Source organism: Streptomyces sp. NPDC049954, from assembly GCF_040656295.1.
Taxonomy (GTDB): Bacteria; Actinomycetota; Actinomycetes; order Streptomycetales; family Streptomycetaceae; genus Streptomyces.
On sequence record NZ_JBFALS010000014.1, the window covers coordinates 1 to 54963 of the forward strand.

Consider the following 54963-nt stretch of genomic DNA (forward strand, 5'->3'; position numbering starts at 1 on the left):
CACAGCAGCAATCTCGTCCGGAGTCACACCCCCTCAACGCAACACCACCCAAAAGGACACGCTCACCTACAACCGACCTGACCAGGCCCTACTAGGTGGCCGGGCTGAGTGCCACCAGGAGGGGACCGGCTGCCGCACTCCAGCAGTGGCCGGATTCGACCGCGCTGGGCCCCTCGGCGGCGACACTCTCCCGCAGCGGCGCGAGGAAGGTTTGGCGGAAATGCGCCTGCGTCTCGGGGGCCATTCCGCTCGCTGCGACTGCCGAGCCGACCCGCTCCTTGAGGACGACGGCCGCCTGGTCGTAGCTCGTGCCGCTCCACTCGTCCATGTGCTCGCCGATCATCGCCCACGACATCTTGAAGTCCATACAAGCATCCTACCTGCGGAAACGCCGAAACGCCCGCCCCAACTGAGCGCCTCGGGAAGCTAGTTGGGCGGGCCCGGCGGCCTCTCAGATCGGCCGGTTGGTGAGCACGGACAGCACCTTGATCACGCGCTTCAGGGTGCCTCCGCTGTACGCCGCGAGGTCGGACAGGTTCTTGATCTGTGCGGCGGCCTGCTCGGCGCTCGGGGCCTCCAGGGCGAAGTAGGCGAGGGAGAGGTCGATCCGGTCGTCGAGGTAGTCGATCGCTGCGAGAGCCTCCTCGTGGAGGGCGTCGAGTGCGCTCTCGTCTTCGATCTGCTGTACCTCCTCGTTGTTGAAGGGGCGGGCGGTGAGGGTGCCATCCGGCTGTCGCTCGTAGTAGGTGCGGTTCGCGTCGTCCCAGAACTCGAACTCGTCCGGGCCCATCCCTGTGGGCGCCTCTACGGCGGCCTGCCCTGGCGTGGCCTCGCTCATGCTGCGATCTCCAAGTCGTCGTAACTGTCGATGCACTCCGCGCCGTTGAGGTGGGAGGCGAGCTTGCCGACGCCGCGCTCCAGGCGGTAGCGGATGGCTCGGTCGGTGACGGACTCGCGGGCGGCGATCCGCATGTCGTCCCAGTCGAGGGCGAAGCGCATGAACAGCGCCCGCCGCTCGCCCAAGGAGAGGGGGAGCCGACTTCCAACCACGCCGGATGTCGGCGAGATGGGCGAAGAGAGTGCCGGCGGACTTCTTGTCGACGGTGCCCTTCGGCATGTCGGCGTCCGGTGCCGTGGGGTTGCGGATGCCATACGCGGCTTCCACGTCCCACACGGCGGGGAGCAGGTGCTCGACCAGGCGCCGGTCGTACCCGCTCACACGCGCCCTTTCTCGGCTGCCTCGCAGGCGGCCTCATAGGAGGTGTGCCGGATGCGGCGCTTGGCCTCGGTCTTCACGCGGTCGGTGAGGTCGAGGTACCGGCGGTGATAGAGGACGCCGAGACCGAGGTTCGAGTCGGCCAGGCACTCGTTCACCATGCCGGGCTTCGTCGCCAGGATGATCAGAGCCTCTTGGCGGGCGTCCTCGTACTCCATGGTCAGCGTGTCCTCGTAGCCGTCTGCGATGCGCCGGGCGGCCCGCCCGGCAAGAGCGACGACCTCGGGCAGGTCGAGGACTCGCCAGTCGGCGGCCGGTGAGGCGTTCACCTGACCACCTCCTTGACCGGGACCTCGCCGTTCTTGGTGACCAGGACCATCAGGCCGGGGGCGCCACGGGTGCCGGTGCGGTGCCGCCACCACGTCGACTCGCTCTCCATCGCCGGCACCTGCACGAAGGTGCGCGGGCCGTCCGTCGCGACGTGCTCGTGGTGCAGGTGCCCGGCCAGGAGGAGATCCGCGGTGGGGTGTGTCCAGTAGACGGCTGATCCAGTTTTTGTAGTGGTCAGTTGGCGGCCGGGGTGAGCCGGCCTTCGAAGGCGATCTGGAAGGCGTTCAGAGGGCCTTCCAGCGCATGGTCCACCGCTTGCGGCCCTTGCCGGTCGGGTCCAGGCTCATCAGGGCCATGTAGACGCACTTCATGGCCGCGGCCGCGTTGGGGAAGTGTCCGCGGGCCCGGACGGCCTTGCGGATGCGGGCGTTGACGGACTCGATCGCGTTCGTCGAGCAGATGACCTTGCGGATCTCGACGTCGAAGGAGAGGAAGGGCACGAACTCGGCCCAGGCGTTCTCCCAGAGCCGGATGACCGCCGGGTATTTCTTGCGCCAGGCTTCCTGGAACTCGCTGAACCCCTCCGTCGCGGCGGCCTCGTTCGAGGCCGTGTAGAGAGGCTTGATCGCCTTGGCGATCTTGTCTCAGCCCTGGCGGGCCGCGTGTCGGAAGCTGTTCCTCAGCAGGTGAACGACGCAGGTCTGAACGATCGTTCGAGGCCAGACGGTCTCCACGGCCTCGGGCAGGCCCTTCAGCCCGTCGCAGACCAGCATCAGCACATCATCAACGCCCCGGTTCTTCAGATCCGTGAAGACGCTCAGCCAGTACTTCGCGCCCTCGCCGCCGTCGCCTGCCCAGATACCCAGGATGCCGCGGTGTCCTTCGGCGGTCACGGCCATGACGACGTAGATCGGGCGGTTCGCCACCTGCCCATCCCTGATCTTGACGTTGACGGCATCGACGAACAGGACCGGATAGACGCTGTCCAGCGGACGGTTGAACCACTCCGCCATGCTGTCCATCACCTTGTCGGTGATGGTGGAGATGGTGGCCTTGGACACGCTCGCCCCGTAGACCTCGGCCAGGTGGGCGGAGATCTCGCCGTGCGTCAGGCCCTTCGCGGACAGCGACAGCACCATCTCGTCCACCCCGGACAGGCGTCGCTGCCGCTTCTTCACGATGGCCGGCTCAAACGTTCCGGCCACGTCCCGGGGCACCTTGACCTCGACCGGGCCGACATCGGCCAGCACCGTCTTCGCACGCGTTCCGTTGCGGCTGCTGCCCCGGCGCTCGGCATCGTGCTTCTCGTACCCGAGGTGATCGGTGATCTCGCCCTCCAGGGCGGACTCCAGGACCCGCTTGGTCAGCTGCTGGAGCAGCCCACCCTCCCCGGTCAGCTGCACTCCCTCTCCGACCGGGCCCGGTCCACGAGCATCGCAACCAACTGCTCGTCACCCGCCGCCACAGCCTCCGCAGTCGGCTCGCTGCCCGGTATCTGCTCGAAGGTGGTGTCACTCATCAGGCGCCTCCTTGATCATCGGATCCGCCGATCATTGAACACTCCCGATCATCACGTAGAGCCGTGCATTGAACCGGCCGTCCGGAGTCGAGAGGTCGTAGTCCCCGGCGGTCGTGGCGAACACCATGGGACGCCGGGCGTCCTCATAGATGTCGATCAGCTTCTCCAGCTCTCGCGGCTGGCGCGTCACGCGGTCGATGTTGTAGGCGGCAACGCCAGAGATGATCTTGGCTTCAAGGTCATCGACGAGTTCCCGGAAGTCCGGGCGGACGACTCGGCCCTTATAGGCCGAGAGGTCGTTGTCGACGTACATCCGGTGCAACGTGAGGGTCCGAACCCTCACGAGGTCGTGTACGTCCTCCTTCTGGCGGGTACGCCCTCCTCGCCGTCGCGACCGTCTCCGAGTTCCCCCACGTCGCTGATGCGGGCGTATCCGCCGACTAGTATCGCCATGTCTTGCTCGTGCCTCTTCCTGCTGGTCCGAGGCAGATTAGTTCCGAAGTATGTTCGATTGGCGTTAGGCGAGACCAGGACGTACTCCTTCGAGGCGCTGACGAAGGCGATCCGGCTCATCAACAACGGGGCGCGGTTCATCGCGACCAACCCCGACAACACCGGCCCCTCGCCGGAGGGCGCGCTGCCCGCGACGGGTTCCGTGGCCGCGCTCATCACGAAGGCCACCGGCAAGGAGCCGTACTTCGTGGGCAAGCCGAACCCGCTCATGATGCGCACCGGGCTGAACGCGATCGGCGCGCACTCGGAGAGCTCGGCGATGATCGGCGACCGCATGGACACGGACGTCCTGGCGGGCCTGGAGGCCGGGATGGAGACCTTCCTGGTGCTGACCGGCCTGACGACGCACGGCGACATCGACCGCTACCCGTTCCGGCCCACGACGGTCGTCGACTCCATCGCGGACCTCGTCGACCTGGTCTGAGACCCGGCCCCGGTGCGGGCCCCCGGGGCCCACGGGGCCTACGGAACCCGCCCGAACACCGGGGCCAGGACGAGCTGGGCGGCGCCCTCGGCGATCGCCGTGTCCGCGCCGGGGGCCCGCCGTACGGGGACCGGTCCCGCGTCGCCGGTCCTGCGGGCCCGGGCGGCGAGCACGTCGGCGACCCCCTCCAGGAACGGCCCGGGCTCCCGCGCGATCCGGCGCCCGCCGAGCAGGACGAGGTCGATGTCGAGCAGCCCGACGAGGTTCGCGGCGGCGACACCGAGCACCCGGGCCGCCTCAGCGACGTCCCCCGCCCGCAGCGCCGCGAGGCACAGCGCCTCGACACAGCCCCGGTCCCCGCACACGCACGGCGGCCCGTCGAGGTCCAGCACCTGGTGCCCGAACTCCCCGGCGCCGGTCCGCGCGCCCCGGTGCAGCACCCCGTCCAGGACGAGCCCGGCCCCCAGTCCCGTACCGAGGTGCAGGTAGGCGAAGGAGCGGGCCGCTCCCGCGACGGCCGGGCCCAGCGCGGCGGCGTTGGTGTCCTTGTCGAGGACGACGGGCAGCCCGAGCCGCTCGGCGAGCACGGCGCGCAGCGGGTAGCCGTCCCAGCCGGGCTGGCCGGAGACCCGGTGCAGTACCCCGCGCTCGTGGTCCAGCGGGCCGGGCAGCACGACCCCGGCGCCGAGCAACGGACCGGTGGACGCGCGTGGTTCACCTCCGTGGGCGGGGCGCGGCGAGGGCCCGGCGCACGCTTCCCCGCTCTCCGCGACGGCCACCACCCCCTCCGCGACCGTCTCGACCACCGCCTCGGCGCCCGCCGCGAGGTCGAGCGGGGCGCGGTGCGCGGCGAGGACGGTGCCGGCCAGGTCGGTGCGGACGGTGCGCAGTTCGTCGCGGTCGAGGTGGACGCCGAGCGCGTGCGCGGCGCCCGGGACCAGGCGCAGCGCGGTGGCCGGTTTCCCGCCGGTGGAGGCGCGCCGTCCCGCGTCGGCGACCAGTCCCCCCTGCCGCAGCCTCGCGGCGATCTTGCTGACCGCCTGCGGGGTGAGGCCCGTGCGGGCGGCCAGCTCCGGCCTGCTGATCCCGTCCGTGCCCGCCGCGCGCAGGAGATCGAGGACGAGGGCGGTGTTGTGCCCGCGCAGCGCGCCGAGCCCGGCACCGGCCCGGCCGGTGTCGGCCCGGCCGGTGTCGGCCCGGCCGGTGTCGGCCCGGGCGGCGGGGGAACGGGGCGGGACGGAACCCGCCGGAAGGGCCGGACCTGGGGGGAGGGCGGGGCCTGCGGGGCGGGAGTGGTCGTCGGGCACGGCGGGAGGTACGGAATTCACCCCTCCATTGTCCTGCCCGCTTGCACTTTGGCAACAGCGTTGCCAAAGTGGGTGGTATGCCTCGTACGACTGAAGAAGAGACCCTGCCCGACCCCGTCCCCGCGTCCGGCGGCGCCGGCGCCCCGGCGCTGCGCGTCGGGCTGATCGGTTACGGGCTCGCGGGTTCCGTCTTCCACGCCCCGCTCGTCACCGCGACCGAGGGCCTCGTCCTGGACACGATCGTGACGCGCAGCGAGGAGCGCAGGCAGCAGGCGGGCGCCGAGTTCCCCGAGGTGCGTTTCGCCGCGGACGCCGAGGAGTTGCTGTCGCGCGCCGGGGAACTGGACCTCGTGGTCGTGGCCTCGCCGAACAAGACGCACGTACCGCTCGCGCGGGCCGCGCTGGAGGCGGGCCTGCCGGTGGTCGTGGACAAGCCGGTCGCGGGCACCGCGGCCGAGGCCCGCGAGCTGGCACGGCTCGCGGAGGAGCGCGAGCTGCTGCTGTCCGTGTTCCAGAACCGCCGCTGGGACAACGACTTCCTGACGCTGCGCGACCTGATCGCGGACGGTTCGCTGGGCGAGGTGTGGCGTTTCGAGTCGCGCTTCGAGCGCTGGCGTCCGCAGCTCAAGGGCGGCTGGCGCGAGTCGGGCGACCCGGCCGAGATCGGCGGTCTGCTGTACGACCTCGGCAGCCACGTCGTGGACCAGGCGCTTGCCCTGTTCGGCCCGGTCGAGCGGGTGTACGCGGAGTCGGACGTACGGCGTGCGGGCGCGGCCACCGACGACGACACGTTCCTCGCGCTGACCCACACCGGCGGGACCCGCTCGCACCTGTGGGTGTCGGCGACGACGGCGCAGCTCGGCCCGCGCTTCCGGGTCCTCGGCTCGAAGGCCGGGTACGTCAAGTACGGCCTCGACCCGCAGGAGGCGGCGCTGCGCGAGGGGGCCCGCCCGGGTGGCGGCGTCCCGTGGGGCGAGGAGGCCGAGCAGTTGTGGGGCCGGATCGGCGCGGGCGAGTCCCCGATGTCCGGCGAGGGCACTCCCGTCCGCACCCGGCCCGGCGCCTACCCGGCGTACTACGCGGCGGTCGCGGCGGCCCTGCGCGAGGGCGCGCCCAACCCGGTGACCGCGCGGGACGCGGCGGCCACCCTGGACGTCATCGAGGCGGCCGGGCGCTCGGCACGCGAGGGCCGGACCGTGGAACTGGAGGCCCGTTCATGACCGCACAGCCCTCGGGGGCGTCCACGACGCTCCCCTCGACCCCGCAGGACATCGCGGACCTCTGCGCGCAGCAGCGGCGTCTGACCCTGCCCACGTTCACGTACGACGACGCGTGGGAGCTGGGCGTGCTGCTGGTGCGGCTCGCCCGGGAGCGGGAGGCGCCCGTCGCGATCGGCATCCGGCGCGGACCGCAGCGGGTCTTCCACGCGGCGCTGCCCGGTTCCAGCGCGGACAACGACGCGTGGCTGGAGCGCAAGCGCCGGGTCGTGGAGCGGTACGGCGAGAGTTCACTACTGGTCGGCGCCCGGTTCCGGGCCAAGGGCAGCACCTTCGAGCAGTCCTCGCGCCTGGACCCGGACCGCTACGCGGCGCACGGCGGGGCCTTCCCGCTGCTGGTCGCGGGGGTGGCCGGGGTGGTCGGCACGGTCGCCGTGTCGGGCCTGCCGCAGACCGAGGACCACGCGCTGGTCGTGGCGGCCCTGGAGCACTTCGCGGGACAGTGACGACCGGGACCGTCCGGACGGCCGAGACCAACCGGACGGCCGGGAGAACCGGACGACTGGAATCACCGGACGACTGGAATCACCGGGCGGCCGGAATCACCGGGCCCACCGGGAAGTGACGGCCGGGAAGTGGCCCCCGCCCCGGAGTGTGCCGGGGCGGGGATCACGGGTGGGGCCGGCGCTGGTCAGTCGAGCGCGACGTGCAGAATCTGCTCGTCGCTGTTGTCCGGGATGCTGTCCTTGTCACCGGTGTTGCTGGTGGTCAGCCACAGGCCGCCGTCGGGGGCGGGTTCGACCGTGCGCAGCCGGCCGTAGGTACCGTTGAAGTACACCTGCGCCTCCGGCAGGCCGCCGTCGCTGATCGGTGCGCGGTACATGCGGGTGCCGCGCTCGCAGGCCACGTACAGCACGTCGCGGACGACGGCGATGCCGGAGCAGGAGCCGTCCGCGGTGGAGTAGGTGCGCTTGGGCGCGATGTACCCGGCGGTGTCGCAGGTGCCGCTGGTCCCCTCGCAGGCCGGCCAGCCGTAGTTGCCGCCCTTGGTGACGAGGTTCGTCTCGTCCATGACGGCGTTGCCGAACTCCTGCTCCCACAGGCGGCCCTGGGAGTCGAAGGCCAGCCCCTGCGGGTTGCGGTGCCCGTAACTCCACACGTAGTTGCCGAAGGGGTTGTCCGAGGGCACGCTGCCGTCGGGGTCGAGCCGCAGGATCTTGCCGTTGAGGCTGTCCTTGTCCTGGGCGTTGTCGCCGTTCTGCGCGTCCCCAGTGGCCGCGTAGAGCTTGCCGTCGGGGCCGAAGCGCAGCCGGCCGCCGTTGTGGAACTTGTTGCGCAGGATGCCGCTGAGCAGGACCTCTGAGGTGTCGGTGGCGAGCTTGTCGTCCTCCAGCTTGATCCGCACGATCCGGTTGTCGCGGGGCGAGGTGTGCATGATGTAGAGCCAGTGGTCGGTCGCGAAGGTGGGGGCGATCGCCAGCCCCAGCAGACCGCCCTCGCCGTCGGTGCTCTCCACGTCGGGCACGGTGCCCACCGTCGTCCTGTCGCCGGTCCCGGGGTCGAGGCGGACGATGTCCTGGGCGTCGCGCCGGGTGTAGAGGATGGAGCCGTCGGGCAGCGTGACCAGTCCCCAGGGGATGTCGGTGTCCGTCGCCACCTGGGTGACCCCGCACACCGGGCTCCCGCACGCGGCCTCGGTCCGTACGTTCACCGTCTCGCTGCGCGCCGAGGTGTTGGACTGCGCGTCGCGCGCCACCACGTGGTACTCGTAGTCCGTCTCGGCGTCGAGCCCGCTGTCGATGAACGTCGTGTCGGGGGCGGAGGCACCGTTGCCGTTGACCGTCCCGGCCTTGGCCGTGCCGCGGTAGACGTCGTAGGCCCGGACGCCGATGTTGTCACTCGACGCCGACCACCGCAGGGACACCGTGGTGCCGGACACGGACGCGGTCAGCCCGTCCGGGGCGCTGGGCGCCTGGTCGTCCGCCTGGCACTGCGGCGCCGCGATCGGCACCGTGTCACTGGCCTGCGAGACGTTCCCGGCCTCGTCCCGGGCGTTGACGTACAGGCCCCAGGACGCTCCGGGGACCACGGTCAGGCTCGTGGAGCGGGTGTCGCCGCCCACCGACTTCATCAACTGGCCGTCGTGGTACACGTCGTAGTACGCGACCGCGACGTCGTCGCTCGCGGCGTCCCAGGCGAAGGTCACCGAGTCGCAACGCAGGTCGCTCACCCGGGGGTTGCCCGGTACGGTCGGCGGCTCGGTGTCGGCGTCCTCGGCGGCCGTCGTCCGCCGCTGGTCGCGCTGCCCGTCGCAGGCAGGGGTGTTGGGCCCGGCGCCGGACCGCGTACTCCGGGCCGCCGCGTCGAGGCAGCGCCCCGAGGACCCGTCGCGCACCGTGGGGCCGGGCGCCGCCGACGCGTTCGCGGTGAGCAGTCCTGCCGTCAGCGCGAGGACCGAGGCGAACGCCGTGGCGATGGCCAGGAGGATCCGTGGCCTTCTGCGGAGGTGGGGGGACGTTACTAACACTTCGCTCTCCCTGTGGGAATTCGACGGTGTCTGTCTGTGTGGGGGGACTTGACGTGCCGGGGAGCCGCCCGCCGGTCCGGGATGCCCGGACCAGGGACGACGAGCCGGAGCCGGGCACGCGCACGGCGCGGCGGACGTCGAGACGGCGGACGTCGAGGGGGACACCGGGGCGCTGGACATCCGGGCGCCGGGCATCCGGGCGGTGGGCATCGGCGCCGGGGGCCTGGGCCTGTCCGCCGGTCGTCGACGCCACTGAACTCCCCAACCTTCACCGGGTGTTGTGCGGTGTACGGACTCAGCTCGAAGACGCGCGGCCACGCGCTCCACGCCTGAAGCAGTGTGGTGTCATGTTCGTTTTAGGGTCAAGTCACAGAGCAGTGAAACAAGTTCACCCATCATCGCAAGATGTGGAGAGCGCCTCCCGGAGGCCCGTCCGAGGCGCGGACGGTGTCCGTACGAACGAGGGGGAGGTGGAGTCGCGCTCTAGAAAATGCCGCGACTCCCCTCCCCCGGGCCGGTCACCGGTCACCGGTCACCGGTCGCCGGTCGCCGGTCACCGGCCGGAGCGGCGCGCGCCCGATCGGTGCCGATGCCTCGCCCCCCTCCCCCTCAGGGAGCGGCGGGGGCGGGCAGCGCCCCCGCCGGGCCGGTGGCCGTCGGCTGCGGCATGTCGCGGTAGAGGACGGCGCGTTCGACGGCGCTCCACGTGGTGCTGGTGACGATGTACAGCGCCCCGGCGAGCGGTACGACGGCGACGCTGATCAGCGTCATGAACGACATGAACGGCATGATCCGGGTGATCGCACCCAGCCCCGGTACGGCCTGCGCGTCCCCGCCCCGCCCGGCGCCCGCAGGGGCCGCGGTGAGCGAGGCGACGGGCGAACCGGCCCCGGCCATCTGCCGCTTGTTCCTGCGGTACGTGAAGCTCGCGACGACGAGCACGACGCAGAAGATCCCGACGTAGACGAGGCCGTGCGCCCCGAACATCCCGCCGTCGGCGAGCGCGTCCTTCCAGCGTCCGCCGAGCGGGGCGGCGAACAGGGTGTGGCCGAGCAGTTCGTTGGTCTCGCCGCCGAGTCGCGAGCTGGAGAACACGTGGTAGAGCAGCATGAACGCGGGCATCTGGAACAGCATCGGCAGGCAGCCGGAGAGCGGGGAGACCTTCTCGCGGGCGTGCAGTTCCATGACGGCGCGCTGGAGTTTCTCGGGTTCCTTGGCGTGCTTCTCGCGCAGTACGGCGAGTTCGGGGGCGAGTTTCGCGCGGGCCCGCTGCCCGCGCGCGGCGGCCCGGGACAGGGGCAGGACGAGCAGGCGTACGCACGCGGTGAACAGCACGATCGCGGCGGCGGTCGCGGTGGTGTGGAAGACGGGCTCGATGGCGTCGGCGACGTGCGCGACGAGATCGGCGAAGGTGGCGAAGAAACCAGACAAGACGGAGCCCTCCGGGACGTCTCGCGCCGCGCGGGAACGCGGCGGATCACGGGATCGGGGTCACCGGCCCACGGCCCGGATCCGGGCCTGCGGCGGGGTGACGGTGGAGCGGTGATCGGCGTGACGGCGGCCGTCCGCTGGGCGGCGCGGGCGGGCCCGGTGCCGCGCGAGGGCGCGGCGTACGGCCCGACGGGGCGGGGCGGGAGAGGTCAGGCGGCCGTCGAAGGACGGCGGCCGGGCGCTCGGGGCCTCGGACGCCCCGAGGCGTCCGGATCCCGCTGCGGCAGGAACGCGGTCCGCCGCTCGCGGTCCCGCATGGCCGTACGGACCCGGGTGCGGGCGACGAGGGGGACGCTGCGCGAGGCCACCAGGGTGCACAGCGCGAGCGCGGCACCGGTGGCGGCGATGGCGACGGCCCCCGCGACGGCCCCGGACAGCGGCCCGCCCTCGGCGACGAGCGCCCCGGCGAGCAGCAGCAGGACGAGCGTGACGGACCGCGGAAGGCGCGGGACGACGCGGCGCGCGGTCACTGCTGCCATCACCCCGGCCACCTCCCCGCTGCCCTCGTACGTCCGTTGACGGTGCGGCCGGACCCGGGCGCACCGTACTCGGTTATACAGGAACCGCGGTAAAGGGACGGTATGTGTGGGGCGGGACGGGGAGGGGCGGGACGGGGCGGGCAGGAGACCGCACGCCGCACTCGCGACGTACGGGGCCGATCACGGGGGCGGGGTACGGGCTCGGCCAGGAAGCGGCGTACGGAACCCGGTCAGGACGTGAGCGAGCGCGCCGCCTCACGACGCACGGGACTCGGTCACGACGTACGCGATCGGCGCCGCCTCACGACGCACGGGACTCGGTCACGACGTACGCGATCGGCGCCGTCTCACGCCGTACGGGACTCGGTCACGACGGGTTCGAGGAGCGGGCGGGGTGCGAGCAGGACGCGGCTGACGGGGTCGCGCGGATCGGGGTCGAGTCCGGGCCCCGGCACCATGTCGATCTCTTCGAGCGCCACGGCCCGCCCGCACTGCGGGCACTCGCCCCAGACCCCGATCGGCGTGCCGCAGTCGCGGTGCCGGAACTCCCGCAGCGGCGCGCCCTCCCCGAAGCTCTCGCGCCCCCAGAGGCCCAGGGAGTGGAGCGTCGGCCACAGCGCGCGTCCGCGCTCGCTCAGGACGTACTCCTCGCGCGGCGGGGACTCCTGGTAGCGGCGCTTCTCCATGAGGCCGTGCTCGGTGAGGGTCTGGAGACGCGCGGCGAGCACGGCGCGCGGGATGCCGAGGTGCCCGAGGAAGTCGTTGTAGCGCCGCACCCCGTAGAAGGCGTCGCGAAGGATCAGGAGGGTCCAGCGCTCACCGACCACCTCCAGCGCGCGGGCGACGGAGCACTGCTGCTGCGCGTAGTCCTTGCCAAGAGCCATGGAGCCCACTTTACGACCCGCTTCACCGCGCCCCCGTAATCAGTTCACTGAACGAACCAACCCTGCTAGGGTCCAGGATCGGCGCAGGTTCATTCATCGAACCCGCACGGACGAGGCGCCGCCGGACGGCGGCCGAAGGGGGAACTCATGACGGAGACGGAACCGGTCACCCGCCCGCGCCCGGGACGACGCACCCGTTGGCGGACGGAAAGCGGCGGCGGCGCACCACGGAAAGCGGCCGCGAGGCCCCGCTCCCCGGCGGCCACGCTCGTCGTCACGACGGCGGCGACCATCGTGACGATCATGAACTACACGGCCCCGCTGGTGACGGTCCCCTCGACGGTCGCGACCCTGCACACGAGCGTCTCGGCGCAGTCCTGGCTGCTCAACGGCACCCCGCTGGGCCTGGCGGCGCTCCTGCTCGTGGCGGGCTCACTCGCCGACGACCACGGCCGGCGCAAGGTCTTCCTCCTCGGCACGCTCACGCTCGGCATCACGACCGCGCTGGGCGCGCTCGCGACGACGACGGCCCTGTTCACGGCGGCCAGGATCGTCCAGGGCGCGGCGAGCGCGGCGGTGCTCACGAGCAGCCTGGGCCTGCTGGTCCAGGCGTACCCGCCGGGCGCCGCCCGGGTCAGGGCGACAGGGATCTGGGGCGCCGGGGTCACCGGCGGCATCGCGCTGGGCCCGCTGCTCGCGGGGGCGATGGGCCCGCTGGCCGGGCACGGCGGCGTGGCGGGCGCGGACTGGCGGTCGGGCTACCTGGTCCTGGGCCTGCTCGCGCTGGCCGTCGCGGCCTCCGGTCTGCGGGTGCTCACCGAATCACGTGCCCCGCGCCCGGGCCGCCCCGACCTGCTGGGCGCGCTCACGCTGGGCGGCGCCTCGGCCGCGCTGCTGGCCGCGCTCACCCTCGGCAGGGACGGCTGGCTGCGGACCCCGGTGTGGGCACTGTTCGCGGCGGCCCTCGCGCTGGGGCTCGTGTTCCGGGCCGTGGAGCGGCGCGCCTCGGCGCCGATGCTCGACCTGTCCCTGCTGCGGCAGCGGCGGTTCGTGGGCGCGACGGCGGGCGGCCTCTTCACGGGCCTCGCGGTCATCGGCTTCTTCAGCTACTTCCCGACACTCGCGCAGACGGCTCTGCGTCTCGGCACGTTCGGGGTGGCGCTGCTCTCGGCGGCGTGGTCGGGCACGGCGTTCGCGGTGGCGCTGCTGGCCCGCCGGCTGCCGCCCGCCCTCACACCCCCGCTGCGTCTCGCCGCGGGCTTCCTGCTCTCGACGGCCGGCGTACTGGCCCTGTGGAACGGGCTGTCGGAGGGCTCGACGTGGCCGCGTCTGATCCCGGGCCTGCTGCTCGCGGGTGCGGGCAGCGGACTGCTGAACGCCGCCCTCCCGCTGCTCGCGGTCGAGAGCGTGCCCCCGGAGCGGGCCGCGATGGGCTCGGGCGCGAACAACACGGCGCGCTACCTGGGGTCCTCGGCGGGCGTGGCCCTGTCGATCGCGCTCGCCACGACGGCCGGGGGCGACACCCCGGCCCAGGCGCTGTCGGCGGGCCTGGACCGGACCGTTCTGGTGTCGGCGGCACTGTCGGTCGCCGGAGCGGTCACAGTGCTGGTACTGGCGGGCCGACGCGAGGGACGGACGGCATGACGGGCGTACGTGACGGGCGGCATGACGGGTGCGCGTGACGGGCGGCATGACGGGTGCGCGTGACGGGCGGCATGAGGGCGTGCGTGACAGGCGGCATGCGGGCGTGCGTGACGGGCGGCATGAGGGCGTACGTGCCCGGAGTAGGTGAAGGCGGGGCGGACCGGGGGCGGTCGGGTCGGCACCCCCGCCCGCCCCTCCACTCCCCCGGCCGACGGCGCTACGGTGGCGCTATGCGCCCCGACACGCCCACGCCCACCACCCCAGCGACCCCCGCCGGTACCGACGTGGACCGGAAGTCCCACCTGGACGAAGCCGCGCGCCTGGAGCGCACCGCACACCGGTACCCGGAGGACGCGGAACAGCTGCTCCTGCGGGCGGCGGCCCACCACGAACTGGCCGACAACCGCGAGCGCGCCTCGGCGCTGTACGACGGGCTGCTGGCCGCCGAGTCCCCGGAGGACCCGGTCCTGATCCGCGCCCTGAAGGCGGCGAACCTCTGGGAGTACGGCCACGAGGCGGAGGCCCGGGCGATCATCACAGGCGTCCGCTCGGCGGCCCCGCGCACCCCCGCGCCGTGGATCGTGGTGGGCGAGGCCCTGGAGGCGCACGACGAACTCCAGGAGGCGCACGACACGTTCACGGAAGGGGCGGCCCTCCTCGTCGAGGCCGCGACCCCACCGCCGTACGACACCCGCCCCCTGCTGTTCGGCAGGCACCGGGTACGCCGCCTGCTGGGCGCCCCGCACGACGACTGGGACACACTGGCCGACACCCTGAACACGGCGGCGCTGCCCCTGGACGAACTCCACGACCCGAACCGCACGTGGTCCCTGGGCTCCGACAACCCCGACGAACTGCGCGCCGAGATCACCCGCATCCAGGCCGAACTGGGCACCTACCGCGCCGCCCTCTCCCGCCCCTACCCGGTGGCGGTCCTCCACTGGCCGGCCGCGGAACTCACGGAACTCCTGGCCTCCTACCCTGACCTGTCCTCGGAGTACCCCGCCGACAACGAGCACACCGCCCACGAGATCCACACGGCGGCAGTCGAATCGGCCCTCCGCGACCTCTCGGCGTCCGGCACCCCCAACCTGGGCATCGTCGAGGCGACCGTCCCCTCCTACGAGGCCTTCGCCGCCGCCGAAACCTCCCACCCCACCGACCCCCACCTCCTCCCCCTCTACACCACCACCCTCGCCACCCGAGCCCGCGCCCTCCCCTGGCCCCCAGACGCCGGCACGCAGTGCTGGTGCGGATCGGGACGGGGGTACGGGGGGTGTCATGGGGTGGGAAAGCAGTGAGCCGCCCGGGACACGGCGAGCCAGCGGCGGCATCTCCGGCCTCTGCCACGTGCTGCTGACTGGCGACGGTTAGCCTCGAAGCCATGGAAGAGAGCGCCGCTTGGGAGGGACGTCCAGAAGGGTCCTGGGCGTCCTCAGCCGGCCGCCGCCGCAACATGCAGGCGATCCGCAGCAGGGACACGAAGCCAGAGTTCCTGATACGGCGCCTCGTGCACGCTCGGGGACTGCGATACCGGGTGTCCGCTCGTCCCGTTCCCGACCTCCGCCGCACCGCCGACCTCGTCTTCCGCCCGGCGAGAGTAGCGGTGTTCGTCGACGGCTGCTACTGGCACGGCTGCCCTGAGCACTACCAGGCTCCCAAGGTCAACTCGGGTTACTGGTCAGAGAAGATCGTGCGGAACATGACGCGCGACCGCGACACTGACCAGAGACTCAGGGACGCCGGCTGGCTCGTGCTCCGCTTCTGGGAGCACGAGCCCTCAGAAGAGTGCGCTGACCGGATCGCGGCGACGGTCATTGCCCGCCGCGGCGTTGAGCAGTGATTCCTGCACCAGGGGCTCCGGGTCCGTGATCACCGGCAGCATCTCTTCGCGGGTATCGGAGGTGACGAACGCCTCACCTTCCATGCGGTAGGGCTTCAGCAACTCCTCTCGCATTCCGGGGCGGAGGACCGCTGCGATGGCGCGCCCGGCCGCTTCCGCCACGGGCGGGGGAAACGCGTTGCCGACCTGCCGGTAGCGAGCGGTCTTCTTTCCCTCGAATACCCAGCTTGCCGGGAATCCCTGAATGGCGGCGGCCTGCTCCACCGTCAGCATGGGCCCCTTGTCGCGGAAGAGATCGCGCTTGGGGTCACAGTCCTTCATGTCATTGGCAAGCCCTTCACCATTGACTCCCCAGACCTCCCAGGCACGCTTCGCGCGGGTGGGACCCAGATCAGCTCCGCCGTGTTTCCGTGATCCGCCGACGAGAGTGGGAGCGACCCGCAGACCACGCGCGTCCGCTTCCTTCGCTTTCCTCTCCCAGCTTTCGAAAGCCTCCCGCCCTGTGCGGGTACCAGGACCAAGAGGGCGTTCGTTCCAGAATTCTCGGTACCGCGCCCGCATACCGTCATGCAGCTTTTCGAAGACGCTTTCGGCACCCTCTTCCGACCGCAGTGGCCAGCGGAATCGCTGATCTTTGATCGCGTCCTCCAGGAAAACGATCAGGACGGCCCGGGGACGCAGCTGGGTGACGCCAAAACTGCTGGCGTCCATCCGGTGCCAGACCGACTTCATCGCCCTGGCCTGCACGCGCGCGGGAGCCTTCGGGTCGATTTCCGGAACACGGTATCCAAATGAACGCAATTCGTCGAGGATGTACCGACGGTAGTCGATAAAAACCTCAGGGGGCTCAAGGATTCCCCGCACATTTTCCAGCATGACCGCCCTGGGCTTCAACAGGCTGATCAGCTCAAGGGCGGCTGGAAAGAGGTCCCGCTCATCATCAGGACCGAGCTGGTGACCCGCGAGCGAAAAAGGGGGACAGGGGACGCCGCCAGCAAAGAGATCGATGCCGCCCTCGACCTCTCTCAGGGCTTGGAACTCTTCTGTGCCCTTGAAATCACGCACATCCACGGCGCGCAGTGCATCGGCCTTCCGCCGCTCCCACCCAAACGTGGTGACAGAGTTGGCCGCAAGCGTGGTTACCGCATTGGGGTCCCACTCCACCAGTGAGAGATGCTCGAACCCGGCTTTGTGCAATCCCAGAGCCTGTCCGCCCGCGCCAGCACAGATCTCCACGGAAGTGAGCGGCTTATCGAAATGCGGGCGCGGGTGATCGCCAGCCATGGCTGAACTCCTCGTATGGACACAGAGCGACCACCTGACCAGCAGAGCTGCACAGTGTGATCACGGCACCACACGAGTTCCAGCGTCAGGCGGTGTGTGGCCTGCCGCAAACGGCAGGCCACACCGCACCCTACCCGCTCACGTGTGCAAGGAGAGCCTCCATATCGGCGGAGTCCAGGCCGGCGGCGACGGATGGCTCCTCCTCCAGGTCAGAGAGTTCCCGCACCCCCGGATCGTCAAGGATCGCGCCCATGAACTCAAGCTTCTGGTCGAGCCGCGCGGCCACGACCTCATCCACGGTGTCCCGGGCAGCCAGGACGGTGACAGAGGTCTCGGTGCCAGGGGCGAGCCCGAGGCGGTGAATGCGGTCGAGGCTCTGCAGGAACCGGCCGGCCATGAAGTCCCGGTCGACATAGACGGCATCGTGGACCGCGTGGTGCAGGCTGATTCCCTCACCGAGGGTGGCGGGGTTGGAGATCAGCACCATGCAGGAGGGATCTTCCCGGAATCTCCGGAGCTGTTCCTCGCGATCCGGGGTGCCGCCGTAGACCGAGGCCGGGGCGAACTTCGAAAGCAGCCGCTCAAGCGTGGTGAGGCTGCGCACGAAGGTCGTCCAGATCAGCGTCTTCTTTCCCTGCTGTGCGTTCTCCGCCACGATGGCCCCCGCCTCGGCGTACTTCGGGGACAGCTCGTAGTCGGGCAGTTGCTGGAGCAAGGCGAACAGCGAACTGCTGCGAGGCACGTCCAGCGGGGGCAGCTGGTAGGCGAGCGGCTCATACCTGCTGCTCCCCTCTACGAGAAGGGCAGGACTCGTCGCGGCCATCAGCAGGCGCAGGGCCGTCCTGCCGAGAGCGCTGAGATCTTCCCGGCCCTCCGTTCCTTTCTCCAGCAATGCCTCGTAGATCTGCTTGTGCAGCGGCGGCATGTCCACCAGCCGCAGGCGGACATCCATCGGGGGCAGGCCCAGCTCCTGCTTCGTGGTCCGTGTGAACAACGGCTGCAGGGCCTTACTCGCCTGGGCTAGGTCGCCACCAGCCACCGCAGCCTCCACCGCGCGCTGCCCATGGCCGGGCCAGACGAAGCCCATCAGATTCTCCAGATCCCGGCGCCCATTAGGAGCGGGGGTCCCGGTCAGGATGAGCCGATGACGGGCCAGCGGTCCGAGCGCCATACACGCCGCTCCATAGGTGCCGCGCACGCCTAGCTTCATGCGGTGCGCCTCATCCAGAATGATCATCGAGGGCTTTTCGGACAGCCACGCCGACAGCCTCGGCAGGGAGCGGTCCAGCCGTTCGTAGTTGACCATGACCACTTCAGCCCAGGTATCCATCGGGCCCTCACCTACCAGGTGCACGCGCAGGCTCTGCCGGAAGCAGACGGCCGTCTCGTACCGCCAGGACTCGTAGGCGGACTTGGGACAGACCACCAGGAGACGTTCAGCCCTCCCCTGGTGGCGCTGGGTGGCGTAGACCGCGAGGCCGACGCGGGTCTTTCCCGCACCGGGAACGCTGAAGTTCGCGCCGTGCTGCAAGGAGAGGAGCTTGGCGATGTCCCGGCGCTGGAAGCCCGTGAGGTCCGCTGTCCACTCCGGGCCGAGCAGTGCCAGGACATCCTCGGCCGCTACCTCGTCGGGACCGGCCTGGTCACTCAGACGCCGCTTGACCCGCTGTGCGTCAGCATGGTTGCCGAGGAAGAGGGCCTTGAGATCCTCCGCCCACAGCACGCCGGCTGGATCCGGCCAGGAAGCCAGATGATGGACACTCCCCAGGAAGTCGTCCAGCTCAACCTGAGCTGTCAGGGCGTTCAGCTGGCTTCCCGAGGGGAACAGCCCGGACAACTGCACCAAGGCCTGCTGGTACTCCCCGGTGACGCGCAGCAAGACTCCCGTGCGCAGGGGGTCGAGTTCCAGCCGCAGTGACGTTCCTCCGGCTGCGCTGTCAGTCGTCACGGGCGCTCTCCCCTGCTCACCGCGTCGAGCAGCCACGAGACGCCCGCACCCGGCTCTCCGGGGACCCGGCCGGCCTGCCGGGCCAGCCTGCTGAGACTGGCCCTGAGCTGGAGCAGCGCCTCGTCAAAGGACTCCTCGTCAAGGCTGTGACTAGTGCGTGCCTTGACGAGCTCGTCAGTGCCCTGATCGATGTTCGCGCACGCTTCCACCACCCGGGCCGGGGCCAGCTGCTTGCGCTTGCGGATACGGGCATCCCGGCCGGCCCGGTCGATCGCGGCGTCGAACGCGGCTCCGGCGCTCTTGAGAATGCCTTCCATCTCGGCCTTACGCTCGGTGCTGATCTGCGCCGTACCCGTCCTGGCCGCCTTCGCCTGCATGATGCGGTCGTTGAGCGCACGGGCTTCGGCCACCCGCGAGGAGGCCGCGCTGACGGTGACGTCCAGTCCGGGGATGGCGACCTCTGCAGGAGCGGTGTCCCCCGTCAGATTGCGCAGCGTCGGCGGGAGCGTGTCCGTCAGGTACTCCTGCTTGACGAAGTTCTGGTCGATGTGCCGTACGTCCGTCTTGGAGAAGTCCAGCAGGATGCCAGCCAGTCGCCACTCCTTGATCAGCTCTGCCTCGTCCGGCTCCGCCGAGGCGACCTTCTTGTAGAGCCGCTCCAACTCCTTCAGCTTCTCCTGGTCGAACTCGAAGTCGATCAGCCTGAGCTGTGCACCCTCCGCGGTGGTGCTCCGCTTGATCAGCTCCCGGATTGTGCTGAGAATCCAGCGTTCCTGGTGGTACGTCTTCTCCTGGACCCGGAACTCACGGGCGATCTGCGTCGGGGTCCTGCCCATCGACGCCTGCTCCTCCATCGCCAGCAGACGGTTGATGTAGGAGTAGTCGCGCTTGTTGTCCTTGCGCAGCTGGAGGGCGAGTTCGACCGCGCTGACGTCCTCCGCGGTGAAGGACGCCGGCAGCACTCCCACACGGATGGACCGCTCGCCCAGCTCACGCAATGCCGCCGCACGGGTGTTGCCGTTGACCAGAACGCCGTGGTGCGTCACCAGGCCGGGCTCGCTCTGGCCAAACTCCTTGAGTTCGGCCTTGAGGCTCTCGTAAGCCGGGTCGCGGCGGGTGGGGTCGGAGGGGAGCGCCATGAGCAGGGTGCCCAGGTACGCCTGCCCGTCATCGCCATACGGTTCAGCGTCGATCTTCCTGTCCAGAGCGGGGTCAAGGCTACGCTGGGCACGGATGCGGTGGGTCCAGGGGTTGTAGTACACGCTGCTGAGCGGGAGTTCGACGACCTCGACGTGGAGGAACTGGCCGTTCCACTCGATGGTCACGGTCTCGCGTGTGCCGCCACTGGTGCGGACATCCTCCAGCCTCTTCTTGATGAGTTCGCTGAACTCCTGGGCGCGAGGCGGGAGCTGGGGTTCGCTGTACACGATCACTCTTCTCTGCTGATGAACCAGTAGCCGGTAAGGAAGCTGTACTAGCGCGTTGTGGCCGGCCGGGCCGGGCACCTGGCCCGGCCGGCCACAACACACGCTGGAGACAGAACAGGGGACCTCAGTCTTCAGACCCTTCCAGGGAGTTCAGGATCTCCCGGCGGGCCGAGGCCGGCAGTGTGCCGTAGAGCCCCCAGAGCTCTTCGACCTCGCTCCGCTGACGCCGCCCTTCCTTCATGCAGCGGCCCAGGGCGCGGCGTTCCAGGTCAGAGAGCTGGCTCACCGCCGACATGTAGCCGGGGATGTCCACCTTGGGCGAGGCACCGCGCGCACAACGCTCGCAGAGCGTGACGCGGGTGGTTTCCGTGGTGCCATCCAGCCGCGAGACATCCCGGCGGGACAACACCAGCTTCGCGGTGCTGAGCCCATCCTCGTATCCCTCGCCTGCGGTGATGCCGCAGATACGGCACATGTAGTCGTCCTCCCGCATGACGCGGGCGCGTTCGGCACTGTTCACGGTGCCCTTCGCGCCGACCTCCTCAGGGCGGGTCTGATGCGGGATCCAGACCGCCACCCCAGCGCGGACGAACCGCTGTTCCTCCTGCCTGAGGCTGGGGTCGTCACGGCTCGTATGGACCACCCACCCCCAGTCGCGAAGGTCGCGCAGACGCCGGTCGATCTGCGCATCCCCCGGGAAGGCGGCACGCAGCTCCGCCTTCGTGAAGGGGTTGTCCTCACCTACGACCTGGATGAGCCACAGGGCGACCCGGACCCGGCCCCCCACATGCTTCATCCCCCGGATGACGGGATTCTGCCAATCCGGCAGACTTTCGGGAGAAAACGTCACCTTTTCCGATACCTCCACATCTGTTCGGACATTCCGTTTACCGCCCACCGATAACGACAGAACGGCAACACCGAAACCTTCCCTCGCGAAAGTCCAATAATTTTCGTGAGCCTACCCCCTGCACAGGCAAGGGGATTCCCCGGCCCGAAAAAGGGGCCTTCCGCTGCAGGACTGACACAGTACGACGAAAGGCGCAATGCAACGAAAAGCGGGCCAGATCTCCCACCGCCTGAACACACTCCCCTCTCCCTTCTCCCTTCACGCCACGCAACAGCCAACAGCACAGACGCCCGCGCTCGCCTGACAACCAGACAGAGAAGCCCAGCAGCGCCAGACCAGAGAAGGCCGTGGCGGGGTATGGAAAACCCTCCCCGAAAAGCCCGGCCATGTCCACGGCATTACGGGGTTGCGCGCTGAACTGGCAACTATTGTGATCGCGGCGCGTATCCTTCGAGCATCCATCCATCTGCGAAGCTGACCGGCAACTAAGCAGAATCCGCACTGGACATACGAGCCAAGAAGGTGAGCTTTGGTGACAAATAGCCAGCACGGCCGGGCCGCAGCACAGAGGCGCCTTGTTGCGCCTTTCCCCCGCAACCGGAAAGGCGCGGCTGCCGACACCCGGGCAGCCAGCGCCGTAGCCGCCGCAGCCGCTCCGGCGTCCGCCCCGATGACTCCGGAGCGGCAAAACCTGCGCGATGCCTTCCAGCACCTGCAGGCGCTCACCGGCCTGCGGACAGCCGCCGAAGTGATCTCGGCCCTGCGCAAGAGGGGTTACCCGGTCGTCAAGTCCGCCTACTCCCGGTACCTCTCGGGCCGCCGCACCCCCGATGCCGGGTTCGCCGCAGCCCTGTACGGACTCGCCGTTGAGCGATCTGGCGCGGACCGGGTGGGCGTGAGCCTCGAAGAAGTGCAGGCCATGCGGGAGGAGACGCTCATGAAGCGGTGTTGCGCTTCCTGCCGCAACACCGCCACGGAGAACGCCGCGCTCGCCGCCGAGAACGAGGCTTTGCGCATGGAGGCAGAACTCCTCCGGGGGCGCCTGGAGCAAGCCGGCTTGGCGAGCGTTCCACGGCCGGGAGAAGAGCTGGCAGTGACGGCCAGCACCACAGCCCGCGCCACTTCCACGAAGTTGCCGGTCGGCCAGGACAGCGGGGACCGGCAAGCTGCCGCGGCCCCGGACGAGGGAAACGAGGACGGCGGCGCGGCCCCAGAGAGCCACCTGGCCCTGCCAGCTGTACCGCAGCCGGCGGCGGAACAGCTGGTGCGTCGCATCACCGAACTAAGCGGACATCACGCAGGCGGGAGCCAGGACGGCGAGGCCGCCCTGGCCCTGCTCCTGGAGACGACCCAGAGCCTGACACCTGCGGAGATGGGGGCGACCGTTCGGCTCCTCCAGGAGTCGGGCCTCGACGGACTGGCGGACAGCCTGCTCACCGCGTATGCGAGGCGCCGCCGGGCAAGCGATGTGATCCACGCCGCACTCACACTGCATGAGGCAGCGGCGACCGCCAGTCTCCGTACTCTCCTCATGACCGCGGCCCGCCGTTCTTCGTGAACCGGGCAGGCTGCGGGTCGTCGCGGACGGGGAGCGGTCTGCTTACGCTTCCCGCTTGCGGTCCGCCCCCGCCCAAGCCGCCCCCGCCACGACGGCGGTTACCGCGAGGACGGAGGGCCAGGCGCCGAGTTTTTTGGCGAGGGGGTGGGAGGCGCCGAAGGCGGTGAGGTAGGTGGCGGTCAGGGCGGTGGCGGTGCGGGGGCCGTGGGTGTGGCGCCACTGGAGGTGGGTGATCGTGCCGGCTGCCGCGAGGACGGCGCCGCCGAGTGTGCGGTTCTTCGTCCAGCGGGCCGTGGCGTAGCCGCCGAGCAGGCCGGCTGCCGCGGTCGGGGCCGTGGGGATCTTGGGCATCGGGGGCCTCCGTCGTGTGTGCCCTGGGCGGGCCGTACGGGGTCGCCGTCCAGATGCGGGGGTGGTGTCCTGCTTCGTCCGAGGTTAATCCCCCGGGTCACGGGTCCTGCCGGGGCCCCGAACGGGGTCATGTGGACGCACTTCACCCCGGCCGCGCACGACCACGGGATGCCCGCGACGACGGCCTCCTCGCTGCTCGCCCTGGTCGGGTTCTGCAATGTCGTGGGGACGCTGGGCGCGGGCCGGCTCACCGACCGGTTCGACGCGCGCGTGCTGCTCGGCGGTGTCCTCGCCTCGCGCGGCCTCGTCCTGTGTGTGCTTCCGCTGCTGCTCGGCGCCACCGTCGATCCGGGACTCCTCTTCTTTTCGGCCGTCTTCGGGGCCCTGGACGTCGCGACCGTGCCGCCGGTGATCGCGCTGTGCCGCAGCCGTTTCGGCGCCGAGGGGCCGGTCGTCTTCGGGTGGGTCAACGGCGCGCACCAGCTCGGGGCCGCGCTGCTCGCCTGGGCCGGGGGTGCGGCGCGCGAGGTGTTCGGGAGCTACGACCCGGTGTGGGTCACGGTCGGCGGCTTGTGCGCGGGGGCGGCCCTGCTGTCCCTCGCCGTGCGTACGGAACGAGGGCCGAGGACGGACCCGGCGGCCTCGGCGGGCGACGCAACACGCACCGGTAGCAATGATTTTGCGTCACGTGCCCCGCGAATTGTGCTCAGGAGTCCAGGAATTGCGGTCACTCGTCTTGTCGGCGCGACTCACCGTCCCTAGGTTGTCCCGCACCGCACCGCATCCCAGGCACCGCGCTCAGGCACCTCACGCGGCGGTCTCACGCACCCGTCTCCCCGAGGCCGCTCGTCCCCCTGCCCCGTCATCCCCGCCCCGCCCCGTGCACCTCCCCGCAACACCCCCACCTCCAGAGCCGATTGCGAGGACCACCCCCATGGCACCAGGTACCAGCACAGGCCCAGGCCCGGACACCAGCGCGGACACAGGCACGCACACCCCTCTCCGCGTCGCCAGACGTACCGTGCTCGCCGGGGCGCTGGCCGCCGCCGGGACCACGGTGGCCGGTGTCGCGACCGCCGGGACGGCGCGCGCCGCCGAGGCCGCCCCGGCCGCGTCCCCCTCCGCCTCCCCGCCCGGGGACGTCGTCGGGAAGATCACCGTCGGCTACCAGGGCTGGTTCGCGTGCTCGGGCGACGGCGCTCCGGTCGACGGCTGGTGGCACTGGGCGCAGAACTGGGGGCAGTCGCCGTCCCCGGGCAATACGGCGATCGTGAGCTGGCCCGACGTACGCGACTACACGCACACGTACCGCACGGCCCATCCGGCGCTCGGCGACGGGCGGCCGGCCACGCTGTTCTCCTCGTACGACCAGCAGACCGTGGACACGCACTTCGGCTGGATGCGGCAGTACGGGATCGACACCGCGGCGCTCCAGCGGTTCAACCCCAACGGCGGGGAGGGCGCGACGCGGGACGCGATGGCCGCGAAGGTGCGCGCGGCCGCCGAACGGGCCGGCGTGAAGTTCTACGTCATGTACGACGCGACCGGCTGGACGGACATGCAGCCGGAGATGAAGGCGGACTGGACCGCGAAGATGCGCGCGTACACGGAGTCCCCGGCGTACGCGCGGCAGAACGGGAAGCCGGTCGTCGGCATCTGGGGCTTCGGCTTCAACGAGGCCAACAAGGCGTGGCCGGCCGAGGTGTGCCTGGACGTCGTCAACTGGTTCAAGGCGCAGGGCTGTTACGTCATGGGTGGGGTGCCCACGCACTGGCGGCGCGGCGTCGAGGACTCCCGGCCCGGCTACACGGAGGTGTACCGGGCGCTGGACATGCTGTCGCCGTGGATGGTGGGCCGGATCGGTTCGGTCGCCGAGGCCGACAACTTCTACGCCAACGTCAACACCCCCGACCAGGCGGAGTGCGAGGCGCACGGCGTCGACTACCAGCCCTGCGTCCTGCCGGGCGACCTCCAGTCCGGTCACCGGGCGCACGGCGACTTCATGTGGCGGCAGTTCTACAACATGAAGCGCGTCGGCGTGCAGGGCATCTACGTCTCGATGTTCGACGAGTACAACGAGGGCAACCAGATCGCGAAGACCGCCGAGAACTCCTCGCAGGTGCCCGCGGGTTCGGGCATCAGGCCGCTCGACGAGGACGGCACGCCCTGCTCCTGCGACTACTACCTGCGGCTGACCGGGGACGGCGGCCGGCTGCTGCGCGGCGAGATCCCGCTCACCCCCGTACGTCCCACGCAGCCCGTGACCGGCGGCACCACTCCCGAAGTACCCAAAGGGGACCTGGCGTTGCGGGGCACGGCGAGCGCGAGCAGTCAGACGCAGCAGTACGGGGCGGCCAACGCGGTGGACGGTGACGACCGTTCGTACTGGGAGGGCGCCAACGGGGCCTTCCCGCAGTGGGTCCAGGTCGATCTGGGGACCGCCCGGCCCGTGCAGCGGCTGGTGCTGGCCCTGCCGCCGGACCCCGCGTGGGCCACCCGTACCCAGACGCTGGAGGTACTGGGTTCGGCGGACGGGGCCGCGTTCTCCTCGCTGTCCGCCTCGGCGGGCCGCGTCTTCGACCCGGCGAAGGGCAACACGGTGACCGTGCAACTCGCCTCGCCGGCCACCGCCCGGTACGTACGGGTGCGGTTCACGGGGAACACGGGCTGGCCGGCCGCCCAGCTCTCCGGCCTGTCGGTGTACGCGGGCTGAGCCCCTCCGGTCCCCTCCCGCGCCCTTCGGCCGGGCCGGCGTCTCCGCGCCGGCCCGGCCCGCCGCGTCCCGCCCGGTCAGCCCGCCGCACCGCCCACGGGCGCCGGGCCGCCACCACCGGGCCGCTTCCCGGTTCCGCCCCCGCCCCCGTTCCCGTTCCGCTGCTCCGTCTGGGAGAGCGGGGTCGCGATGTCCTCCAGGGAGCGCTGTTCGGCGTTGACGGCGAGGAAGGCCGCGACGACGCCCGCCGCGCACATCAGGCCCGCGCCGATGCAGAAGGCCAGGGCCGTGTCGCCGGGGACGCCCGACTCGGTGAGGTCGGCGAAGACGAGCGGGCCGCTGATCCCGCCGGCCGCCGTGCCGATCGCGTAGAAGAAGGCGATGGCCATGGCCCTGGTCTCCATCGGGAAGACCTCGGACACCGTCAGGTACGCGCTGCTCGCCCCGGCCGAGGCGAAGAACAGCACGACGCACCAGCACGCGGTGAGGGTGTTGGCGTTGAGCGAGCCCCGGTCGAAGAGCCAGGCCGTGACGAACAGCAGGATGCCCGGCAGGATGTACGTGCCGGCGATCATGACGCGCCGCCCGATCGTGTCGAACAGCTTGCCCAGGACGAGCGGGCCGATGAAGTTGCCCGCCGCGATGACCGCGAAGTAGTAGCCGGTGTGGCCGCTCTTGACGTCGTAGAACGTGGTGAGGATCGCGCCGAAGCCGAAGGTGATCGCGTTGTAGAGGAACGCCTGCCCGATGAAGAGGGACAGTCCGAGCACGGCGCGCTTGGGGTAGCTGCGGAACACGGTCTTCGCGATGAGCCCGAAGCCGATGCTCTTGCGCTCGTGGATCGTGATCTCCCCGGCCGGCGGCGGCAGCTTCTCGTGCTTCTCCTTCTCCACCTCCCGCTCGACGGAGCCGACGAGCTTGTCGGCCTCCTCGCCGTGGCCGTGGATGAACTGCCAGCGCGGGCTCTCCGGCACGTGCCGCCGTACGAGGAGGATCACCAGGCCCAGGACGACACCGAGCGCGAAGGTGAGGCGCCAGCCGAGGTCCTTCGGGAAGTAGTCGGTGTTCAGCATGACGATCGACAGGAGCGCCCCGCCGACCGCGCCCAGCCAGTAGCTGCCGTTGATGATGAGGTCGACGCGGCCCCGGTACTTCGAGGGGATCAGCTCGTCGATCGCGGAGTTGATGGCCGCGTACTCCCCGCCGATGCCGAAACCGGTGAGGAAGCGGAAGACGAAGAACCACCACGGGCTGAAGGACAGACCGGTCATCGCCGTCGCCGCCAGGTACACGGCGAGGGTCACCATGAACAGCTTCTTGCGGCCGAACCGGTCGGTGAGCCAGCCGAAGAACAGCGCGCCCGTGCAGGCACCGGCCACGTACAGGGCGGCGGCCAGGCCCGTGACCTGCGCGGAGGTGATGGCCAGCCCCGAGCCGTCCTCCGAGAGGCGGCTCGCGATATTGCCGACCGTCGTCACTTCGAGGCCGTCCAGGATCCACACCGTGCCGAGGCCGATGACGATCATCCAGTGCCAGCGCGACCACGGCAGCCGGTCCAGCCGGGCCGGTACGGCGGTCGTGATGACGCCGAGCCCGGAGTCGCCGGGCGCGGCCACCTCGTCCCGCGCGTCACGGCCACCGGCCCCCGCAGGAGAGTGCTCGCGACCGCGACCCGGGCCCCGGCCGTCCCCCGGCCCGCCCCCGCTCCCGCCTCCGGCTCCGCCCGGTCCTCCGCCCCGCCCTCCGCCCGGTCCCTGATCCCTGCTTCCGGGTTCCTCCGATGCGGCGGGGGTCGTCACGGCGGTTACCTCCTCGTCCGGGCGGGCGCAACACTGCGGGGACCGCAGACGGATTCCAATATCCGCCAGGTGCCCTGGCGCCGCCGCCGCACACGCGGTGACACTCACCCACACGAGGGGAACGCGCGCGGCGCCGGGGCCGAAGCGGACCCCGGCGCCCTGCCGCTGCGGGCCCGGCCCCTCAGGCCCCCAGCGCCCGCGACACCGTGAAGATCACCAGGCCCGCGAGCGAACCGACCACCGTGCCGTTGATCCGGATGAACTGGAGGTCGCGGCCGATGTTCGCCTCGATCTTCCGCGAGGTGTGCTCGGCGTCCCAGCCGGCCACGGTGTCCGTGATGAGCGAGGTGATCTCACCCCGGTACGTCGTCACGACGTACACGGCCGCGCCCTCGACCCAGCCGTCGACCTTGGCGCGCAGCCGGTCGTCGCCCGCGAGCCGCGCGCCCAGCGACAGCAGCGAGGCCCGCACCCGCAGCCGCAGTTCGCTCTGCTCGTCCTCGGCGGCGGCCACGATCATCTGCCGGACCGCCGTCCACACCGACGCGATGAGGTCCTGCACCTCGCCGCGCCCCAGCACCTCGTTCTTGAGGCGCTCCACCCGCGCCCGGGTCTCCGGGTCGGACTGGAGGTCGCCCGCGAAGTCCGTCAGGAACCGGTCGACGGCACCGCGCGCGGGATGCCCCGGCATGTCCCGCATCTCGGTGACGAACCGCAGCAGCTCCTTGTAGACCCGCTCACCGATCCGCTTGTCGACGAAGCGGGGCGTCCAGCCGGGCGCCCCGCCCTGCACGGCGTCCATCACCTGGTCGCCGTGCAGCACCAGCCAGTCGTGGGCGCGTACGCACACGAGGTCGACGAGCTTGCGGTGCCCGCCGTCCGTGACGATCCGCTCCAGCAGCTTGCCCATGCCGGGCGCCACCTCCTGGCTGGAGGCGCGCCGGGTGATCGCCTCCCCGACGACGGCCTGCACGTCGGAGTCGCGCAGCACGGTGAGCGCCCCGCGCAGGGCGGTGGCGAGTTCGGCGGTGACCCGGTCGGCGTGCGCCGGTTCGGCGAGCCACGTGCCGAGGCGGCCGCCGATGCCGACGGCCCGCAGCCGGTCCCGTACGACGTCGGCGGAGAGGAAGTTCTCCCCGACGAAGGAGCCGAGGGACGCGCCGAGCTGGTCCTTCTTGTGCGGGATGATCGCGGTGTGCGGGATCGGCAGGCCCAGCGGATGCCGGAACAGGGCGGTCACCGCGAACCAGTCGGCGAGCGCGCCGACCATGCCCGCCTCGGCCGCCGCCGCGACGTACCCGGCCCACGAACCGGCCCCCGCGTGCTCGGCCCAGGTCGCGAGCGCGTAGACCACCGCGACGAACAGCAGCAGCCCGCCCGCGAACGCCTTCATGCGGCGCACCCCGCGCCGCTTCTCCTCGTCGGCGGGCGTCAGGTCGACCGGACTGCGACCACCCCCGGACGCACCGGACGCACCGCCACCCCGCGCGGGACCACCCCGCGAGGCACCGCCACCGCCCGCCCCTCCCCGTCCGCCCGGTCCACTCAGTCCCGCTGATCCGCCCGATCCGGCTGTCGTTCCGCCCGATCCACCCGACGCGACCGGCAAAGGCCCTCCACGGGTGCGCGCTCCCGTGATTTTCGCCTCACCGTCCTCGGTACCGCTCATCCGCCCGGCCCTCCGCTCGCTGTCCCTTCGCGTCGTCCGTGCCCCGTTTCCCGGGCCCGTACCGCCGCCGTGGCCTCATGGTTCGTCCCCATGGTGCCGGTACGCATTGTCCCCGTCCTGCCCCGCCCGGGAACGGATCTTCGGTTTACGGCGTCTGTCGGAACGGGGGGATGCGCACGGCAGCCACCCGCCCGTGTCGCATCATGGGACTGTCCGACCGGAGCCTCGGGCTCCCCCTGTCCGAGGAGAAAACAACGCGCATGACCAAGCGTCACGGTTATGTCGTGCTGGCCACCGTCGCCGCGCTCGTGGTGCTGGTGTCCGCCGCGGTCCACGCCCTCGCGGGCGGTCGCGGGAGCACCACCCAGGACACGCTGAGCGCCGCCCCGCACCCGCGCGGATCCGCCGCGCCCGCCTCAGCGGGCACCTGGATCGGCGCCTGGTCCGCCGCGCCCGGCGGCGCCGAACCCGGCACCGAGATGACCGGTTTCGCCGGCCGCTCGATCCGCAACGTGGTGCGCACCGGCCTCGGCGGCGAGGCGGCCCGCATCACCCTCTCCAACCTGTACGGGCAGCAGCCGCTGTCCGTGTCCAGCGCGACGATCGCCGTGGCCGCCGCGCCCAGCAACCCGACGGCGGCCACCGGCACCATGCACCGCCTGACCTTCAACGGCAGCACGGGCGTCGTGATCCCGGCGGGCGGACAGACCGTCAGCGACGCGGTCCGGATGGCCGTACCGCACGGCGCCGACCTCCTCGTCACGACGTACTCGCCGACCCCGTCGGGCCCCGTCACCTTCCACGCGCACGCCCGCCAGATCAGCTACCTCGCGAACGGCGACCGCACGACCGACCCGGACGGCGGCGCCTACACCGAGCAGACTCCGTTCTGGCGCTACCTGACGGCCGTGGACGTGCTCAGCGACCAGGCGCAGGGCACCCTCGTGGCGCTCGGCGACTCGCTCACCGACGGCATCACCTCCACCATGGGCGCCAACCACCGGTGGACGGACTACCTCCTGCAGCGGCTGCGCACCGAACAGGGCGCCCCGCGCTACAGCGTCGTCAACGCCGGCATCAGCGGGAACCGCGTCCTGCTCCCGGGCACCGGCCGGCCCGCCGACAACCCGAGCGCCCTCGACCGCTTCGACCGGGACGTCCTGGGCCGCACCGGCGTCAAGTCCGTCTTCATCGACCTCGGCATCAACGACGTCATCCGCCCGCCGCAGCAGATGGACGCACGGCGCATCACCCAGGGCCTGCGGGAGCTGGTGGCGCGGGCGCACGCGAAGGGCCTGCACGTGGTCGGCGCGACGCTCATGCCGTTCGAGGGACACCGGGGCTGGGACCCGCGCACCGAGAACGTACGGCAGGCCGTCAACGCCGAGATCCGCACTGGCCGGATCTTCGACGCGTACGCAGACTTCGACCGCGCCGTACGCGACCCGGCCGCCCCCACCCGGCTGCGCGCGGTCTACGACTCGGGCGACCACCTGCACCTCACCGACGAGGGCTACCAGCGGATGGCGCTGACGGTGAACCTCGCCGACCTGAAGGGCGCGGCCCCCGCACAGCTCTGAGCGCGAGGTGGGGCGGGGCGGTCGCGGGCACGGTCGCGGTCCTACCGCTCGCCCGCCGCCTGCCCCTCCCGCCTCTCCCGGTCACGGTCCCGGCCCCAGTCCCGGTCCAGCTCCCGCTCCCGTTCTCGCTCCAGTTCCTTGAGGCGCCGCTTCTCGGCCTTGCGCAGTTTGCGCTTGACGCCGACACCGCCCATCAGGGCGAAGCCGGTGACCGTGACCTGCGGGGCGTCGGCTTCGCCCTCCTGCACCCGGTCGCCGCCGAAGCCGCCCATGAAGCCGATACCGGTGACCCGGACGTTCAGCTCCGGCGGCACGATCACCGCCATGCCGCCCCAGATCGTGAAGCAGCGGATCACCGTCTCGCGCCCCTCGAAATCCGCCTCGCGCAGGTCGATCTCACCGCCGCCCCACATCGCGAACGCGGTGAACACCTTCGGCGCCACCCAGCGACCCGAGCGCCGGAACCCGCCGAACAGCGCGAAGGCCCCACGCGAACCCGGCTCCCGGCCCACGCGCCGCGACCAGTCGTCACCGACGGCAGGTCGCGCCCCGGCGGACGGCGCGCCCGAGGCCACCGGCAGGTCGCGGGTCAGCGGCTCCAGCTCCCCGTACGTCCGTGCCCGGTAAACGGCGCCGAGCCGGGTGTCGAACTCCTCCATGTCGAGCCGACCCTCGGCCACCGCCTCACGCAGGAGTTCGGCGACCTGGTCCCGGTCGGCGTCGGAGGCCCGCAGCCCGGCCCGCGCGACGGCCGGCGAAGTGCCAGGACCGTCCCCGCGGCCGGGGACGGCGGGACCCCCGGATCTCTCAAGTGCCTTGTTCATTCGGGGTGGTTCGGACCACTCATCACTCATGGACCCAGCTTAGAAGGGCGAGGCCCCCGGCCACGAGGGTTACCCCGTGCCCGGGCCGGGACTGGGACTCGGGCTCGGGACCCGCTCCGAGTACATCCGGGAGATCACCGCCTCGATGTCCGGCTCCCGCACCGACAGGTCCACGAGCGGGTAGCCGGCCGCGATCCGCGCCACGAGCGGCGCCGCCGAGTCCGCCGCCGGGAAGGCCAGCCACTGCCGGGGCCCCTCGACCCGCACGGTCCGCGCCCCGGGCAGCTCGATCGCCGGCAGTTCACGCTCCAGGTCGACGACGAGGGTCCGCTCGCTCTCCCCCGCCTCGTGCAGACCGGCCAGCCCCCCGTCGTACACGAGCCGGCCGTGGTCGATGACCATGACGCGGCGGCACAACTGCTCGATGTCGGTCAGGTCGTGCGTGGTCAGCAGCACCGTCGTACCGGTCCCGGTGTTCAGCTCGCGCAGGAACTCCCGCACCTTCGCCTTCGACACGACGTCGAGGCCGATCGTCGGCTCGTCCAGGTACAGCACCTCGGGCTCGTGCAGCAGCGCCGCCGCGATGTCCCCGCGCATCCGCTGCCCCAGCGACAACTGCCGCACCGGCACGTCCAGCAGCGCGGCCAGATCCAGCTGCTCGACGCAGCGCTCCAGGTTCGCCCGGTACCGCGCGTCGGGGACCCGGTACATGCGCCGCATCAGCCGGTACGAGTCGATCAGCGGCAGGTCCCACCACAGGGTCGTACGCTGCCCGAACACCACGCCGATCCTGCGCGCCAGCCCGGTCCGCTCGCGCGCCGGGTCCAGACCGGCCACCCGCAGCCGGCCGCCGCTCGGCGTGAGAATGCCGGTCAGCATCTTGATCGTCGTGGACTTGCCGGCACCGTTGGGCCCGATGTAGCCGACCATCTCACCGCGCGCCACCCGGAACGAGATCCCGTCCACGGCCCGCACCTCGCGCCGCTCGTACCGCAGGAAACCCGTCCTGCGCCGCACGTCGAAGACCTTCTCCAAACCGTCCAGGACGATGAAGTCCTCGTCCCCCGCCACCGGGCCGCCGCCCGCTCCCGCCTCAGCCACCGTCACTGCCACTCCCGCCTCTCGCCTTCCCACCACGCATCTCCCGCCACGCCTCCCCGTCTCTCCCCCGCTCACGTCCTCAGCTGCCGGTACTGCGGTACGAGCGCAGCCCCGCGCGCCACGCGAGCCCCGCCAGCGACAGGCACACCACGGCCACCACCGGCGGCAGCAGCGCGCACCAGCCGGGCAGCCCCAGCGGCAGCGGACGCCCCAGCACGTAGGCGGCCGGGACCCAGTTGACGAAGGACAGCGGCAGCACGAAGGTGACCGCCCGCAGCACGTCCGTGGTGAACAGCGTCGGCGGGTACTGGAGCATCGTCTGACCGCCGTACGTGAACGCGTTCTCCACCTCCGCCCCGTCCAGCGCGAGGAACTGGAACGCGGCGCCCGCGACGTACACCGCCGCGAAGATCCCCGCCCCGCTCAGCACCATGAACGGCACCGCCGCGACCTTCACCACGCCCCACTGGACGTCCACCGCGCACAGCCCGTAGCCCAGGACGAACAGGCCCTGCGCGATCCGGCCGAGCCGGTTCAGCGAGAACTGGTCCGCCGCGATCTGCACGAGCACCGGGGCGGGCCGCACCAGCAGCGTGTCGAACGTGCCGTCCCGCACCCGGTCCCCGAGGCGCCGCATCGAACCCAGCAGCAGATCGCACAGCCCGAACGCGGTCGACGAGATCCCGTACAGGAAGGCGATCTCACCGAGCCCGTATCCGCCGAGCACGTCGACGCGCGAGAACATCAGCAGGATGACCACGAAGTCGAGCCCCGTCACCGCGAACGCGGCCAGCGCCATCAGCACGAACGACGCCGGATAGGCGAGCGCGGAACGCACCCACATCGCCGAGATCATCCAGTACGCCCGCACCCCGGTGGCGACCCGCGCCCGCCCCGGCTCCCCGGCCCCGCCCTCGCCCGCGGGCCCCTGACCGGACGCCAGGTACTCCCCCGAACGTGTCAGTTCAGCCACCCTGGACCACCACCCTGCGCGTCGCCACGCCCTGGAGCAGCCGGCCCGCCGCGAGCAGCAGCACCGCCCACCCGGCCTGGAACCCGTACGTCGCCAGCAGGCCGGCGCCCTGGTGCCGGCCGAGCAGGACGTCGGCGGGCACCTGCATCATCGTCGACCACGGCAGCACCCGCGCCACGTCCCCGAGCGCACCGGGGAACACGTTCAGCGGCAGCATCATCCCCGAGAAGAACATCGCCACGAGTGAGGCGAAACGGGTGACGCCGGACCCGTCCAGCAACCAGAACGCGGCCAGCGCCACGAGATAGCGGATCGCGAAACTCACCACGACCCCGAACGCGAGCGCCACGAGGAACGCGAGCCACCTGCCGGGCGAGGCGGGCAGCGCCAGATCGAACAGCAGGGCCCCGACGAGCATCGGCACGAGACCCCGTCCCAGCAGGTGGAACGCGGCCCGCCCCACCTCGCCGGCCAGCCACCACATCTGCAGGTCGGCGGGCCGGTAGAGGTCGATCGCGATGTCCCCGGTACGGATCCGCTCGATGAGCTGGTTCTCGAAACCGCCGCCCATCAGCATCACCGTCATGTGCACCGACTGGCCGATCCACACGAAGGTCAGGGCCTGCGCGACGTCGTACTGGCCGAGTTGGGGGCGCTCGTGCCACAGAGCCATGTAGGTGTAGGTGAGAATGATCCCGAACACCGTGTTGGTGAAGACCCCGGCGAACGTCGCCATGCGATACGTCGCATGACGCCGGAAACCGCCCGCCGCGATCACCGCGTACAACCGTCCTGTCCCCACGACACCTCCTCTCCACTCTCCGTGAGCCAAAGGTCACGAGCTTATGGGGGAGCCGGAACGCGTCGCCACGCGTTTTAACAGGAGGAAGGCCGTTCCGGACCGGACACGGCCGCGATCCGCAGACGAACCGGCGCTTGGGCAGTGCGAGAGTGGGCACCGGGGTGCACGAAGCGAAGCAGGAGTTCCGCACGACATGACCGACGAGCCGCAGCACGGCGACGGCCAGGACACCGGAAGCAGCCGGCCGCCCCGGCAGCACGAGGCCGGGAGGACCGCCCGGCCGGACGCATCGGAAGGGAACTCGAACAGCTCCAGGAACAGGACACCCGCCCAGAGGTCCGCGAAACCGGACGAGGAGCGGCGGGAGAACGAACAGCCGGCGAGGACCGAACCGGAACCGGCGGCGAAGCCACTCCCGGAGACGGGGCCGAAGACGAAGCCCGAGCCGAAGCCTGAACGGACGTCACCGGCAGAGGCCGCCGCGAAGCCCGAGGCGCCGGCGACAGCGGCGACAGCCGAGGCACCCGCGAAATCCGGGAAGCCTGCCGCATCCGGACCCGGGACGCCCGGTAAGCCCGTAACGCCCGCGAAGGCGGAGACCGAGGCCCCCGAGCCCTCGGCCCCCGCTGCCGCGAAGACCACCGCGAAGACCACCGGGAACCCGGCGGTCCCGAAGGCGGGCAGGCCGGCCGAGGACACCAAGGGCTCCGCGAAGGACTCCGCGAGCGACTCAGCGAAGGGCTCCCCGAAAGCCCAGGAGCCCAAGCAGCCCGAGAAGTCCAAGCAACCCGAGAAGCCCGAGCAACCCGAGAAGTCCGAAAAGCCTCAGCAGCCCACGCCTCCCGCCGGCGCCCCCGTCGAGGCGCCCATGGAGAAGACCACCCAGCTGCGCGCGATGCCCCCGGCCGGGGCGGCGCGCGGCGCGGGCCGCAAGCCCGGCAACCGCACCCCCGGCCGGTCCCCCGGGACCACGGCGGCCTTCGCCGCGACCGGAGGAGCGAGCGCGGGCGCCGGCGGCGCCAGTGGCCCCGGCGGACCCGGCGGCGACGGCCCCGGCGGCCCGCAGGGACCGCACGGAGCGGGCGGAGAAGGCGGAGAAGGCGCGGAGGGCGGCGGCGGGAAGAAGCCCAAAGGCCGCAAGTCCCGCAAACGGCACGGCTGGCGACGGCTCTTCCCCACCTGGCGGATGACGCTCGGCGGTCTCCTCTTCCTGATCGTCGTGATCGTCGGCGGCTTCGCCATCGGCTACGCCACCGTCGACATCCCCGCCGGAAACGCCGCCGCCAAGCAGCAGAGCAACGTCTACCTGTACGCCGACGGCACCCCGCTCGCCCGCGACGGCGAGACGAACCGGCAGAACGTCAAGCTCTCCAAGATCCCCAAGCGCATCCAGCACACCGTGCTCGCCGCCGAGGACCGCGACTTCTACTCCGAGTCGGCCGTCGACCCGAAGGCCATGGTGCGGGCCGCCTGGAACACCCTCACCGGCAAGGGCAAGCAGTCCGGCTCGACCATCACCCAGCAGTACGTGAAGAACTACTACCTGGACCAGGACCAGACCGTCACCCGCAAGGCCAAGGAATTCTTCATCTCGATCAAGCTCGACCGGCAGCAGTCCAAGGACGAGATCCTGGAGGGCTACCTCAACACGAGCTACTTCGGCCGCAACGCCTACGGCATCCAGGCCGCCGCCCAGGCGTACTACGGCGTCGACGTCGACGAGCTCACCATCCCCCAGGGCGCCTACCTCGCGGCGCTGCTCAACGCCCCCTCGGCGTACGACGTCACCACCCACCCGGCCAACAAACCGCGCGCCGTGGCCCGCTGGAACTACGTCATGGACGGCATGGTCAGCAAGCACTGGATGACCGCCGCCGACCGCGCCGAGGCCAAGTTCAAGGACCCCATCCAGCAGAAGAACTCCTCGGCCGGACTCTCCGGACAGCGCGGCTACCTCGTCGAAGCGGTCAAGGACTACCTCTTCGACCACGACATCGTCGACGAGAACGCCTTCGCCAACCAGGGCTACCGCATCACCACCACGATCCAGAAGCCCAAGCAGGACGCCTTCGTCAAGGCCGTCGACAACAAACTGGTCGACCAGCTCGACAAGAAGAACCGCGCCGCCGACAAGAACGTCCGGGCCGGCGGCGTGTCCATCGACCCGAAGACCGGCCACGTCCTCGCCATGTACGGCGGCATCGACTGGGTCCAGCAGTTCACGAACAACGCGACCCGCACCGACTTCCAGGTCGGCTCCACGTTCAAGCCCTTCGTCTTCACCTCCGCCGTGCAGAACGCCTCCCGCGCCCAGAGCGGCCAGACGATCACCCCGAACACGGTGTACGACGGGACCAGCAAACGGCCCGTCCAGGGCCCCGGGGGCGGCGGCTACGCCCCGGAGAACGAGGACGGCCGCTCCTACGGCCAGATCCCCGTCAGCGTCGCCACCGACAAGTCCGTCAACTCGGTGTACGCGCAGATGGCCACCGACGTCGGCCCCGCCAAGGTCAAGGACACGGCCGTCGCCCTGGGCCTGCCGAAGAACACCCCGGAGCTCAACGCCTACCCGTCGATCGCGCTCGGCACCGCCAACGCCAGCGTCCTCGACATGACCCAGGCGTACGCGACGCTCGCCAACCACGGCAAGCACATCCCGTACTCGATCGTCGCGAAGGTCGTCAACAAGAACGGCGAGAACGTCGACCTTCCGCACCAGTCCACGACGCAGGCCGTCACCCGGCAGGCCGCCGACACCACGACGGCGATCCTCCAGAGCGTCGTCGAGTCCGGCACCGGCACCGCCGCGAAGGCCGCCGGCCGCCCCGCCGCCGGCAAGACCGGCACCGCCGAGGAGGACCAGGCCGCCTTGTTCGCGGGCTACACCCCCGACCTCGCGACCGTCGTCTCCGTCATGGGCCAGGACCCCAAGACCGCCGTGCACAAACCGCTGTACGGCGCCCTCGGCCAGGCCCGCATAAACGGCGGCGGGCCGCCCGCGGAGATCTGGGCCCAGTACGTCGGCGACGCCCTCAAGGGCAAGACCGCGCAGAAATTCGACCTGCGCCTCCAGAAGGGCGCCGCGTCCAAACCGCCCGTCAGCCCCTCCCCGCCCTCCCAGGACCAGGGCACCACCGGTGACCCGGAAGGCAGCCGGCCCCCGGCCACCACCGACGGCGGACAGACCGGCGGCGACGACGGCGGGAACACCGCCCCCGGCACCGACGGCACCACCACCGGCGGTGACACCACCCCGCCCGGCGACCAGACCGGCGGCGGCACGGCGGACGGCGGGACGAGCACCGGCACCGACGGCCAAGGGGGCGGCACCGCGACCAGCGGCGACCCCGCAGGCGCAGGCGGACCCACCGACGGCGGAACCACCGACGGCCAGGGCGGCACCGCCACCGGCGGCGACCCCGCAGGCGGAACCGGCACACCCAACGGCGGAATCCCCGGCACCGGAGGCAACCTCTTCGGCTGACCCCCACCGGGCACACCCCGGCACACGGAAGGAGGGGCCCCGCACCACCAGCGGGGCCCCTCCTGTCACACCCGGCCCGCTGTCACGCGCGCGTTCCCGCCACAACGGGCCGGGCACCCCGTCAGTGCCCCGAAGTCAGCTTCAGCCCCACGATCGCGACCACCAGCAGACAGATGAAGAAGATCCGCGCCGCCGTCGCCGGCTCACCCAGCACCACCATGCCCAGCACCGCCGCACCCGCCGCACCGATCCCGACCCACACCCCGTAGGCCGTACCGATCGGCAGCGTCTTCGCCGCGTGCGCGAGCAACACCATCGAGGCCACGATCCCGGCACCCGTGAACACACTCGGCCACAACCGGGTGAAACCCTCCGTGTACTTCATACCGATCGACCACGCGACCTCCAGCAGACCGGCGACGACAATCCAGACCCAGGCCATGACGACGAGACCTCCACAAGAGAAACCAAGGGGGTGCGTCGTCTTTGCCTGACCCGGTACGGCGCGTCTCGTCGGGACAACCCCAAGGTAGCAACACGACGAAGCCGGGGCCGGTGACCTCCGTCACCCACCCCGGCCCGCGCGGCCCCTCAGGGACACAGCCCGATCAGAGATACAGCCCGATCAGAGATACAAACCCGTCGAGTCCTCCGCGCCCTCGAAACGGTCCGCAGCCACCGCGTGCAGATCCCGCTCCCGCATCAGCACATAGGCCACCCCCCGCACCTCCACCTCGGCCCGGTCCTCCGGGTCGTACAGCACCCGGTCCCCCGGCTCCACCGTGCGCACGTTCTGACCGACCGCGACCACCACGGCCCAGGCCAGCCGACGGCCCACCGCAGCCGTCGCCGGAATCACGATGCCCCCGGTGGAACGCCGCTCCCCCTCCGGGATGTCGGTCCGCACCAGCACCCGGTCGTGCAGCATCCGGATGGGCAGCTTGTCGTCGTGGGTGTTCTCGCTCACGCCCCGAACCTACCTGCCCCGGACACGCCTGTACGCCGGAGGGTCACAACCGGCCGCCGGCCGGCCACCCTCCGGCGCACCCGACGCACTCAGCGCTTCCCCTCACCCCGCCGCGAGGACGACACCACGAGAAGACCGACCACCCCGGCCGCGACCAGCGCCACCGGCACGATCCGCTCCAGCCGCGGCCGGCCGTCCTCCGTCACGAACCGGGACCGCGCCCCCGTCACCGCACGGTTCACCCCCACGTACGCCCGCCCGAGCGTCGCGTCCACCTTCGAGGCGGCCTTCGCCTTCGCGTCACCCACAATCGTCTTCGGGTGCACCCGCACCCCGATCTCGTCGAGGGTCTCCGCCAGCAGCACACGCCGGCGCTTGATGTCCGCCTCGATCTCCGCAGGGGTCCTGGCATCCGCTTCCGACACCGCGTTGCCTCCGTCGTCGTGTTCCGGGTCCCAGCGCAGGGCGCCCGTAAAGCCTGTGATGCTCGACAGTCTGTCAGCTCACGACCACTCGCACCCCTCGGCACCCCTCCCGAGAGCACCAGAAAGCCTCCGGAGGCACCCAGGACCTCGCTTAGGCTCGGTCCCGTACCCCGAACGAGCGGCATCACGCCGGACGAGTGAGCCGAAGCACCCCGCACACCGGACCACGCCGCACACCGGACCGCAGGACCAGCAACCCCACAGCAGCACGAACAACAAGGAGCCTTCGATGAGCGAGCGCCTCCAGCCCGGCGACACCGCCCCCGACTTCACCCTCCCGGATGCGGACGGCAAGGAGATCTCCCTCTCCTCCTACCGGGGACGCAGAGTGATCGTCTACTTCTACCCCGCCGCCCTCACCCCCGGCTGCACCAAGCAGGCCTGCGACTTCACCGACAACCTCGAACTCCTCTCCGGACACGGCTACGACGTGATCGGCGTCTCCCCCGACAAGCCCGAGAAGCTCGGAAAATTCCGCGAAAAGGAAAACCTCCAGGTCACGCTGGTGTCCGACCCCTCCAAGGAGACCCTGGAGGCGTACGGTGCCTTCGGCGAGAAGAAGCTCTACGGCAAGACCGTCACCGGAGTGATCCGCTCCACCGTCGTCGTCGACGAAGACGGAAAAGTCGAACGCGCCCTCTACAACGTCAAAGCCACCGGACACGTCGCGAAGATCATCAAAGACCTCGGAATCAGTGACGCCGCGTAACCACACATACGCGTGGTGAAGGAGTCCGTTTGAGGGCGCCAGAAGTGCGCAGGTGTTCTGCTTGGAAACAAGTCCAGGGAAAGGAACACCGTCATGGCGGCGACCGACAACGACGAGTCGGTGGACCCTGCCGCGGTCAGACGCCACCGGGTGCTGTTCCGCGCGATCGAGAAACGGCGCAACCCCAAACTGCGCCGCAGCGACATCACCGTGACCGACGACGCGGCGGTCAAACGCGCCACCAAGGCCGCCGCGCTCGGCAACGCGATGGAGTGGTACGACTTCGGCATCTACAGCTACCTCGCGTCCACCCTCGGGAAGGTCTTCTTCCCCTCGGGCAACGACACGGCGCAGCTCCTCTCCTCCTTCGCCACCTTCGCCGTGGCCTTCCTCGTCCGCCCCCTCGGCGGCATGGTCTTCGGCCCCCTCGGCGACAAAGTCGGCCGCAAGCGCATCCTGGCCATCACCATGATCATGATGTCGATCGGCACCTTCGCGATCGGCCTCGTCCCCTCCTACGCCTCCATCGGCTTCTGGTCACCGGTCCTGCTCATCCTGTTCCGCCTGGTCCAGGGCTTCTCGACCGGCGGCGAGTACGGCGGCGCCTCCACCTTCATCGCCGAGTACGCCCCCGACAAACGACGCGGCTTCTTCGGCAGCTTCCTGGAGTTCGGCACCCTCGCCGGCTACGTCGGCGCCTCCGGCCTCGTCGTCATCCTCACCACCGTGTTCAACGAGTCCACGATGCAGGGCTGGGCCTGGCGCATCCCCTTCCTCGCAGCCGCCCCCCTCGGCTTCATCGGCCTCTACCTGCGGCTCAAGCTCGACGAGACCCCCGCCTTCCAGAAACTGGAAGGCGGCAAGGTCACCGCCAGCGAAGCGGCCGACCCCGTCGAGACCTCCGCCAAGGGCGACCTCGGCAAGATCTTCACGACGTACTGGCCCTCGCTGCTGCTGTGCATCGCCCTCGTCGCCGCGTACAACATCACCGACTACATGCTGCTGTCGTACATGCCGACGTACCTCTCCGACGAACTCGGCTACGCCACCAACCACGGGCTGCTCATCCTGCTGCTCGTGATGGTCGTCCAGATGTGCCTGATCAACCAGGTCGGCAGGCTCTCGGACCGCTTCGGCAGGAAACCGCTGCTCATGACGGGCATGCTGGGCTTCCTGTTCCTCTCCGTCCCCTCCTTCCTGCTCATCCGGATCGGCAACGTCTTCGCGATCTCGGCGGGCCTGCTCCTGCTCGGCCTGTCCCTCGTCGCGATGCTCGGCACGATGTCGGCGGCCCTGCCCGCGATGTTCCCGACCCACGTCCGCTACGGCTCCCTGTCGGTCGGCTACAACCTCTCCACCTCGATCTTCGGCGGCACGACCCCCCTCGTCATCACCGCCCTGATCAGCGTCTTCGGCACCAACCTGATGCCCGCGTACTACGCGACGGCCGCCGCCGTGGTCGGCGTGATCGCCGTCCTGTGCATGAAGGAAACGGCGAACCAGCCCCTGGCCGGCTCCTACCCCTCGGTGGAAACGGAGGAGGAGGCGGCAGAACTCGTCCACGCCCAGACCCCGGACCCCAAGTTCTGACCCTTCCCCGCCAGAAACAAGCGGAGCGCCCCGTACCGGTGAGGTACGGGGCGCTTCGACGACGCCGCGAGCACGCGTGTTCAGCCCCTGACGCCGCGGGACAACTCCGCACAGGCCCTAGTAAGCTCTGGCGGCATGCGGTCGTGTCGGAACTGGCAGACGAGCTCGGTTTAGGTCCGAGTGGGAGAAATCCCGTGTGGGTTCGAGTCCCACCGACCGCACCAGCTTCCCCGGACAGAAACCGCGGCCGGCCTGCTGCATCGACGCGACATCACCTCACCCCCTCCGCACGTGGCCTGTCTCGCGCGCGAGGAACGCGCTCTGCCACCTCTCGCCGGTTCCCAAGAACGCGTGGCGTTGGGTCGACACCGCGCAGTACAAGCTCACCCAGCGAGCGCAGCACCGCTCCGCCGGAGCCGTCGACCTCCTGGTGTGTGCGACGGCCGTCCGTCACGGACACACGGTGCTTCACGTGGACAACGACGTCGCCACGGTGGCGGCGGTCCTCAAGGAAGTGCAGCAACGGGACGTACGCACCTGACCACTGTTCCTCCCCGCACACGTGTTTCACCGCACCAGTTCCCGCACCACCGGTACGAGTGCCCGGAACGCCTTGCCGCGGTGGCTGATCGCGTTCTTCTCGGCCGGGGTCAGTTCGGCGCAGGTGCGGTCGTGGCCGTCTGGCTGGAGGACCGGGTCGTAGCCGAAGCCGTGGGTGCCCGCGGGGGTGTGGCGGAGAGTGCCGCGCAGTTCGCCCTCGACGACGCGTTCGGTGCCGTCGGGGAGGGCGAGAGCGGCGGCGCAGGTGAAGCCGGCCGCGCGGTGGGGGGTGTCGATGTCGGAGAGCTGGGCGAGGAGCAGGTCGAGGTTGGCCTGGTCGTCGCCGTGGCGGCCGGACCAGCGGGCGGAGAAGATGCCGGGGGCGCCGTTCAGGACGTCGACGCACAGGCCCGAGTCGTCGGCGACGGCCGGCAGCCCGGTGGCCTGGGCGAGGGCGTGGGCTTTGAGGAGGGCGTTCTCGGCGAAGGTGACGCCGGTTTCCCTCACGTCGGGGATCTCGGGGTAGGAGTCCGCGCCGACGAGTTCGTGGGGCAGTCCGGCCTCGGCGAGGATGGCGCGGAGTTCGGTGATTTTTCCGGCGTTGCGGGTGGCGAGGATCAGGCGGGTCATGGGCCCAGTATCGGGGCCGTGCGGGGTGGGGCGGGTGCCCGGGGGCGCGGCGTGGGTGGTTCAGGGGGTGCAGACCTTGGTGATTTCCCCGGCGGCTTCGGTGGCGGGGCCGAGGTCGGGGGTGCGGTCGCCGTTGTCGATGCTGGTGCGGACGGCGGTGACGGCGTCGGCGAGGTGGTCTGCGGCCTTGCCGAGGTCGGCGTTGTCGGTGCGGTCTTTGAGGTCGGCGAGGTTGTCGTCTATGGCGCGCAGGTCGTCGTCGGCGTCGAGGGGGGCGTTTCCGGCGTTGTCGACGGCTTGTTGGAGGCGGGTGACGCTGTCGGCGACGGTGTCGGCGGTGCGGGCGCAGTCGAGGGCGGTGTCGACGGTGGAGCAGGCGGTGAGGGTGGGGGTGGTGAGGAGGAGGGCGGTGGCCGCCGCGGCGAGGGCGAGTCGTCGGTGGCGGTGGGCGGCGGGCATGTCGGTCTCTCCCCGGGTCGGTCGGCGGGCCGGGCCGGGTGGGCGTCGGGTCCGCGGATACGGACGGGCGCACGGTTCGACCCGTGCGCCCGTATCCGTTACGACGCGGGGGCGGTGGCTTCGGTTGCCTGTGCGCCCGGCGTTTCTTGGTTCTTTCTTTACCTGTGTTCTGTGCCTGGGGTCTTTCGTGGCGGCTGTTCGTGTCAGCTGAGGGTGGTGGCGAGGGCGGTGCGCTGGATTTCGGCGAGGTCGGTGCAGCCGGCGGTGGCGAGGTCGAGGAGGGAGTTGAGTTCGGTGCGGTCGAAGGGTTCGGCTTCGGCTGTGCCCTGGATCTCGACGAAGCGGCCGTCTCCGGTGCAGACGACGTTCATGTCGGTGTCGGCGCGGACGTCCTCTTCGTAGCGGAGGTCGAGCATGGGGGTGCCGGCGATGATGCCGACGGAGACGGCGGCGACGGTGCCGGTGAGGGGTGTGCGACTGGGCTTGATGATCTTCTTGCTCTGGGCCCAGGTGATGGCGTCGGCGAGGGCGACGTAGGCGCCGGTGATGGCGGCGGTGCGGGTGCCGCCGTCGGCCTGGAGGACGTCGCAGTCGAGGACGACGGTGGTTTCGCCGAGGGCTTTGTAGTCGATGACGGCGCGCAGGCTGCGGCCGATGAGGCGGGAGATCTCGTGGGTGCGGCCGCCGATTTTGCCGCGGACGGACTCGCGGTCGCCGCGGGTGTTGGTGGCGCGGGGCAGCATCGCGTATTCGGCGGTGACCCAGCCTTCGCCGCTGCCCTTGCGCCAGCGCGGGACGCCTTCGTTGACGGAGGCGGTGCAGAGGACTTTGGTGTCACCGAAGGAGACGAGGACGGAGCCTTCGGCGTGCTTGCTCCAGCCGCGTTCGAGGTGGACGGGGCGGAGCTGGTCGGGGGTTCGGCCGTCGATGCGTGACATGGGGCTGAGCCTAGTGCGTGGGAGTGGGGGGTCTGTCGGGGCTGGTGGGGAGGGGCGGGCGGTGCCGTCCCGCCCCTCTGCGGCCTCGCGCTGTCCCGCGGTCCACGCCGTCTCGCGGCTCAGTGTTCCGGGTGGTGGTCCGGGGTGGTCACATCATGTCTTCGATGTCGGCGGCGATGGGGTCGGCGTCGGTGCCGATGACGACCTGGACGGCGTTGCCCATTTTGACGACGCCGTGGGCTCCGGCGGCTTTGAGGGCTGCTTCGTCGACCTTGGTGGCGTCGCGGACCTCGGTGCGCAGGCGGGTGATGCAGCCTTCGATGTCCTCGATGTTGTCGATGCCGCCGAGCCCGGCGACGATTTTCTCGGCCTTGCTGGCCATGGTGTCTCCTGTCGGTCCGTGGGTCTGCTGCGGGGCCGGTCGGGCCGGCCTCGGGGCTGTCCGTCGAACGGGTGGCGCCTCGGTCGGTGCTGTCCCGTTTTGTCACGTTAGCTCACCGTTGGTCTATCTTCGCGGGCGGGCGGGGTGGGCATCGCGAAGGATGGCCAGCACCACGAGTCCGTCCGTTTCTTCAGGGGAGGACAGCGATGAGCAGCAGCGCCACCGGCGCGGTCGCTTCGCAGCAGCCGGGCAACTGGAGCAGGTTCTTCCAGGGGCTGCAGAAGATGGGCCGCAGTCTGCAGTTGCCGATCGCGGTGCTGCCCGCGGCGGGCATTCTGAACCGGCTGGGTCAGCCGGACGTGTTCGGTGACGAGGGGCTGGGCTGGACCGATGTCGCGAAGGTGATGCAGGCGGCGGGCGGGGCGCTGCTCGATTCGACGCTGGGTTTGCCGCTGTTGTTCTGCGTGGGTGTCGCGATCGGGATGGCGAAGAAGTCGGACGGTTCGACGGCGCTCGCGGCGGTGACGGGTTTCCTCGTGTACTACGCGGTGTTGCGGGCGTATCCGGTGCACTGTCCGGCGGGTCAGGAGCAGGTGCAGAACGGGGGGTGTGTCGACTGGTCGGGGAAGGGGTTCGTGCCGGCGTCGTACCAGAATCCGGGGGTGTTCGGGGGGATCGTGATCGGGTTCATCACGGCGTATGTGTGGCGGCGGTTCTACCGTACGAAGCTGGTGGACTGGCTCGGGTTCTTCAACGGGCGGCGGCTGGTGCCGATCATGATGGCGTTCATCGGGCTGGGGCTGGGGGCGCTGGCGGCGTGGACGTGGTCGCCGATCGGGGACGCGTTGACGGATTTCGGGCAGTGGCTGTCGGATCTGAGCTGGACGGGTTCGGGGATTTTCGGGGTCGCGAACCGGGCGTTGCTGGTGGTGGGTCTGCACCAGTTCCTGAACACGTTCCTGTGGTTCCAGTTCGGTCAGTACACGAAGCCGGACGGGGAGGTGGTGCACGGGGACGTGTTCCGGTTCCTCGCGGGTGATCCGACGGCGGGTCAGTTCACGACGGGTTTCTTCCCGATCATGATGTTCGCGTTGCCGGCGGCGGCGCTCGCGATCACGCACTGTGCGAAGCCGCATCGGCGCAAGGAGGTCGGTGGGCTGATGCTGTCGGTGGCGTTGACCTCGTTCGTCACGGGGATCACGGAGCCGATCGAGTACTCGTTCTTGTTCGTCGCGCCGTTGTTGTACGCGGTGCACGCGGTGCTGACGGGTGTGTCGATGGCGGTGTCGTGGGCGCTGGGTGCGAAGGACGGGTTCAGTTTCTCGGCCGGGCTGATCGACTACGTCCTGAACTGGAGTCTGGCGACGAAGCCGTGGCTGTTGTTGATCATTGGCGCGGTGGCGGCCGTCGTGTACTACGTGATCTTCCGTTTCGCGATTCTGCGTTTCGACCTGAAGACGCCGGGGCGTGAGCCGGAGGAGGAGGTCGAGGACACGACGAAGGCGTAGGCCGGGCGCCGGGTGGTGGCCGGGCGCCGGGCGCTGACGGCCGGGCGCGGGGCGCTCAGATCTCGTAGACGGCGCCGGGGCTCGCGAGGCGTACGGGTCCGTCGTAGGCGCGGCGGGCGTCGGCGAGGTTGGTCTGGGGGTCGGTCCACGGCGGGATGTGGGTGAGCAGGAGGGAGCGGGCGTGGGCGCGGCGGGCGCTCTCTCCGGCTTCGCGGCCGTTGAGGTGGAGGTCGGGGATGTCCTCCTTGCCGTCGGTGAAGGCGGCTTCGCACAGGAACAGGTCGGTGTCGGCGGCGAGTTGGTCGAGGGCCGCGCAGACGCCGGTGTCTCCGGAGTAGGTGAGGGAGCGTCCGCCGTGTTCGACCCGGAGGGCGTAGGCCTCGACGGGGTGGCGGACCTGTTCGGCCTGGACGGTGAAGGGGCCGATGGTGAAGCTGCCGGGTTTGAGGGTGTGGAAGTCGAAGACCTCGCCCATGGCGGAGAGGGTGGGGGTGTCGCCGTGGCCTGCGGTGAGGCGTTCCTCGGTGCCTTCGGGTCCGTAGACGGGGACGGGTCGTACGGGGCCGGGTCCGCTGTTGTAGTAGCGCACGACGAAGTAGGCGCACATGTCGATGCAGTGGTCGGCGTGGAGGTGGGTGAGGAGGACGGCGTCGAGGTCGTCGAGGCCGATGTGGCGCTGCATCTCGCCGAGGGCGCCGTTGCCCATGTCGAGGAGCAGCCGGAAGCCGTCGGCCTCTACGAGGTAGCTGGAGCAGGGCGATTCCGCGGACGGGATCGAGCCCGAGCAGCCGACGACGGTGAGCTTCATGGAGCGGGGACCTCCGCGCTTCGGGTGGACGACGGGGGTGTGCGGTTCGTCGAGCGTACGGGCCGTTTTGGCGGGTCGCTCCCCGTGGGTGGGCGGTTGTGGGGGAAGTCACCGCGAACTCCACCCGTGAGGGGGTGGGGGTGGGTTCGGGGGCCGGTCGGGGCCGGGGAGGGTGCCGTGCGGGGGGTTGGTGCGGGTGGTGTGGGTACCGTCGCGGTATGGCTTCCTGGTGGTGGATCGCGCTTGTCGTCGTGGTGGTGCTCGGTGTGTTGGCTTCGGTGGCGGACGGCTGGGGGCGCAGTGACCGGGGGCCGGGGAGGCGGGGGGCGCGGCGGCCGGGGGGCCGGGGGCGTCCGCCGCGTGGGCCGGGTGGTACGCGGGTGGCGGGGCCGCGTCCGGGGGAGATCTGGTGGGCGCTGGTGCCGTTCGAGGACGGTCCGGGTGGTAAGGACCGGCCGTGTCTGGTGCTGTCGGTGACGCGGCGTTCGGCGCGGGTCGTGAAGATCACGAGCCGGTTCCACGAGGAGCGGCCGGGGGTGCTGGCGTTGCCGGAGGGTGCGGTGGACGACAGCCGGGGGCGGCGCAGTTTCCTGGAGACGGAGGAGTTGCGCACGGTGGCGTTGCGGGGGTTCCGGCGGCGGGCGGGTGCGGTGGACCCGGCCCTGTGGGACCGGGTCCGGCACCTCGGCTGAGCGGCGGCGCCGCGGTGGTGTCGCGGTGGTGGGGCTTGGAGCGTGTGCCGGTCGAGGCCGGCGTGTGTGCCGTTCAGGCCCAGAGCTGGCCTTGGAGGGTGGCGACGGCCTCTTCTGTGGTGGCGGCGGTGTAGACGCCGGTCGACAGGTATTTCCAGCCGCCGTCGGCGACGACGAAGGCGATGTCGGCGTCCTCGCCGGCTTTGAGGGCCTTGTGGGCGACGCCGATCGCGGCGTGCAGGGCGGCGCCGGTGGAGATGCCCGCGAAGACCCCTTCCTGCTGGAGGAGTTCGCGGGTGCGGGTGACGGCGTCGGCGGAGCCCACGGAGTAGCGGGAGGTGAGGACGGAGGCGTCGTACAGCTCGGGGACGAAGCCTTCGTCGAGGTTGCGCAGTCCGTAGACGAGGTCGTCGTAGCGGGGTTCGGCGGCGACGATCGCGACGTCGGGTTTGTGTTCGCGCAGGTAGCGTCCGACGCCCATGAGGGTGCCTGTGGTGCCGAGGCCGGCCACGAAGTGGGTGATGGAGGGCAGGTCGGCGAGGATTTCGGGGCCGGTGCCGGTGTAGTGGGCGCCCGCGTTGTCGGGGTTGCCGTACTGGTAGAGCATGACCCAGTCGGGGTGTTGTTCGCCGAGTTCCTTGGCGACGCGTACGGCGGTGTTGGAGCCGCCGGCTGCGGGGCTGGGGATGATTTCGGCGCCCCACATGGCGAGGAGTTCGCGTCGTTCCTGGGAGGTGTTCTCCGGCATGACGCACACCATGCGGTAGCCCTTGAGCTTGGCGGCCATGGCGAGGGAGATGCCGGTGTTGCCGCTGGTGGGTTCCAGGATGGTGCAGCCGGGGGTGAGCCGGCCGTCCTTCTCCGCCTGTTCGACCATGTGCAGGGCGGGCCGGTCCTTGACGGAGCCGGTGGGGTTGCGGTCCTCCAGTTTGGCCCAGATCCGGACGTGGGGGGCCGGGGAGAGCCGCGGGAGGTGGACGAGGGGGGTGTTGCCGACGGCGGCGAGGGCGCTTTCGTACCGCATCAGCGCATTCCGCCGGCGACGGCGGGGAGGATCGTGACGTTGTCGCCGTCGCTGAGCTTGGTGGAGATGCCGTCGAGGAAGCGGACGTCCTCGTCGTTGAGGTAGACGTTGACGAAGCGGCGCAGTTTGCCGTCGTCGACGATGCGTTCCCGGATGCCCGCGTAGCGGCTGTCGAGGTCGGCGAAGAGTGCGGCGAGGGTGTCCCCGTTGCCTTCGACCGCCTTGGCGCCGTCGGTGTAGGTGCGGAGGATGGTCGGGATGCGGACCTCGATGGCCATGGTCGGTCGTCTCCTTCTCGGAGGTCGGGGGCGCGCGGCGGCGCCGGGTTGCGGCGGGCGGGGTGGGGCGCGGGGCTGTGCGGCCGGGACGGGCGCGGTGCGGTGTGGGCCGGCCGGGCCGGGGTCAGCGCGGACAGATGGCGCTGGCGAGACGGCACAGGTCGACGTGGAGACGTGCCGTGAGCAGGGTGCCCGGCTGCGCGTTGTTCACGTCGAGGAGAACCATGCGCTCATCGTATCGATTCCCGGTCCGGGTCCCGGAACGGTGTCTCAGCGGGCGGACGCTTTCCGTTCGCATGCCGGTCGCCGCCCCGGTCCGGCCGTCGCGCCGGGGCCCGGCGGGGAGCGTGTCGGGGCCCGGCGGAGGGTCAGTAGGTCTCGACGACCTTGACCTCCTCCTCGGTGATCTCGCCGTCGACGATGCGGTAGGAGCGGAACTGGAAGGGGCCTGAGCCGTCGGTGTCGGCGGTGGAGACGAGGACGTAGTGGGCGCCGGGTTCGTTCGCGTAGGAGACGTCGGTGCGGGAGGGGTAGGCCTCGGTCGCGGTGTGGGAGTGGTAGACGACGACGGGTTCCTCGTCGCGGTCGTCCATCTCGCGGTAGAGCTTGAGGAGGTCGCCGGAGTCGAATTCGTAGAAGGTGGGCGAGCGGGCGGCGTTGAGCATGGGGACGAAGCGTTCGGGCCGGTCGCCGCCGGCCGGTCCGGCGAGGACGCCGCAGGCTTCGTCGGGGTGGTCGGCGCGGGCGTGGGCGACGATCCGGTCGTACAGCTCCTGGGTGAGGGTCAGCATGGCGCCCAGAATAAGCAGGCGCCGGGCGCGGGAGCGGGCCCGTACCGGTTACCGGTGCGGGCCCGCTTTCCTGCCGGGGAGGGCGGGGGCGTCCTGGGGGCGCTCAGCTCTCCGCGGTGGCCGTCTCCTCGGGGTGGACGACCGGCTTGCGGGTGAACGCCTCGGGGTTGCGGGCGCGCAGGACGTAGTAGGAGACGACGAGGAGGGCGGCCCAGATCGGGGCGCCGTAGAGGGAGACCCTGTTGTCCTTGTCGATGCCCATCATGACGATGACGAGGGCGAGGAAGGCGAGGGCGAAGTAGCTGGTCCACGGGGCGCCGGGGGCGCGGAAGGTGGAGAGGGGGAGTTCGCCGCGGTCGGCCTTGCGGCGGTAGCGGAGCTGGCAGAGCAGGATCATGATCCAGGCCCACATGCCGGAGATGGTGGCGAAGGACACGACGTAGTCGAAGGCCTTGCCGGGCCACTGGTAGTTGATCCAGACGCCGACGAGCATGAGGGCGGCGGAGAAGGTGGTGCCGAGGAGCGGGGTGCCGCTGCGGGTGAGGCGGGTGAAGAGGGCGGGGCCCTGTCCGTTGAGGGCGAGGTCGCGCAGCATGCGGCCGGTGGAGTACATGCCGGAGTTGCAGGAGGAGAGCGCGGCGGTCAGGACGACGAAGTTGACGATGGCGGCGCCGACGCCGAGGCCCATCTTCTGGAAGGCGGCGACGAACGGGGAGGCGCCGGGCTCGAACTCGTTCCAGGGCACGACGGACAGGATCATGATGAGCGCGCCGATGTAGAAGACGGCGATGCGCCAGGGCACGGTGTTGATGGCCCTGGGCAGGGTCTTCTCGGGGTCCTTGGACTCTCCGGCGGTGACGCCGACGAGTTCGACGGCGAGGAAGGCGAACATGACGATCTGGAGCGTCATGAGGGTGCCGGAGAGGCCTTCGGGGAAGAAGCCGCCGTCGCTCCACAGGTGGCTGACGGAGGCGGTGTCCCCGGCGTCGGAGAAGCCGACGGTGAGGATGCCGAGGCAGATGAGGATCATGCCGACGATCGCGGTGACCTTGACCATCGAGAACCAGAACTCCAGCTCGCCGAAGAGCTTCACGGAGATGAGGTTCACGCCGTAGAGGATGACGGTGAACAGGAGCGCGGAGATCCATTGCGGGACGGGGAACCAGTACGTCATGTACTTGGCGGCGGCGGTGACCTCGGTGATGCCGGTGACGACCCAGAACAGCCAGTACGTCCAGCCGGTGACGAAGCCGAAGAAGGGGTTGAGGAACTCGCGGGCGTACTCGGAGAACGAGCCGGAGACCGGCCGGTACATGAGGAGTTCGCCCAGGGCCCGCATGATGAAGTAGATGACGAGGCCGGCGGCCGCGTAGGCCAGGATGAGGCTGGGTCCGGCCTTCGAGATGGCGGTGCCCGCGCCGAGGAAGAGTCCGGTGCCGATGGCGCCGCCGATGGCGATCATCTGGATCTGGCGGGAGCCGAGCCCGCGCTGGTAGCCCTCGCCGGGTGGTGGCGAGCCGGGCGCCGTGCCGCCCTTGACGGGCTTGGGTGCGTCCTCGCCTGGTGTGTCGACCTGCGTCGAAGTCATGTGTGGTCTGCGCCTTTCTCCATGTCGATCCGCGCAGTCGTCCCCGCGACCGCGGATCGGGTCCCGATCCCCCCGGAATGGATGGAGCTGGTTGCCGGCCGGGTTCTTCCGGCCTGGGCGCCCCGGAGCGTCATGGGTGGACGCACCGGGCAGATGAGCAGATTTACCACGCCGGGGCCGGTGAACGCCGGGAGCCGGTGTGGCGAAGTCCACGGGGAGGAGCGGAGGAAAGTGACGTGGACGGGCAGATGCGACAGCGGCGGTGACCTGATCGTTATCCGGATTTGAGTGTCCGCTGAGCGTGTGGGCGGGGTCGGAGCGCAGGTCAGGCACGGTCCGGGTGGGGGCGTGCGGGCGGGGAGCCGCCGGGCGCGGGCCCCTTTGACCGAACCCCTTTCGACGCGTCGGGGCGCTTCCTAGGATGGCGGCCATGGCGAAGCGCAAGGTGCACCGGCGTGTCCGCTCGATCCTGGGTGAGGAGCCCGTGGCCCTCGTGTGGTGCGGGCTGACCGACGACATCCCGAAGCCGCCGGCCGAGGTGCGCCGCTCCGTCGGGAAGGTGCGGCTGCGGGGCCGCCCCAAGTGGCCGATGTACGTCCTGGGCACGGTGTTCTTCGTGGTCGTCGTGCCGTTCATGCTGCTGGACGCGCTGGAGCGGCGGCTGGCCGGACGGTCCGCCGGCCGGTCGTCGTCGCACTCCGCGACGGCCGAGGCGGGCCCGGGCCGGCCGCCCGTGTTCGACGGCGACTGGAGCCGCACCGCCGGTCAGCTGCTGCTGGGCTGGTACGGGCACTCCCGCAGCGCGAAGCGGCTCGTCCTGCTGACGCGGTCCGATGGCTTCACGGTGCATCTCGCGGTCTCGCCCCGGCGCAGGCTCCGGCCGACGCGCGCCGACGACTTCGCGGTGTACGCGCGGTTCACCGGCGCCGAGGTGCGGGTCGAGGCGGAGCGGGGGCAGCCGCGCGGGTTCGCGAGGTTCCGGCTGCGGTTCGCCGACGGCTCCTGGCTGGAGCTGGGGCACCTCGCCGAACCGGAGGACGCCGACCGCTTCCTCGACACCGTGGGGGTGTGAGGCGGGGGCCGTCGCCACGGCGGTGCGGGGGCGGGCTGCCGCGCGCGTCGTGGTGACGGCGTGTCCTGCGGGCCCGGGGCGCGGAAGACGCGTCCGCCCGGGTCGTCAGGCCGTCACGGCAGCAGTGTCTCCACGAGGGTCTCCTGGAGTCCGCCGAGCCACAGGTAGGCCATGACCATCGGTTTGCGGGGGTCGCTGTCCGGGAGGCGGTAGAGGGTCTCCGTGTCGTCCTCGTCGGTGATGTCGAGCCGGGTGCTGAGCGCGAGCCGCAGGTCGTTGAGGGTGCGCAGCCAGGCCTGGGCCGCCGGTCCCTGGACGTGCAGGCGGCCGCTGCCGTCCGAGGTGGTGGGCAGGGCGTCGAGGGCGTGGACGACGGCGAGGGCGTCCTCCCGTTTCTTCGCGCGCAGGTCGTTCTCGGTGTAGCGGCGGAACTCGGCGGCCGCCTCCTTCAGCTCCTGGGTCTCGCGGTCGCCGGGGCCGCCGTACGCGTCGGGGAAGAGGCGGCGCAGTACGGGGTCGGAGGGCGGGGTGCTCGGGCCCTCGGCGAAGAGTTCGGCGAAGGGGTCGTCGGAGGGTTCGGTGCCCGGTCCGACGAGTTCGAGGAGCTGGACCGACAGGGAGCGCAGGATGCTGATCTCGACCGGGTCCAGGGTGACGGCGGCGCCGCCGTCCGGGGTGCGTTCGAAGAGCCCGGGCATCAGTCGCGGTCCTGCTGGAGGGTGGCCCACAGGCCGTAGCCGTGCAGGGCCTGGACGTCGCGTTCCATCTCCTCGCGGGAACCGGAGGAGACGACGGCGCGCCCCTTGTTGTGCACGTCGAGCATCAGTTTGGTGGCCTTGTCCTTGGAGTAGCCGAAATAGGTCTGGAAGACGTAGGTCACGTAGCTCATCAGGTTGACGGGGTCGTTGTGGACCAGCGTGATCCAGGGGACGTCCGACTCGGGGACCTCGAAGACCTCGCCCTCCGCTTCGGGGCGCTCGACCTCCATCGGGGCGGGGGAGGCGGCCCGGGCCGTCGCGGGACGGGGGCGGGCGGGGGCGGGCGGGAAGGAGAGGGACGCACTCACGGTGCCCATGCTGCCACTCCCGCGGCGGGGCCGCACGAACGGCCCACCCGCCCCGTCGCGGCGTGCGGATTCCGCCGATTTGAAATCGTCACTCTGACGTTAATTGGGGTAGCATCCCGTCGTATGAACACAGCGGACCTTGGCCTGCCGGTGGATGTCCCGTCGACAGCGCTCTTCACGGATCACTACGAGCTGACGATGCTCCAGGCCGCCCGGGCCTCGGGCACCGCCGACCGGCGTTCGGTCTTCGAGGTCTTCACCCGGCGGCTGCCCGAGGGGCGCCGCTACGGAGTGGTGGCCGGTACCGGCCGGGTGCTCGACGCGGTGCGCAACTTCCGTTTCGAGCCGGACATGCTGGAGTACCTGCGCGAGCACCGGGTGGTCGACGAGGACACCGTGGCCTGGCTCGCGGACTACCGCTTCTCCGGCGACATCTGGGGCTACCCGGAGGGCGAGGTGTACTTCCCGGGCTCCCCGCTGCTGCGGGTCGAGGGGACCTTCGCGGAGTGCGTGCTGCTGGAGACGGTGATCCTGTCGATCCTCAACCACGACTCGGCGATCGCCGCCGCGGCCTCCCGGATGGCCTCGGCCGCGGGTGGGCGGCCGCTCATCGAGATGGGCGCGCGCCGCACCCACGAGCTGGCCGCGGTCGCCGCCTCCCGGGCCGCGTACGTCGGGGGTTTCTCCCTGACCTCGAACCTCGCGGCCGGTTTCCGCTACGGCATTCCGACGACGGGGACCAGCGCGCACGCCTTCACCCTCGTCCACGACGACGAGCGGGACGCGTTCCGCGCGCAGGTGGCCTCGCTGGGCGCGGACACGACGCTGCTGGTGGACACGTACGACGTGACGCAGGCGGTGCGTACGGCGGTCGAGGTGGCGGGGCCGGGGCTCGGCGCGGTCCGGATCGACTCGGGTGATCTGCTGCTGGTCGCGCACCGGGTGCGCCAGCAGCTCGACGAGCTGGGCGCGAAGGACACGAAGGTCGTGGTGACCTCGGACCTGGACGAGTACGCGATCGCCTCGCTCGCGGCGGCGCCGGTGGACGCGTACGGGGTGGGCACGCAGCTCGTGGTGGGCAGCGGGCACCCGACGTGCTCGATGGTCTACAAGCTGGTGGCGCGGGCCCGCTCGGCAGGGCCGGACGCGCCGCTGGAGCCGGTCGCGAAGAAGTCGCTGGGCGGGAAGACCTCGATCGGCGGCCGCAAGTGGGCGGCGCGCCGCCGCGACGAGCAGGGCGTGGCGGAGGCCGAGGTCGTCGGGACGGGCCCGGTGCCCGAGGAGCTGGCCGGTGACCTGCTGCTGGTGCGGCTGGTGAAGGACGGGGAGATCCTGGCGAGGGAGCCGCTGGACGCCGTGCGCGACCGGCACCGCGCGGTCCGCGAGAGCCTGCCGCTGTCCGCGATCCAGCTGTCGCGGGGCGAGCCGGTCCTCGCGACCGAGTACCGGTGAGCGTCCGCGTACGGCCGTCGGGGGGCGGCCGTACGGGGGCGGGCGGGCCGCACCCCTCCCGGGCGGGCCGTCGAGTGGCTACGCTCGGCAGCCGGTTCCGCCTCCCCCGCACTCCAGCCGAAGGGCACGTCTCATGCGCCGCGCGTTGATCGTCGTCGATGTCCAGAACGACTTCTGCGAAGGGGGCTCCCTCGCGGTGAGCGGCGGCGCGGACGTGGCCGCCGCGA

Annotated in this window: 54 protein-coding genes, 1 tRNA gene, 2 pseudogenes and 1 riboswitch (1 of these 58 only partly in view); of the genes and pseudogenes, 20 read left to right on the forward strand and 37 right to left on the reverse strand. The window is 70.8% G+C overall.

Annotated features, from left to right (window positions below):
* Positions 1-91: 91 nt before the first annotated feature.
* The 6 genes and pseudogenes from AB0J21_RS26945 to AB0J21_RS26970 form a co-directional block, all read right to left on the reverse strand.
* Positions 92-367: a hypothetical protein gene (locus AB0J21_RS26945; RefSeq protein WP_363148711.1), complete on the reverse strand. Its 276-nt coding sequence runs from the start codon at positions 365-367 to the stop codon at positions 92-94.
* Positions 368-451: 84 nt separating this feature from the next.
* Entirely contained in the window at positions 452-838 is a 387-nt protein-coding gene (locus tag AB0J21_RS26950) for a hypothetical protein (protein ID WP_363148712.1), read from the reverse strand.
* Positions 835-1023, reverse strand: coding sequence for a hypothetical protein (locus AB0J21_RS26955; RefSeq protein WP_363148713.1), 189 nt, complete (start codon positions 1021-1023; stop codon positions 835-837). The genes AB0J21_RS26950 and AB0J21_RS26955 overlap by 4 nt, the downstream gene beginning before the upstream one ends.
* A gap of 192 nt (positions 1024-1215) precedes the next feature.
* Positions 1216-1545 carry a hypothetical protein gene (locus AB0J21_RS26960; protein ID WP_363148714.1) on the reverse strand — a complete coding sequence of 110 codons (330 nt, stop codon included), beginning with the start codon at positions 1543-1545 and terminating at the stop codon, positions 1216-1218.
* 235 nt (positions 1546-1780) lie between these two features.
* Positions 1781-2981, reverse strand: a pseudogene (locus tag AB0J21_RS26965) (IS256 family transposase).
* Between the two features lie 115 nt (positions 2982-3096).
* Positions 3097-3408, reverse strand: coding sequence for a recombinase family protein (locus AB0J21_RS26970; RefSeq protein ID WP_363148715.1), 312 nt, complete (start codon positions 3406-3408; stop codon positions 3097-3099).
* A gap of 174 nt (positions 3409-3582) precedes the next feature.
* On the opposite strand from AB0J21_RS26970, the pseudogene AB0J21_RS26975 reads away from it, so the two are divergent.
* A pseudogene (locus AB0J21_RS26975) lies at positions 3583-4002 on the forward strand (HAD hydrolase-like protein); the annotation flags it as partial.
* Positions 4003-4040: 38 nt separating this feature from the next.
* Here the strand turns inward: AB0J21_RS26975 and AB0J21_RS26980 are convergent.
* Entirely contained in the window at positions 4041-5147 is a 1107-nt protein-coding gene (locus tag AB0J21_RS26980) for an ROK family transcriptional regulator (protein ID WP_363148848.1), read from the reverse strand.
* Positions 5148-5458: 311 nt separating this feature from the next.
* Between AB0J21_RS26980 and AB0J21_RS26985 the strand changes: the two genes are divergently transcribed.
* Positions 5459-6529 carry a Gfo/Idh/MocA family oxidoreductase gene (locus tag AB0J21_RS26985; RefSeq protein WP_363148849.1) on the forward strand — a complete coding sequence of 357 codons (1071 nt, stop codon included), beginning with the start codon at positions 5459-5461 and terminating at the stop codon, positions 6527-6529.
* Positions 6526-7032, forward strand: coding sequence for a heme-degrading domain-containing protein (locus AB0J21_RS26990; protein ID WP_363148716.1), 507 nt, complete (start codon positions 6526-6528; stop codon positions 7030-7032). The genes AB0J21_RS26985 and AB0J21_RS26990 overlap by 4 nt, the downstream gene beginning before the upstream one ends.
* A 185-nt stretch (positions 7033-7217) precedes the next feature.
* On the opposite strand, the gene AB0J21_RS26995 is transcribed toward AB0J21_RS26990, so the two are convergent.
* From AB0J21_RS26995 to AB0J21_RS27010, 4 genes are all read right to left on the reverse strand, one after another.
* Positions 7218-9053 (reverse strand): PQQ-dependent sugar dehydrogenase, encoded by a 1836-nt coding sequence (locus AB0J21_RS26995; RefSeq protein ID WP_363148717.1) that lies wholly within the window; start codon positions 9051-9053, stop codon positions 7218-7220.
* A gap of 609 nt (positions 9054-9662) precedes the next feature.
* Positions 9663-10484, reverse strand: coding sequence for a membrane protein insertase YidC (gene yidC / locus AB0J21_RS27000; RefSeq protein WP_363148718.1), 822 nt, complete (start codon positions 10482-10484; stop codon positions 9663-9665).
* Between the two features lie 209 nt (positions 10485-10693).
* Positions 10694-11023, reverse strand: coding sequence for a DUF6412 domain-containing protein (locus AB0J21_RS27005; protein WP_363148719.1), 330 nt, complete (start codon positions 11021-11023; stop codon positions 10694-10696).
* Positions 11024-11370: 347 nt separating this feature from the next.
* Positions 11371-11907 carry a helix-turn-helix domain-containing protein gene (locus AB0J21_RS27010; protein ID WP_363148720.1) on the reverse strand — a complete coding sequence of 179 codons (537 nt, stop codon included), beginning with the start codon at positions 11905-11907 and terminating at the stop codon, positions 11371-11373.
* A 147-nt stretch (positions 11908-12054) separates the two neighbouring features.
* Here AB0J21_RS27010 and AB0J21_RS27015 point away from each other — a divergent pair, with 147 nt between their 5' ends.
* From AB0J21_RS27015 to AB0J21_RS27025, 3 genes are all read left to right on the forward strand, one after another.
* Positions 12055-13551, forward strand: coding sequence for an MFS transporter (locus tag AB0J21_RS27015; protein ID WP_363148721.1), 1497 nt, complete (start codon positions 12055-12057; stop codon positions 13549-13551).
* A 230-nt stretch (positions 13552-13781) separates the two neighbouring features.
* The gene (locus AB0J21_RS27020) at positions 13782-14852 is read left to right on the forward strand and encodes an SEC-C domain-containing protein (RefSeq protein WP_363148722.1); all 1071 of its coding nucleotides are present in this window, start codon (positions 13782-13784) and stop codon (positions 14850-14852) included.
* 83 nt (positions 14853-14935) lie between these two features.
* The gene (locus tag AB0J21_RS27025) at positions 14936-15394 is read left to right on the forward strand and encodes a very short patch repair endonuclease (RefSeq protein ID WP_363148723.1); all 459 of its coding nucleotides are present in this window, start codon (positions 14936-14938) and stop codon (positions 15392-15394) included.
* On the opposite strand, the gene AB0J21_RS27030 is transcribed toward AB0J21_RS27025, so the two are convergent.
* The 4 genes from AB0J21_RS27030 to AB0J21_RS27045 all read right to left on the reverse strand — a co-directional run bounded on the left by AB0J21_RS27030 (position 15332) and on the right by AB0J21_RS27045 (position 20903).
* Positions 15332-16678, reverse strand: a complete 1347-nt coding sequence (locus tag AB0J21_RS27030) for a DNA cytosine methyltransferase (RefSeq protein WP_363148724.1) — start codon at positions 16676-16678, stop codon at positions 15332-15334. The genes AB0J21_RS27025 and AB0J21_RS27030 overlap by 63 nt on opposite strands.
* A gap of 130 nt (positions 16679-16808) precedes the next feature.
* Positions 16809-18557 (reverse strand): DEAD/DEAH box helicase, encoded by a 1749-nt coding sequence (locus AB0J21_RS27035; RefSeq protein WP_363148850.1) that lies wholly within the window; start codon positions 18555-18557, stop codon positions 16809-16811.
* 65 nt (positions 18558-18622) lie between these two features.
* Positions 18623-20053: a hypothetical protein gene (locus AB0J21_RS27040; RefSeq protein ID WP_363148725.1), complete on the reverse strand. Its 1431-nt coding sequence runs from the start codon at positions 20051-20053 to the stop codon at positions 18623-18625.
* A 124-nt stretch (positions 20054-20177) separates the two neighbouring features.
* On the reverse strand, positions 20178-20903 hold the full coding sequence (locus tag AB0J21_RS27045) for a hypothetical protein (RefSeq protein WP_363148726.1): 726 nt from the start codon (positions 20901-20903) through the stop codon (positions 20178-20180).
* 532 nt (positions 20904-21435) lie between these two features.
* Between AB0J21_RS27045 and AB0J21_RS27050 the strand changes: the two genes are divergently transcribed.
* On the forward strand, positions 21436-22461 hold the full coding sequence (locus AB0J21_RS27050) for a hypothetical protein (protein WP_363148727.1): 1026 nt from the start codon (positions 21436-21438) through the stop codon (positions 22459-22461).
* A gap of 42 nt (positions 22462-22503) precedes the next feature.
* Here the strand turns inward: AB0J21_RS27050 and AB0J21_RS27055 are convergent, their stop codons facing one another.
* Positions 22504-22812: a hypothetical protein gene (locus AB0J21_RS27055; RefSeq protein ID WP_363148728.1), complete on the reverse strand. Its 309-nt coding sequence runs from the start codon at positions 22810-22812 to the stop codon at positions 22504-22506.
* 129 nt (positions 22813-22941) lie between these two features.
* Here AB0J21_RS27055 and AB0J21_RS27060 point away from each other — a divergent pair, with 129 nt between their 5' ends.
* Both AB0J21_RS27060 and AB0J21_RS27065 read left to right on the forward strand, forming a co-directional pair.
* Positions 22942-23574 (forward strand): MFS transporter, encoded by a 633-nt coding sequence (locus tag AB0J21_RS27060; protein WP_363148729.1) that lies wholly within the window; start codon positions 22942-22944, stop codon positions 23572-23574.
* 172 nt (positions 23575-23746) lie between these two features.
* A complete protein-coding gene (locus tag AB0J21_RS27065; protein WP_363148730.1) occupies positions 23747-25525 on the forward strand; it encodes a discoidin domain-containing protein in 1779 nt (592 codons plus the stop codon).
* Positions 25526-25602: 77 nt separating this feature from the next.
* On the opposite strand, the gene AB0J21_RS27070 is transcribed toward AB0J21_RS27065, so the two are convergent.
* Together AB0J21_RS27070 and AB0J21_RS27075 are read right to left on the reverse strand one after the other, a co-directional pair.
* Positions 25603-27141, reverse strand: a complete 1539-nt coding sequence (locus AB0J21_RS27070; protein WP_363148731.1) for an MFS transporter — start codon at positions 27139-27141, stop codon at positions 25603-25605.
* A gap of 364 nt (positions 27142-27505) precedes the next feature.
* The gene (locus AB0J21_RS27075) at positions 27506-28993 is read right to left on the reverse strand and encodes a DUF445 domain-containing protein (protein ID WP_363148732.1); all 1488 of its coding nucleotides are present in this window, start codon (positions 28991-28993) and stop codon (positions 27506-27508) included.
* 260 nt (positions 28994-29253) lie between these two features.
* Here AB0J21_RS27075 and AB0J21_RS27080 point away from each other — a divergent pair, with 260 nt between their 5' ends.
* A complete protein-coding gene (locus AB0J21_RS27080; protein ID WP_363148733.1) occupies positions 29254-30573 on the forward strand; it encodes an SGNH/GDSL hydrolase family protein in 1320 nt (439 codons plus the stop codon).
* 41 nt (positions 30574-30614) lie between these two features.
* Here the strand turns inward: AB0J21_RS27080 and AB0J21_RS27085 are convergent, their stop codons facing one another.
* From AB0J21_RS27085 to AB0J21_RS27100, 4 genes are all read right to left on the reverse strand, one after another.
* Positions 30615-31307 carry a DUF1707 domain-containing protein gene (locus AB0J21_RS27085; RefSeq protein WP_363148851.1) on the reverse strand — a complete coding sequence of 231 codons (693 nt, stop codon included), beginning with the start codon at positions 31305-31307 and terminating at the stop codon, positions 30615-30617.
* Between the two features lie 159 nt (positions 31308-31466).
* Positions 31467-32504 (reverse strand): ATP-binding cassette domain-containing protein, encoded by a 1038-nt coding sequence (locus AB0J21_RS27090; protein ID WP_363148734.1) that lies wholly within the window; start codon positions 32502-32504, stop codon positions 31467-31469.
* A 73-nt stretch (positions 32505-32577) separates the two neighbouring features.
* Positions 32578-33354: an ABC transporter permease gene (locus AB0J21_RS27095; RefSeq protein WP_363148852.1), complete on the reverse strand. Its 777-nt coding sequence runs from the start codon at positions 33352-33354 to the stop codon at positions 32578-32580.
* 109 nt (positions 33355-33463) lie between these two features.
* A complete protein-coding gene (locus tag AB0J21_RS27100) occupies positions 33464-34207 on the reverse strand; it encodes an ABC-2 family transporter protein (RefSeq protein ID WP_363148853.1) in 744 nt (247 codons plus the stop codon).
* 961 nt (positions 34208-35168) lie between these two features.
* Between AB0J21_RS27100 and AB0J21_RS27105 the strand changes: the two genes are divergently transcribed.
* Complete coding sequence (locus tag AB0J21_RS27105) at positions 35169-37757, forward strand: transglycosylase domain-containing protein (RefSeq protein WP_363148854.1); 2589 nt, start codon at positions 35169-35171, stop codon at positions 37755-37757.
* Between the two features lie 121 nt (positions 37758-37878).
* On the opposite strand, the gene AB0J21_RS27110 is transcribed toward AB0J21_RS27105, so the two are convergent.
* From AB0J21_RS27110 to AB0J21_RS27120, 3 genes are all read right to left on the reverse strand, one after another.
* Entirely contained in the window at positions 37879-38199 is a 321-nt protein-coding gene (locus AB0J21_RS27110) for a multidrug efflux SMR transporter (RefSeq protein ID WP_363148735.1), read from the reverse strand.
* A 32-nt stretch (positions 38200-38231) separates the two neighbouring features.
* A riboswitch (guanidine-III (ykkC-III) riboswitch) is annotated at positions 38232-38295 on the reverse strand.
* Between the two features lie 87 nt (positions 38296-38382).
* Positions 38383-38724 (reverse strand): co-chaperone GroES, encoded by a 342-nt coding sequence (locus AB0J21_RS27115; RefSeq protein ID WP_363148736.1) that lies wholly within the window; start codon positions 38722-38724, stop codon positions 38383-38385.
* An 89-nt stretch (positions 38725-38813) separates the two neighbouring features.
* Complete coding sequence (locus tag AB0J21_RS27120; RefSeq protein WP_363148737.1) at positions 38814-39149, reverse strand: DUF3618 domain-containing protein; 336 nt, start codon at positions 39147-39149, stop codon at positions 38814-38816.
* A 289-nt stretch (positions 39150-39438) separates the two neighbouring features.
* On the opposite strand from AB0J21_RS27120, the gene bcp reads away from it, so the two are divergent.
* From bcp to AB0J21_RS27140, 4 genes are all read left to right on the forward strand, one after another.
* Complete coding sequence (bcp, locus tag AB0J21_RS27125) at positions 39439-39918, forward strand: thioredoxin-dependent thiol peroxidase (RefSeq protein ID WP_363148738.1); 480 nt, start codon at positions 39439-39441, stop codon at positions 39916-39918.
* Positions 39919-40011: 93 nt separating this feature from the next.
* Positions 40012-41508 carry a glycine betaine/L-proline transporter ProP gene (proP, locus tag AB0J21_RS27130; RefSeq protein ID WP_363148739.1) on the forward strand — a complete coding sequence of 499 codons (1497 nt, stop codon included), beginning with the start codon at positions 40012-40014 and terminating at the stop codon, positions 41506-41508.
* A 137-nt stretch (positions 41509-41645) separates the two neighbouring features.
* Positions 41646-41732 (forward strand) — tRNA-Leu (locus tag AB0J21_RS27135).
* Positions 41705-42049 carry a hypothetical protein gene (locus tag AB0J21_RS27140; protein WP_363148740.1) on the forward strand — a complete coding sequence of 115 codons (345 nt, stop codon included), beginning with the start codon at positions 41705-41707 and terminating at the stop codon, positions 42047-42049. The genes AB0J21_RS27135 and AB0J21_RS27140 overlap by 28 nt, the downstream gene beginning before the upstream one ends.
* A 26-nt stretch (positions 42050-42075) precedes the next feature.
* On the opposite strand, the gene rdgB is transcribed toward AB0J21_RS27140, so the two are convergent.
* The 4 genes from rdgB to AB0J21_RS27160 all read right to left on the reverse strand — a co-directional run bounded on the left by rdgB (position 42076) and on the right by AB0J21_RS27160 (position 44457).
* Positions 42076-42678: an RdgB/HAM1 family non-canonical purine NTP pyrophosphatase gene (gene rdgB, locus AB0J21_RS27145; protein ID WP_363148741.1), complete on the reverse strand. Its 603-nt coding sequence runs from the start codon at positions 42676-42678 to the stop codon at positions 42076-42078.
* 60 nt (positions 42679-42738) lie between these two features.
* Entirely contained in the window at positions 42739-43137 is a 399-nt protein-coding gene (locus AB0J21_RS27150) for a hypothetical protein (RefSeq protein ID WP_363148742.1), read from the reverse strand.
* 203 nt (positions 43138-43340) lie between these two features.
* The gene (gene rph, locus AB0J21_RS27155; RefSeq protein WP_363148743.1) at positions 43341-44075 is read right to left on the reverse strand and encodes a ribonuclease PH; all 735 of its coding nucleotides are present in this window, start codon (positions 44073-44075) and stop codon (positions 43341-43343) included.
* Positions 44076-44223: 148 nt separating this feature from the next.
* Positions 44224-44457, reverse strand: coding sequence for a PTS glucose/sucrose transporter subunit IIB (locus AB0J21_RS27160; protein WP_363148744.1), 234 nt, complete (start codon positions 44455-44457; stop codon positions 44224-44226).
* A 206-nt stretch (positions 44458-44663) separates the two neighbouring features.
* Here AB0J21_RS27160 and AB0J21_RS27165 point away from each other — a divergent pair, with 206 nt between their 5' ends.
* Entirely contained in the window at positions 44664-45965 is a 1302-nt protein-coding gene (locus tag AB0J21_RS27165) for a PTS transporter subunit EIIC (protein ID WP_363148745.1), read from the forward strand.
* Positions 45966-46020: 55 nt separating this feature from the next.
* Here the strand turns inward: AB0J21_RS27165 and AB0J21_RS27170 are convergent, their stop codons facing one another.
* Positions 46021-46773, reverse strand: a complete 753-nt coding sequence (locus AB0J21_RS27170) for an MBL fold metallo-hydrolase (RefSeq protein WP_363148746.1) — start codon at positions 46771-46773, stop codon at positions 46021-46023.
* 218 nt (positions 46774-46991) lie between these two features.
* Here AB0J21_RS27170 and AB0J21_RS27175 point away from each other — a divergent pair, with 218 nt between their 5' ends.
* Positions 46992-47465: a type II toxin-antitoxin system PemK/MazF family toxin gene (locus tag AB0J21_RS27175; protein WP_363148747.1), complete on the forward strand. Its 474-nt coding sequence runs from the start codon at positions 46992-46994 to the stop codon at positions 47463-47465.
* A gap of 73 nt (positions 47466-47538) precedes the next feature.
* Here the strand turns inward: AB0J21_RS27175 and AB0J21_RS27180 are convergent, their stop codons facing one another.
* From AB0J21_RS27180 to AB0J21_RS27200, 5 genes are all read right to left on the reverse strand, one after another.
* Positions 47539-48489 carry a cysteine synthase gene (locus tag AB0J21_RS27180; protein ID WP_363148748.1) on the reverse strand — a complete coding sequence of 317 codons (951 nt, stop codon included), beginning with the start codon at positions 48487-48489 and terminating at the stop codon, positions 47539-47541.
* On the reverse strand, positions 48489-48767 hold the full coding sequence (locus tag AB0J21_RS27185) for a MoaD/ThiS family protein (RefSeq protein WP_363148749.1): 279 nt from the start codon (positions 48765-48767) through the stop codon (positions 48489-48491). Before AB0J21_RS27185 ends, AB0J21_RS27180 begins: the two co-directional genes overlap by 1 nt.
* A 124-nt stretch (positions 48768-48891) precedes the next feature.
* The gene (locus tag AB0J21_RS27190; protein WP_363148750.1) at positions 48892-48993 is read right to left on the reverse strand and encodes a putative leader peptide; all 102 of its coding nucleotides are present in this window, start codon (positions 48991-48993) and stop codon (positions 48892-48894) included.
* A gap of 142 nt (positions 48994-49135) precedes the next feature.
* A complete protein-coding gene (locus tag AB0J21_RS27195; RefSeq protein WP_363148751.1) occupies positions 49136-49558 on the reverse strand; it encodes a M67 family metallopeptidase in 423 nt (140 codons plus the stop codon).
* Between the two features lie 103 nt (positions 49559-49661).
* The gene (locus AB0J21_RS27200; protein ID WP_363148752.1) at positions 49662-51146 is read right to left on the reverse strand and encodes an amino acid permease; all 1485 of its coding nucleotides are present in this window, start codon (positions 51144-51146) and stop codon (positions 49662-49664) included.
* Positions 51147-51576: 430 nt separating this feature from the next.
* Between AB0J21_RS27200 and AB0J21_RS27205 the strand changes: the two genes are divergently transcribed.
* Entirely contained in the window at positions 51577-52218 is a 642-nt protein-coding gene (locus AB0J21_RS27205) for a hypothetical protein (RefSeq protein WP_363148753.1), read from the forward strand.
* 113 nt (positions 52219-52331) lie between these two features.
* On the opposite strand, the gene AB0J21_RS27210 is transcribed toward AB0J21_RS27205, so the two are convergent.
* Positions 52332-52916: a DUF2017 domain-containing protein gene (locus tag AB0J21_RS27210; protein ID WP_363148754.1), complete on the reverse strand. Its 585-nt coding sequence runs from the start codon at positions 52914-52916 to the stop codon at positions 52332-52334.
* Entirely contained in the window at positions 52916-53206 is a 291-nt protein-coding gene (gene clpS / locus AB0J21_RS27215) for an ATP-dependent Clp protease adapter ClpS (protein ID WP_363148855.1), read from the reverse strand. Before clpS ends, AB0J21_RS27210 begins: the two co-directional genes overlap by 1 nt.
* Before the next feature lie 201 nt (positions 53207-53407).
* Here clpS and AB0J21_RS27220 point away from each other — a divergent pair, with 201 nt between their 5' ends.
* Positions 53408-54736: a nicotinate phosphoribosyltransferase gene (locus AB0J21_RS27220; protein WP_363148755.1), complete on the forward strand. Its 1329-nt coding sequence runs from the start codon at positions 53408-53410 to the stop codon at positions 54734-54736.
* Positions 54737-54869: 133 nt separating this feature from the next.
* On the forward strand, positions 54870-54963 hold the beginning of the coding sequence (locus AB0J21_RS27225; RefSeq protein ID WP_363148756.1) for an isochorismatase family protein. It continues 494 nt past the right edge of the window; 94 of the gene's 588 nt are visible here — the first part of the coding sequence; it begins with the start codon at positions 54870-54872; the stop codon falls past the right edge of the window.

What these genes read in the sequence shown, in the direction of transcription:
- AB0J21_RS26945 (WP_363148711.1), bottom strand. Translation starts at nt 367, where the DNA reads ATGGACTTCAAGATGTCGTGGGCGATGATCGGCGAGCACATGGACGAG.
- AB0J21_RS26950 (WP_363148712.1), bottom strand. Translation starts at nt 838, where the DNA reads ATGAGCGAGGCCACGCCAGGGCAGGCCGCCGTAGAGGCGCCCACAGGG.
- AB0J21_RS26990 (WP_363148716.1), top strand. Translation starts at nt 6,526, where the DNA reads ATGACCGCACAGCCCTCGGGGGCGTCCACGACGCTCCCCTCGACCCCG.
- AB0J21_RS27005 (WP_363148719.1), bottom strand. Translation starts at nt 11,023, where the DNA reads ATGGCAGCAGTGACCGCGCGCCGCGTCGTCCCGCGCCTTCCGCGGTCC.
- AB0J21_RS27010 (WP_363148720.1), bottom strand. Translation starts at nt 11,907, where the DNA reads ATGGCTCTTGGCAAGGACTACGCGCAGCAGCAGTGCTCCGTCGCCCGC.
- AB0J21_RS27015 (WP_363148721.1), top strand. Translation starts at nt 12,055, where the DNA reads ATGACGGAGACGGAACCGGTCACCCGCCCGCGCCCGGGACGACGCACC.
- AB0J21_RS27020 (WP_363148722.1), top strand. Translation starts at nt 13,782, where the DNA reads ATGCGCCCCGACACGCCCACGCCCACCACCCCAGCGACCCCCGCCGGT.
- AB0J21_RS27025 (WP_363148723.1), top strand. Translation starts at nt 14,936, where the DNA reads ATGGAAGAGAGCGCCGCTTGGGAGGGACGTCCAGAAGGGTCCTGGGCG.
- AB0J21_RS27030 (WP_363148724.1), bottom strand. Translation starts at nt 16,678, where the DNA reads ATGGCTGGCGATCACCCGCGCCCGCATTTCGATAAGCCGCTCACTTCC.
- AB0J21_RS27055 (WP_363148728.1), bottom strand. Translation starts at nt 22,812, where the DNA reads ATGCCCAAGATCCCCACGGCCCCGACCGCGGCAGCCGGCCTGCTCGGC.
- AB0J21_RS27060 (WP_363148729.1), top strand. Translation starts at nt 22,942, where the DNA reads ATGTGGACGCACTTCACCCCGGCCGCGCACGACCACGGGATGCCCGCG.
- AB0J21_RS27065 (WP_363148730.1), top strand. Translation starts at nt 23,747, where the DNA reads ATGGCACCAGGTACCAGCACAGGCCCAGGCCCGGACACCAGCGCGGAC.
- AB0J21_RS27075 (WP_363148732.1), bottom strand. Translation starts at nt 28,993, where the DNA reads ATGAGCGGTACCGAGGACGGTGAGGCGAAAATCACGGGAGCGCGCACC.
- AB0J21_RS27080 (WP_363148733.1), top strand. Translation starts at nt 29,254, where the DNA reads ATGACCAAGCGTCACGGTTATGTCGTGCTGGCCACCGTCGCCGCGCTC.
- AB0J21_RS27095 (WP_363148852.1), bottom strand. Translation starts at nt 33,354, where the DNA reads ATGATCTCGGCGATGTGGGTGCGTTCCGCGCTCGCCTATCCGGCGTCG.
- AB0J21_RS27100 (WP_363148853.1), bottom strand. Translation starts at nt 34,207, where the DNA reads ATGGCGACGTTCGCCGGGGTCTTCACCAACACGGTGTTCGGGATCATT.
- AB0J21_RS27105 (WP_363148854.1), top strand. Translation starts at nt 35,169, where the DNA reads ATGCCCCCGGCCGGGGCGGCGCGCGGCGCGGGCCGCAAGCCCGGCAAC.
- AB0J21_RS27110 (WP_363148735.1), bottom strand. Translation starts at nt 38,199, where the DNA reads ATGGCCTGGGTCTGGATTGTCGTCGCCGGTCTGCTGGAGGTCGCGTGG.
- bcp (WP_363148738.1), top strand. Translation starts at nt 39,439, where the DNA reads ATGAGCGAGCGCCTCCAGCCCGGCGACACCGCCCCCGACTTCACCCTC.
- proP (WP_363148739.1), top strand. Translation starts at nt 40,012, where the DNA reads ATGGCGGCGACCGACAACGACGAGTCGGTGGACCCTGCCGCGGTCAGA.
- rdgB (WP_363148741.1), bottom strand. Translation starts at nt 42,678, where the DNA reads ATGACCCGCCTGATCCTCGCCACCCGCAACGCCGGAAAAATCACCGAA.
- AB0J21_RS27150 (WP_363148742.1), bottom strand. Translation starts at nt 43,137, where the DNA reads ATGCCCGCCGCCCACCGCCACCGACGACTCGCCCTCGCCGCGGCGGCC.
- rph (WP_363148743.1), bottom strand. Translation starts at nt 44,075, where the DNA reads ATGTCACGCATCGACGGCCGAACCCCCGACCAGCTCCGCCCCGTCCAC.
- AB0J21_RS27160 (WP_363148744.1), bottom strand. Translation starts at nt 44,457, where the DNA reads ATGGCCAGCAAGGCCGAGAAAATCGTCGCCGGGCTCGGCGGCATCGAC.
- AB0J21_RS27165 (WP_363148745.1), top strand. Translation starts at nt 44,664, where the DNA reads ATGAGCAGCAGCGCCACCGGCGCGGTCGCTTCGCAGCAGCCGGGCAAC.
- AB0J21_RS27170 (WP_363148746.1), bottom strand. Translation starts at nt 46,773, where the DNA reads ATGAAGCTCACCGTCGTCGGCTGCTCGGGCTCGATCCCGTCCGCGGAA.
- AB0J21_RS27175 (WP_363148747.1), top strand. Translation starts at nt 46,992, where the DNA reads ATGGCTTCCTGGTGGTGGATCGCGCTTGTCGTCGTGGTGGTGCTCGGT.
- AB0J21_RS27180 (WP_363148748.1), bottom strand. Translation starts at nt 48,489, where the DNA reads ATGCGGTACGAAAGCGCCCTCGCCGCCGTCGGCAACACCCCCCTCGTC.
- AB0J21_RS27185 (WP_363148749.1), bottom strand. Translation starts at nt 48,767, where the DNA reads ATGGCCATCGAGGTCCGCATCCCGACCATCCTCCGCACCTACACCGAC.
- AB0J21_RS27190 (WP_363148750.1), bottom strand. Translation starts at nt 48,993, where the DNA reads ATGGTTCTCCTCGACGTGAACAACGCGCAGCCGGGCACCCTGCTCACG.
- AB0J21_RS27195 (WP_363148751.1), bottom strand. Translation starts at nt 49,558, where the DNA reads ATGCTGACCCTCACCCAGGAGCTGTACGACCGGATCGTCGCCCACGCC.
- AB0J21_RS27200 (WP_363148752.1), bottom strand. Translation starts at nt 51,146, where the DNA reads ATGACTTCGACGCAGGTCGACACACCAGGCGAGGACGCACCCAAGCCC.
- AB0J21_RS27205 (WP_363148753.1), top strand. Translation starts at nt 51,577, where the DNA reads ATGGCGAAGCGCAAGGTGCACCGGCGTGTCCGCTCGATCCTGGGTGAG.
- AB0J21_RS27210 (WP_363148754.1), bottom strand. Translation starts at nt 52,916, where the DNA reads ATGCCCGGGCTCTTCGAACGCACCCCGGACGGCGGCGCCGCCGTCACC.
- clpS (WP_363148855.1), bottom strand. Translation starts at nt 53,206, where the DNA reads ATGGAGGTCGAGCGCCCCGAAGCGGAGGGCGAGGTCTTCGAGGTCCCC.
- AB0J21_RS27220 (WP_363148755.1), top strand. Translation starts at nt 53,408, where the DNA reads ATGAACACAGCGGACCTTGGCCTGCCGGTGGATGTCCCGTCGACAGCG.